57 protein-coding genes and 1 tRNA gene (1 of these 58 running past the window's edge) are annotated in these 57,671 nt (G+C 34.2%); 33 read left to right on the top strand and 25 right to left on the bottom strand.

The annotated features are described in order from the left end of the window. Nucleotides 1–247, top strand: partial view of a LysE family translocator gene (locus BUC23_RS10950; RefSeq protein ID WP_073209356.1) — the 3' end only. Its footprint begins 434 nt before the window's first position; the window shows 247 of its 681 coding nt (coding positions 435–681); its start codon lies off the left edge, out of view; it ends in the stop codon at nucleotides 245–247. 555 nt (nucleotides 248–802) lie between these two features. On the opposite strand, the gene BUC23_RS10945 is transcribed toward BUC23_RS10950, so the two are convergent. Together BUC23_RS10945 and folB are read right to left on the bottom strand one after the other, a co-directional pair. Then, a tRNA-Cys gene (locus BUC23_RS10945) sits at nucleotides 803–873 on the bottom strand. Nucleotides 874–978: 105 nt separating this feature from the next. Further along, complete coding sequence (gene folB, locus BUC23_RS10940; RefSeq protein ID WP_073209354.1) at nucleotides 979–1,338, bottom strand: dihydroneopterin aldolase; 360 nt, start codon at nucleotides 1,336–1,338, stop codon at nucleotides 979–981. A gap of 103 nt (nucleotides 1,339–1,441) precedes the next feature. Here folB and BUC23_RS10935 point away from each other — a divergent pair, with 103 nt between their 5' ends. From BUC23_RS10935 to BUC23_RS10920, 4 genes are all read left to right on the top strand, one after another. Then, entirely contained in the window at nucleotides 1,442–3,544 is a 2,103-nt protein-coding gene (locus BUC23_RS10935) for a glutamine--tRNA ligase/YqeY domain fusion protein (RefSeq protein WP_073209352.1), read from the top strand. A gap of 304 nt (nucleotides 3,545–3,848) precedes the next feature. Beyond that, a complete protein-coding gene (locus tag BUC23_RS10930) occupies nucleotides 3,849–4,181 on the top strand; it encodes a YtxH domain-containing protein (RefSeq protein ID WP_073209350.1) in 333 nt (110 codons plus the stop codon). A gap of 40 nt (nucleotides 4,182–4,221) precedes the next feature. Further along, nucleotides 4,222–4,575: a competence protein gene (locus BUC23_RS10925; protein ID WP_073209348.1), complete on the top strand. Its 354-nt coding sequence runs from the start codon at nucleotides 4,222–4,224 to the stop codon at nucleotides 4,573–4,575. A 3-nt stretch (nucleotides 4,576–4,578) separates the two neighbouring features. Beyond that, nucleotides 4,579–4,875, top strand: coding sequence for a DUF6327 family protein (locus BUC23_RS10920; RefSeq protein WP_073209346.1), 297 nt, complete (start codon nucleotides 4,579–4,581; stop codon nucleotides 4,873–4,875). 20 nt (nucleotides 4,876–4,895) lie between these two features. Here the strand turns inward: BUC23_RS10920 and BUC23_RS10915 are convergent, their stop codons facing one another. After that, nucleotides 4,896–5,894, bottom strand: coding sequence for an SPFH domain-containing protein (locus BUC23_RS10915; protein ID WP_073209344.1), 999 nt, complete (start codon nucleotides 5,892–5,894; stop codon nucleotides 4,896–4,898). Nucleotides 5,895–5,971: 77 nt separating this feature from the next. Here BUC23_RS10915 and BUC23_RS10910 point away from each other — a divergent pair, with 77 nt between their 5' ends. Continuing rightward, nucleotides 5,972–6,613 (top strand): outer membrane beta-barrel protein, encoded by a 642-nt coding sequence (locus BUC23_RS10910; protein ID WP_073209342.1) that lies wholly within the window; start codon nucleotides 5,972–5,974, stop codon nucleotides 6,611–6,613. Nucleotides 6,614–6,646: 33 nt separating this feature from the next. On the opposite strand, the gene gltX is transcribed toward BUC23_RS10910, so the two are convergent. Beyond that, nucleotides 6,647–8,152: a glutamate--tRNA ligase gene (gene gltX / locus BUC23_RS10905; RefSeq protein ID WP_073209341.1), complete on the bottom strand. Its 1,506-nt coding sequence runs from the start codon at nucleotides 8,150–8,152 to the stop codon at nucleotides 6,647–6,649. Between the two features lie 162 nt (nucleotides 8,153–8,314). Between gltX and BUC23_RS10900 the strand changes: the two genes are divergently transcribed. From BUC23_RS10900 to BUC23_RS10875, 6 genes are all read left to right on the top strand, one after another. Continuing rightward, nucleotides 8,315–11,623, top strand: a complete 3,309-nt coding sequence (locus BUC23_RS10900; protein ID WP_073209534.1) for a DUF4175 family protein — start codon at nucleotides 8,315–8,317, stop codon at nucleotides 11,621–11,623. Next, nucleotides 11,620–12,039: an rRNA maturation RNase YbeY gene (gene ybeY, locus BUC23_RS10895; protein WP_073209339.1), complete on the top strand. Its 420-nt coding sequence runs from the start codon at nucleotides 11,620–11,622 to the stop codon at nucleotides 12,037–12,039. The genes BUC23_RS10900 and ybeY overlap by 4 nt, the downstream gene beginning before the upstream one ends. A gap of 170 nt (nucleotides 12,040–12,209) precedes the next feature. After that, nucleotides 12,210–14,081 (top strand): tRNA uridine-5-carboxymethylaminomethyl(34) synthesis enzyme MnmG, encoded by a 1,872-nt coding sequence (gene mnmG / locus BUC23_RS10890; protein ID WP_073209337.1) that lies wholly within the window; start codon nucleotides 12,210–12,212, stop codon nucleotides 14,079–14,081. 179 nt (nucleotides 14,082–14,260) lie between these two features. Then, a complete protein-coding gene (locus BUC23_RS10885) occupies nucleotides 14,261–15,109 on the top strand; it encodes a class I SAM-dependent methyltransferase (protein WP_073209335.1) in 849 nt (282 codons plus the stop codon). A 246-nt stretch (nucleotides 15,110–15,355) separates the two neighbouring features. After that, nucleotides 15,356–15,964: an OmpH/Skp family outer membrane protein gene (locus BUC23_RS10880; protein WP_244153797.1), complete on the top strand. Its 609-nt coding sequence runs from the start codon at nucleotides 15,356–15,358 to the stop codon at nucleotides 15,962–15,964. Nucleotides 15,965–16,259: 295 nt separating this feature from the next. Beyond that, a complete protein-coding gene (locus tag BUC23_RS10875) occupies nucleotides 16,260–18,530 on the top strand; it encodes a helix-turn-helix domain-containing protein (protein WP_073209333.1) in 2,271 nt (756 codons plus the stop codon). A 58-nt stretch (nucleotides 18,531–18,588) separates the two neighbouring features. Here the strand turns inward: BUC23_RS10875 and BUC23_RS10870 are convergent, their stop codons facing one another. Next, entirely contained in the window at nucleotides 18,589–19,533 is a 945-nt protein-coding gene (locus tag BUC23_RS10870) for an HU domain-containing protein (protein ID WP_073209331.1), read from the bottom strand. A 102-nt stretch (nucleotides 19,534–19,635) separates the two neighbouring features. Here BUC23_RS10870 and dprA point away from each other — a divergent pair, with 102 nt between their 5' ends. Next, nucleotides 19,636–20,736 carry a DNA-processing protein DprA gene (gene dprA / locus BUC23_RS10865; protein ID WP_073209330.1) on the top strand — a complete coding sequence of 367 codons (1,101 nt, stop codon included), beginning with the start codon at nucleotides 19,636–19,638 and terminating at the stop codon, nucleotides 20,734–20,736. A 36-nt stretch (nucleotides 20,737–20,772) separates the two neighbouring features. Here dprA and BUC23_RS10860 read toward each other — a convergent pair whose 3' ends face one another. After that, nucleotides 20,773–21,240, bottom strand: a complete 468-nt coding sequence (locus BUC23_RS10860) for a hypothetical protein (protein ID WP_073209328.1) — start codon at nucleotides 21,238–21,240, stop codon at nucleotides 20,773–20,775. A 291-nt stretch (nucleotides 21,241–21,531) separates the two neighbouring features. Continuing rightward, nucleotides 21,532–22,506 carry a tryptophan--tRNA ligase gene (gene trpS, locus BUC23_RS10855; RefSeq protein ID WP_073209326.1) on the bottom strand — a complete coding sequence of 325 codons (975 nt, stop codon included), beginning with the start codon at nucleotides 22,504–22,506 and terminating at the stop codon, nucleotides 21,532–21,534. Nucleotides 22,507–22,644: 138 nt separating this feature from the next. On the opposite strand from trpS, the gene BUC23_RS10850 reads away from it, so the two are divergent. After that, nucleotides 22,645–23,412: a lysophospholipid acyltransferase family protein gene (locus BUC23_RS10850; RefSeq protein ID WP_073209324.1), complete on the top strand. Its 768-nt coding sequence runs from the start codon at nucleotides 22,645–22,647 to the stop codon at nucleotides 23,410–23,412. 51 nt (nucleotides 23,413–23,463) lie between these two features. Here the strand turns inward: BUC23_RS10850 and recA are convergent, their stop codons facing one another. From recA to BUC23_RS10830, 4 genes are all read right to left on the bottom strand, one after another. After that, entirely contained in the window at nucleotides 23,464–24,471 is a 1,008-nt protein-coding gene (gene recA, locus BUC23_RS10845; protein WP_073209530.1) for a recombinase RecA, read from the bottom strand. Nucleotides 24,472–24,675: 204 nt separating this feature from the next. Then, nucleotides 24,676–25,185: an acyl-CoA thioesterase gene (locus BUC23_RS10840; protein ID WP_073209322.1), complete on the bottom strand. Its 510-nt coding sequence runs from the start codon at nucleotides 25,183–25,185 to the stop codon at nucleotides 24,676–24,678. Nucleotides 25,186–25,232: 47 nt separating this feature from the next. Beyond that, nucleotides 25,233–25,616 carry a DoxX family membrane protein gene (locus BUC23_RS10835; RefSeq protein ID WP_073209320.1) on the bottom strand — a complete coding sequence of 128 codons (384 nt, stop codon included), beginning with the start codon at nucleotides 25,614–25,616 and terminating at the stop codon, nucleotides 25,233–25,235. A gap of 4 nt (nucleotides 25,617–25,620) precedes the next feature. Further along, the gene (locus BUC23_RS10830) at nucleotides 25,621–26,769 is read right to left on the bottom strand and encodes a DNA polymerase III subunit (RefSeq protein WP_073209318.1); all 1,149 of its coding nucleotides are present in this window, start codon (nucleotides 26,767–26,769) and stop codon (nucleotides 25,621–25,623) included. A 284-nt stretch (nucleotides 26,770–27,053) separates the two neighbouring features. Between BUC23_RS10830 and BUC23_RS10825 the strand changes: the two genes are divergently transcribed. From BUC23_RS10825 to BUC23_RS10815, 3 genes are all read left to right on the top strand, one after another. Then, nucleotides 27,054–28,241 carry a phosphoglycerate kinase gene (locus tag BUC23_RS10825; protein ID WP_073209316.1) on the top strand — a complete coding sequence of 396 codons (1,188 nt, stop codon included), beginning with the start codon at nucleotides 27,054–27,056 and terminating at the stop codon, nucleotides 28,239–28,241. A 190-nt stretch (nucleotides 28,242–28,431) separates the two neighbouring features. After that, the gene (locus BUC23_RS10820; protein ID WP_073209314.1) at nucleotides 28,432–29,409 is read left to right on the top strand and encodes a DUF4837 family protein; all 978 of its coding nucleotides are present in this window, start codon (nucleotides 28,432–28,434) and stop codon (nucleotides 29,407–29,409) included. A gap of 50 nt (nucleotides 29,410–29,459) precedes the next feature. Further along, the gene (locus tag BUC23_RS10815; protein ID WP_073209312.1) at nucleotides 29,460–29,903 is read left to right on the top strand and encodes a GNAT family N-acetyltransferase; all 444 of its coding nucleotides are present in this window, start codon (nucleotides 29,460–29,462) and stop codon (nucleotides 29,901–29,903) included. On the opposite strand, the gene BUC23_RS10810 is transcribed toward BUC23_RS10815, so the two are convergent. From BUC23_RS10810 to rnpA, 3 genes are all read right to left on the bottom strand, one after another. Further along, nucleotides 29,904–30,710, bottom strand: coding sequence for an OmpA family protein (locus BUC23_RS10810; RefSeq protein ID WP_073209310.1), 807 nt, complete (start codon nucleotides 30,708–30,710; stop codon nucleotides 29,904–29,906). It lies immediately after the preceding gene. Then, on the bottom strand, nucleotides 30,710–32,347 hold the full coding sequence (locus BUC23_RS10805) for a S41 family peptidase (RefSeq protein ID WP_073209308.1): 1,638 nt from the start codon (nucleotides 32,345–32,347) through the stop codon (nucleotides 30,710–30,712). Before BUC23_RS10805 ends, BUC23_RS10810 begins: the two co-directional genes overlap by 1 nt. Before the next feature lie 104 nt (nucleotides 32,348–32,451). Next, a complete protein-coding gene (gene rnpA, locus BUC23_RS10800; RefSeq protein WP_073209307.1) occupies nucleotides 32,452–32,865 on the bottom strand; it encodes a ribonuclease P protein component in 414 nt (137 codons plus the stop codon). A 125-nt stretch (nucleotides 32,866–32,990) separates the two neighbouring features. Here rnpA and BUC23_RS10795 point away from each other — a divergent pair, with 125 nt between their 5' ends. The 3 genes from BUC23_RS10795 to BUC23_RS10785 all read left to right on the top strand — a co-directional run bounded on the left by BUC23_RS10795 (nucleotide 32,991) and on the right by BUC23_RS10785 (nucleotide 35,472). Beyond that, a complete protein-coding gene (locus BUC23_RS10795; RefSeq protein WP_073209528.1) occupies nucleotides 32,991–33,725 on the top strand; it encodes a lysophospholipid acyltransferase family protein in 735 nt (244 codons plus the stop codon). Nucleotides 33,726–33,735: 10 nt separating this feature from the next. Further along, nucleotides 33,736–34,725, top strand: a complete 990-nt coding sequence (locus tag BUC23_RS10790) for an acyl-ACP desaturase (RefSeq protein WP_073209305.1) — start codon at nucleotides 33,736–33,738, stop codon at nucleotides 34,723–34,725. A 93-nt stretch (nucleotides 34,726–34,818) separates the two neighbouring features. After that, nucleotides 34,819–35,472: an HD domain-containing protein gene (locus BUC23_RS10785; RefSeq protein WP_073209302.1), complete on the top strand. Its 654-nt coding sequence runs from the start codon at nucleotides 34,819–34,821 to the stop codon at nucleotides 35,470–35,472. 200 nt (nucleotides 35,473–35,672) lie between these two features. On the opposite strand, the gene BUC23_RS10780 is transcribed toward BUC23_RS10785, so the two are convergent. From BUC23_RS10780 to BUC23_RS10740, 11 genes are all read right to left on the bottom strand, one after another. Then, on the bottom strand, nucleotides 35,673–36,074 hold the full coding sequence (locus BUC23_RS10780; RefSeq protein WP_073209300.1) for a hypothetical protein: 402 nt from the start codon (nucleotides 36,072–36,074) through the stop codon (nucleotides 35,673–35,675). A 203-nt stretch (nucleotides 36,075–36,277) separates the two neighbouring features. After that, entirely contained in the window at nucleotides 36,278–38,935 is a 2,658-nt protein-coding gene (locus BUC23_RS10775; protein ID WP_073209298.1) for a porin family protein, read from the bottom strand. A 6-nt stretch (nucleotides 38,936–38,941) separates the two neighbouring features. Further along, nucleotides 38,942–39,664, bottom strand: coding sequence for a GLPGLI family protein (locus BUC23_RS10770; protein ID WP_073209296.1), 723 nt, complete (start codon nucleotides 39,662–39,664; stop codon nucleotides 38,942–38,944). A gap of 56 nt (nucleotides 39,665–39,720) precedes the next feature. Next, nucleotides 39,721–39,873, bottom strand: a complete 153-nt coding sequence (locus BUC23_RS17525; protein ID WP_167365576.1) for a hypothetical protein — start codon at nucleotides 39,871–39,873, stop codon at nucleotides 39,721–39,723. Then, on the bottom strand, nucleotides 39,840–39,989 hold the full coding sequence (locus BUC23_RS17520) for a hypothetical protein (RefSeq protein ID WP_167365575.1): 150 nt from the start codon (nucleotides 39,987–39,989) through the stop codon (nucleotides 39,840–39,842). The genes BUC23_RS17525 and BUC23_RS17520 overlap by 34 nt, the downstream gene beginning before the upstream one ends. An 82-nt stretch (nucleotides 39,990–40,071) precedes the next feature. Next, on the bottom strand, nucleotides 40,072–40,854 hold the full coding sequence (locus tag BUC23_RS10765) for an enoyl-CoA hydratase/isomerase family protein (RefSeq protein WP_073209295.1): 783 nt from the start codon (nucleotides 40,852–40,854) through the stop codon (nucleotides 40,072–40,074). Nucleotides 40,855–40,866: 12 nt separating this feature from the next. Further along, complete coding sequence (locus BUC23_RS10760) at nucleotides 40,867–42,339, bottom strand: ATP-binding protein (RefSeq protein WP_073209293.1); 1,473 nt, start codon at nucleotides 42,337–42,339, stop codon at nucleotides 40,867–40,869. 2 nt (nucleotides 42,340–42,341) lie between these two features. After that, nucleotides 42,342–42,896: a CopD family protein gene (locus tag BUC23_RS10755; protein WP_073209291.1), complete on the bottom strand. Its 555-nt coding sequence runs from the start codon at nucleotides 42,894–42,896 to the stop codon at nucleotides 42,342–42,344. Further along, the gene (locus tag BUC23_RS10750) at nucleotides 42,883–44,238 is read right to left on the bottom strand and encodes an MATE family efflux transporter (RefSeq protein ID WP_073209290.1); all 1,356 of its coding nucleotides are present in this window, start codon (nucleotides 44,236–44,238) and stop codon (nucleotides 42,883–42,885) included. The genes BUC23_RS10755 and BUC23_RS10750 overlap by 14 nt, the downstream gene beginning before the upstream one ends. Continuing rightward, on the bottom strand, nucleotides 44,239–45,297 hold the full coding sequence (gene hemH, locus BUC23_RS10745) for a ferrochelatase (protein WP_073209288.1): 1,059 nt from the start codon (nucleotides 45,295–45,297) through the stop codon (nucleotides 44,239–44,241). A 99-nt stretch (nucleotides 45,298–45,396) separates the two neighbouring features. Then, nucleotides 45,397–46,272 (bottom strand): helix-turn-helix domain-containing protein, encoded by an 876-nt coding sequence (locus BUC23_RS10740; RefSeq protein WP_073209286.1) that lies wholly within the window; start codon nucleotides 46,270–46,272, stop codon nucleotides 45,397–45,399. A 228-nt stretch (nucleotides 46,273–46,500) separates the two neighbouring features. Between BUC23_RS10740 and hemA the strand changes: the two genes are divergently transcribed. From hemA to BUC23_RS10675, 13 genes are all read left to right on the top strand, one after another. Next, the gene (hemA, locus tag BUC23_RS10735; RefSeq protein ID WP_073209284.1) at nucleotides 46,501–47,757 is read left to right on the top strand and encodes a glutamyl-tRNA reductase; all 1,257 of its coding nucleotides are present in this window, start codon (nucleotides 46,501–46,503) and stop codon (nucleotides 47,755–47,757) included. Beyond that, nucleotides 47,754–48,674, top strand: coding sequence for a hydroxymethylbilane synthase (gene hemC / locus BUC23_RS10730; protein WP_139259837.1), 921 nt, complete (start codon nucleotides 47,754–47,756; stop codon nucleotides 48,672–48,674). The genes hemA and hemC overlap by 4 nt, the downstream gene beginning before the upstream one ends. Then, nucleotides 48,674–49,357, top strand: a complete 684-nt coding sequence (locus BUC23_RS10725) for a uroporphyrinogen-III synthase (protein WP_073209281.1) — start codon at nucleotides 48,674–48,676, stop codon at nucleotides 49,355–49,357. Before hemC ends, BUC23_RS10725 begins: the two co-directional genes overlap by 1 nt. A gap of 22 nt (nucleotides 49,358–49,379) precedes the next feature. Continuing rightward, on the top strand, nucleotides 49,380–50,405 hold the full coding sequence (gene hemE, locus BUC23_RS10720) for a uroporphyrinogen decarboxylase (RefSeq protein ID WP_073209279.1): 1,026 nt from the start codon (nucleotides 49,380–49,382) through the stop codon (nucleotides 50,403–50,405). Nucleotides 50,406–50,476: 71 nt separating this feature from the next. Then, nucleotides 50,477–50,857, top strand: coding sequence for a hypothetical protein (locus tag BUC23_RS10715; RefSeq protein ID WP_073209277.1), 381 nt, complete (start codon nucleotides 50,477–50,479; stop codon nucleotides 50,855–50,857). Between the two features lie 5 nt (nucleotides 50,858–50,862). Further along, nucleotides 50,863–51,399, top strand: coding sequence for a GNAT family N-acetyltransferase (locus BUC23_RS10710; RefSeq protein ID WP_073209272.1), 537 nt, complete (start codon nucleotides 50,863–50,865; stop codon nucleotides 51,397–51,399). Then, nucleotides 51,389–52,291, top strand: a complete 903-nt coding sequence (hemF, locus tag BUC23_RS10705; RefSeq protein WP_073209270.1) for an oxygen-dependent coproporphyrinogen oxidase — start codon at nucleotides 51,389–51,391, stop codon at nucleotides 52,289–52,291. Before BUC23_RS10710 ends, hemF begins: the two co-directional genes overlap by 11 nt. Before the next feature lie 81 nt (nucleotides 52,292–52,372). Beyond that, nucleotides 52,373–53,365, top strand: a complete 993-nt coding sequence (gene hemB, locus BUC23_RS10700; RefSeq protein ID WP_073209269.1) for a porphobilinogen synthase — start codon at nucleotides 52,373–52,375, stop codon at nucleotides 53,363–53,365. 2 nt (nucleotides 53,366–53,367) lie between these two features. Continuing rightward, entirely contained in the window at nucleotides 53,368–53,802 is a 435-nt protein-coding gene (locus BUC23_RS10695; protein ID WP_073209268.1) for a c-type cytochrome, read from the top strand. Nucleotides 53,803–53,995: 193 nt separating this feature from the next. After that, entirely contained in the window at nucleotides 53,996–54,466 is a 471-nt protein-coding gene (locus BUC23_RS10690) for a methylated-DNA--[protein]-cysteine S-methyltransferase (protein WP_073209267.1), read from the top strand. Nucleotides 54,467–54,586: 120 nt separating this feature from the next. After that, a complete protein-coding gene (locus BUC23_RS10685; RefSeq protein WP_073209266.1) occupies nucleotides 54,587–55,300 on the top strand; it encodes a 3'-5' exonuclease in 714 nt (237 codons plus the stop codon). A 9-nt stretch (nucleotides 55,301–55,309) separates the two neighbouring features. Beyond that, nucleotides 55,310–55,744, top strand: a complete 435-nt coding sequence (locus BUC23_RS10680; protein WP_073209265.1) for a hypothetical protein — start codon at nucleotides 55,310–55,312, stop codon at nucleotides 55,742–55,744. Between the two features lie 58 nt (nucleotides 55,745–55,802). Then, nucleotides 55,803–57,242 (top strand): nucleoside recognition domain-containing protein, encoded by a 1,440-nt coding sequence (locus BUC23_RS10675; RefSeq protein WP_073209264.1) that lies wholly within the window; start codon nucleotides 55,803–55,805, stop codon nucleotides 57,240–57,242. Nucleotides 57,243–57,671: the final 429 nt, after the last annotated feature.

Raw genomic sequence — 57,671 nt, 5'->3', positions numbered from 1 at the left:
AATGCAAACTTCCAGAATGATTACCTTTTTTGCAACGGTAATTTTATCTTATTTATTTATAGATTGCATTAAAATAATCTTAGCCAAACAGTTAAAAAATAAATTGACACCCAATAATATTCTTAAAATCAAAAAAGGAATCAGTGTTGTTCTAATGATTTTTGGTGTTGTTTTAATTACCCAAGGTTGGTTCCCGGAAGAAAAAGCAATGGTTAAAAAAGCGTTTGAGAAGATTGAGAATAAGTAAAGAAGTTTTTATTTCAAAAATACATAAAGCCTAAATCGGATAGAAATATTCTGATTTAGGCTTTTTTTTATCTTTACAATTATCATTTCCCACTAAGTATAAAACTAACAAAAAACAGATTTAATAAAATAAGATTCCTCGTTACTCGGAATTACAAAAGTAACAGTTTCTTAAATGAACTTATATGCCTTATATGGTTTGAAATTCTAAACATATAAGGCATATAAGTTTTAAAAAAACTTGTAATAAATTCTATGTCTGATTCATATTATCTTTATTTTTTAATGTTTCTTGAAGTAATATTATGAGCATTTTAATTTTTAAACCATTAAGATATTAAGCTCATTCAAAAATATTTTAAAACTTAATTTTCTTAATATCTTAATGGTTTAAAATTCGAGAAGATGTTTATTTTTTATTAAAAATTAGACATAAAAAAACCTGTAAATTGCTTTGAATAATTTTGGGTATTGTCCGGATTCGAACTATAACTTTACTTATTTTTTTTAAAAAATTAGACATAAAAAAACCTCCAAATTTCTTTGAAGGTTTTAGAGGCATCGTCCGGATTCGAACCGGAGTAGGAGCTTTTGCAGAGCCCAGCCTAGCCACTCGGCCACGACGCCAATTATTTATTGGTGTGCAAATATACTAAAAAAGTTAAAAAAGGAAAGCCAATAACCACAAAGTTTTAAAAATTCTTAATCAGCATTTCTTAATTAGTAATTAACTTAACTTCTCGATTCATCCATTTCGACAGTAACTGCTTCAACATCACCGCCAATAGGAGGATTTAATTTTGAAACTTCTAAAATTACTCTTGAAATAGAAGGAATTTCTTTGAATGTTCTCGTGATAATGCGTTGCGCCACATGTTCCAGTAAGTTGGATCTGATAGCCATTTCTTCTTCTACAATTCGATTTAAATGCACATAATCAACCGTGTCACTCAGTTCGTCCGACAGTGAAGACTTTTGTAAATCTGTTTTTATTTTTAAATCTACTCTGTAATCGGAACCTATTTTGCTCTCTTCAACTAAACAACCGTGATACGAGAAGGTTCTGATGTTTTTTAATTTTATAAATCCCATTTTTTATTTACTGTTTCGGCTTTAAATTTTCAGGTTCTTAGTATGAACTTTAAACCTTAAACCTTAAACCTTTTTTTTATCTTTGCTAAAATTAAGAAAAATTATGTCAACCGAAGAAAAATCGCTCCATTTTATAGAACAAATCATTGAAGACAGTTTATCAAGCGGTTTTCCTCAAGATAAATTGCGCTTTCGTTTTCCACCAGAACCTAATGGCTATTTGCACATTGGCCATGCCAAATCTATTTGCTTAAATTTTGGTTTAGGATTAAAGTACGATGCGCCAGTTAATTTGCGTTTTGATGATACCAATCCAGCTAAAGAAGAGCAGGAATATGTAGACGCCATAAAGGAAGATTTGAAATGGTTGGGTTTTAATTGGACCGAAGAATTGTACTCTTCTGATTATTTTCAGCAGTTATACGAATGGGCAGTTGCCATGATTAAAAACGGTAAAGCATATATTGACAGTCAATCTTCTGAGGATATGGCGATTCAAAAAGGAACGCCAACACAACCAGGAGTTGATGGTCCTTATAGAAACCGTTCGATAGAAGAAAATCTTATTTTATTCGAAGGAATGAAAAACGGTGATTTTCCGGAAGGAAGTCATGTTTTACGCGCCAAAATTGATATGACTTCTAAGAACATGTTGATGCGTGATCCATTGATGTATCGTATTTTACACCGTCATCATCATAGAACAGGAAACGATTGGAATATCTATCCTATGTATGATTATGCACACGGAGAAAGTGATTATATAGAGCAAATTTCTCATTCTATTTGTACACTTGAATTTGTGATGCACCGCGAGTTATATGATTGGTTTTTGGACCAAATTTATGATGACTCAAAAGTAAGACCACATCAATATGAATTTGCTCGTTTGAACTTGAATTACACCGTAATGAGCAAGCGAAAATTATTGCAACTGGTTCAGGAAAATATAGTAAACGGTTGGGATGATCCAAGAATGCCAACTATTTCAGGATTAAGAAGAAGAGGATATACCGCTGCTTCTATCCGTAAGTTTTGTGAAATAATTGGTGTTGCCAAAAGAGAAAATATTATTGATTTTTCGCTTTTGGAATTTTGCTTGCGTGAAGATTTAAACAAAACAGCTCCAAGAGTTATGGCTGTTTTAGACCCGATAAAATTAGTAATTACAAATTATCCTGAAGATAAAGAAGAATGGCTTGAAGCCGAAAATAATCAGGAAGATGAAAGTGCAGGATTCAGAAAAGTTCCTTTTTCAAGAGAGTTATACATTGAGAGAGAAGACTTTCTTGAAGAAGCTCCAGCTAAATTTTTCCGATTGAGTTTAGGTAGAGAAGTTCGTTTAAAAAATGCTTATATCATTAAAGGAGAAAGTGTTGTAAAAGATGCTGCAGGAAACATCACTGAAATTCATGTGACTTATGATGAAGACAGCCGAAGCGGAAGTGGGAGCGAAGCCAGTCAACGTAAAGTGGCCGGAACCTTGCATTGGGTGTCTATTAAACATGCTTTAGAGGCCGAAGTTCGTATGTATGATCGTTTGTTTATAGATGAAGCGCCAGACAGTCATAAAGAGAAAAATTTCTTGGAATTTATGAATTCCAATTCTTTGCAAATTGTAAAAGGATTTGTAGAACCAAGCTTAGCTGACGTAAAATCAGATGATAAATTTCAGTTTCAACGTTTGGGCTATTTCAATGTTGATAAAGATACTACTGAAGGTAAAATTGTCTTTAATAAAACGGTTGGATTGAAAGATGCTTGGGAAGAAAAAGGCAAGAAAGAAGAAAATTTATTGATGAATACCCAAAAGGAAATCAATAAATACGTGAAGGAAAAGGACGAGAATAATGCTGTTTTGATTTTAAATTCTGTCATTGAAAACATAAAAAGTATTGATAATTACAGTTTAATTATTAACACAATTGTCAAAAACATTAAAAACGATAATAACTCCTTGTTGTTTTCTAATTTGATTTTGCACTATTCTGATAAAGTTAAAATTAAAGACATCGAAGAAGAAGCTTTGACTAAATTGTATTCAATGTCTTTAAAAAGTCAAATGGCTGCTGTTAGAATTTTAGCAATAGAGAATTTGCAAAATGATTTAAATAATTACAGTCTTTTTGAAACTCAACTTTCGGAAATTAAAAATGTAGAAAAAAACGAGAAAGTTTTAAAATTATTAAATGATTTGAAATTATAACGCTTCATTAACGATATAGATTTTTTCAATTGAAAGCGCCTTTAACGGGCGCTTTTTGTTATTATAGTAAATTCTTATTAAAATCGTAGAAAACATAAGATTTAGTAATTAAAAAAGACCTATATAAATTAAATTTATAGCGTTTTTTAAAGTTTTACCACTTGATTTACGTTTAGTTGTTTTTTAAACAACAGCGTGCTTTATTTAGTGTTTTGGTCTTATAAAAAGCAATTTAACGGCTTGTTAACAACACGATGTTAATAAAATCCGTACTTTTAGATTATTAACAATAAAAACAGAAATTATGTCAAATAACGCAGGAAGTACATTATTGGCTTTATTAACTGGTGCAGCTATTGGAGCTGGATTCGGAATTTTATATGCACCGGACAAAGGTTCCAGAACCAGAGGAAAAATTAAAGATGGATATGATGATACCAAAAATAATTTGAAACATAAATATGAAAGCGCATCTGATGAGTTGAAACATAAGATTGCTCTTTTCAAACAAAATAATTTGCAGGATACTTATGATGAGATGCTTTCCAATGTGAGTCATAAAACGGAAGATGTAATTACTTTTTTAGAAGATAAATTGGCTAGTTTGAAAGAGCAAAATGCGAAGCTTCAAAAATAATATTGGTTACCAATACTAATTGATATTAAAAAACAGATATATGGCTTTTGAAGAGTTAAAAGAAAACACAGAGAATATTCAGGAACAGATGCAGTCTTTTTTGGAAAGCAATGTGGCTTATTATAAATTATGGGGTTTTAAGGTTGCAATGAAATCAACCACCATGATTCTTAAGTTCACGTTGATTTTTATATGTTTTGGCATTGTTTTATTATTTTGCTCCATTGCAGGAGCGTTGGCAATTGGCAAATATTTAGACAGTTATCCATTAGGATTTTTAAGCATAGCAGGAGTATACCTTGTCTTAACAGGTCTTTTATTCACCATCAGAGAAAGATTTTTTGAAGGATCAGTATTAGAGAAATTTTCTGAAATATTTTTTAACGACGACTAAATTATGGAAACAAAAAAATATTCATCCTATTCTCAGATTGATAGGGAATTGGAAATATTGAAAATTGAAAAGGAAATCAGTTATCAAAAACTGGTTTACGGGATTAAAAAAACGAAAGAGAGTTTTACACCACAAAACATTGTCAGTGGAGTGATAGGTTCTTCGTTGAATGCTTTTTCAGGTAATTACGGGACGCTAATAAATCTTGCCATTCCATACGTTGTTAAAGCAGTTCCTTTTGTTTCCAAGGCTTTTCCAACGGTTCTCAAATGGGTATCAAAATTAAAAAGAGGCAATTAAGCCTCTTTTTTTTTGTAGTATTATATTTCTATTTCAGGTTCTTCCGGAGCGGGAAGTGTGTGATGACCTGTATTTGTATGATGTTCCTCGTCTGCTTTTGGTTTTCTCTTTTTATTCTTATTTTTCATCATTTCGCCCACTTGGTTAGACGCGCTGAAAGAAGCGACCATATTATTCAGCATATCGCTTCCGGCTTGAGGAGAATTGGGTAACAAGATTAAATTAGAGTTAGCGTCTGCGCCAATGGCTTGCAATGTGTCATAATGTTGTGTTACCACAATAAGCGCCGAAGCCTCCTGAGAGTTTATACCAACTTTGTTTAAAACATCCACACTTTCTACTAAACCTCTTGCAATTTCACGTCTCTGATCCGCAATTCCTTGTCCTTGTAAACGTTTGCTTTCTGCTTCTGCTTTGGCTTTAGCTACAATTCTAATTCTGGAGGCTTCTGCTTCAAATTCTGCCACCGTTTTTTCTCTATCCGCTGCATTGATTCGGTTCATCGCATTTTTCACTTGAATATCCGGGTCAATATCAGTAACCAAAGTATTGATAATCGTATAACCATAAGTGGTCATTGCTTCGTTCAATTCTCTTTTTACAGCAATTGCAATATCATCTTTTCGTTCAAAAACATCATCTAGTTTTAATTTTGGAACTTCAGCACGAACGACATCAAATACGTAAGAAGTAATCTGATCGTGTGGATATTCCAGTTTGTAAAAAGCATCGTAAACAGTTTCTTTGATGACCATAAATTGTACTGATACTTTTAGTTTAACGAAAACATTGTCTTTCGTTTTGGTTTCGATAATAACATCTAATTGTTGAATTTTTAGATTAACGCGTCCGGCAATTCGATCAATTAAAGGAATTTTCAGTTGAAGTCCAGATTGTCTGACACTCAAGAATTTTCCAAAGCGTTCAATGATGACGGAGGTTTGTTGTTTGACAGTAAAAAAGGAAGAAAGTAAGATAAATAATGCGAAGACAAATAGAATAATTAGTGTAATGTTCATAGTATGAATAATTTAATTAAAAAGTTAGTGTTAAATTACAAAAAAACTTTAGGTTTGCCGTGATTAAATTTTAAAACATGAAAAAGATAGGTTTTACTACTGTTTTTATACTCATTTCAATGGTTGCTTTTGCCCAATATAATTACAGAGATGCAAATAGGATCGGAATTACTTTTGGAGTAAATCAATTTACATTGAATACCAATAATTTCCAGACTAAACCAGGTTCAGGATGGAACGGTGGACTTTCCGTGAGAGGAAATTTCTATAATGATTGGGATATGGTTTATGCCTTGCAGTTTAGTGAAAATAATTTTACGGTTGCCACCAAAAGCTTTTTTTTAGCAAATGAAGAGGTGAATTACAAATTACCATCAGCTCAAATATCGCTGCAGTTGAGTTACAAATTGATCGAAAATCATTTAAGTGTTGAGTTTGGGCCTTTAGTTCAAGTAAACGGAAAATTTAAAATTGATTCGAATAAAGAAAACAACAACATTTCAGGAACCACATTGTTAGCCAAAGATATTGTTGATATTTCTAAGTTTAATTTTTATCCAACAGTTGGAATAACGGCCGGAGTTCGCCATTTCCGAGTTAATGTCTCTTATCAATATGGACTGAACAATATGCTGGGTAACTTGAACACGAAGAATTTAGGCGTAAATTTCAAAGGAAATCCAGGAATTATCAATGGAGATTTGATTCTATATTTATAAAAAAAGCTCCCAAATTTGGGAGCTTTTTTGCTTTTATAAAGTAGCTATTGCTTTTTGAATTCTATTTATCGTTTCGTCTTTTCCAATTACTTCAACGATATCAAATAGGTGAGGGCCTTTCAATGCGCCAACCAAACTCAATCGAAACGGTTGCATTACTTTCCCCATTCCAATTTCATTTTTCGTCATCCAATCTTTTACGATTGTTTCGATATTCATAGAAGTAAAATCGGTTATTTCCTCCACAACAGAGATTAATTCCTGCATTAATGCTGGAGTTTCTTCCTTCCAGTTTTTGCTTGCTTTTTCATCATACGAAGTTGGAGCCACAAAAAAGAAATCACTCATTTCCCAAAATTCAGAAACAAAGTGGGCGCGTTCTTTGATTAAAGAAACCACTTTTGTCACTATGTTTTCAGAAACAGTGAAACCTTTTTCAGCCAAAATAGGAGCGAAGGCTTTCGCCAAATCTTCATCTTTTTGTTTTACCAAATACTGATGATTAAACCACTTGTTTTTTTCTGGGTCAAATTTAGCTCCGGCTTTATGTACTCGGCTTAAATCGAATGCAGCAACTAGTTCTTCAAGTGTATATAATTCTTTTTCCGTTCCGTCATTCCAACCTAATAAAGCCAGGAAGTTGATAACTGATTCCGGGAAAAATCCTTTTTCTCTGTATCCTGATGAAACACCTTCTTCGGTTTTCCAATCCAATGGAAATACAGGGAATCCCATTTTGTCACCATCACGTTTGGATAATTTTCCGTTCCCGATAGGTTTCATAATCAATGGTAAATGTGCAAATTCTGGTGCTTCCCAACCAAAAGCTCTGTACAATAAAACATGCAAAGGCAATGATGGCAACCATTCTTCACCACGAATTACGTGAGAAGTTTCCATTAAATGATCATCCACAATATTTGCTAAATGATAGGTTGGCATTCCATCGCTTTTAAACAAAACTTTATCGTCTAAAAGATTCGTTTCAAATTTTACATCACCGCGAATGATGTCATGCATATGTAAAGTTTCGTTCACCGGAGTTTTAAAACGGATAACATAAGCGGAACCATCGGCAATTCTTTTGGCAGTTTCTTCAGTAGAAATAATTAAAGAAGTGTCTAGTTTTTCTCTGTTATGGTGATTGTATATAAAGGTTTTACCTTGTTCTTCTTCTAATTTTCTTGCCGTATCCAAAGCTTCGGCTGTATCAAAAGCATAATACGCATTACCAGAATTGATTAACTGATCAGCATATTGTTTGTACAAATGTTTTCTTTCGCTTTGACGGTAAGGACCAAATTTTTCATTCTTTCCAATGGTTTCATCTGGCGCAATTCCTAACCATTCCAGTGCTTCCATGATATATTCTTCGGCACCTGGAACATAACGGTTTTGGTCGGTATCTTCAATTCTTAAGAAGAACACACCATTATTTTTTTTGGCAAACAAATAATTGAATAATGCGGTACGAACTCCGCCAATATGTAAAGGTCCAGTTGGACTTGGTGCAAAACGCACACGAACTTGCTTCGACATTTTTATAAATTTTGTGGCAAAGATACAACTCTAATTATATAATTTGGAAAGGATTGCAATTAGATAATTCAGACAATTAGTGCATTTTCTAATCTTCTATTTGATAAATTTTCTAATTAAAAATTAGTACTTTTATTGGTTATTACAAATAAGTTAGAAATTTTGGAAACAGGAAATGTTATTTTTCAAAAACTAGAGGCTTTTATCAAAAAGTATTACACCAATGAACTGATTCGGGGATTGTTATTCTTCATCGGTTTAGGGTTGTTGTATTTTTTGTTCACTCTTTTTGTGGAGTATTTTCTTTGGCTTAAGCCAATGGGAAGAACGCTCTTGTTTTGGACTTTTGTTGCTATTGAAGTTTTCCTGTTGTTCCGATTTATTTTGTTTCCAATATTTAAATTATTCAAACTACAAAAAGGAATTGATTACAAACAGGCTTCAAGCATTATCGGAAATCATTTTGCAGAAGTAAGCGATAAGCTGACTAATTTTCTGCAATTATCAGATGCTGATAGTCATCAGCATAAATCCGAATTATTAGCAGCATCAATAGAGCAAAAAGCTAGAACCTTACAACCGATTCCTTTTGGAAACGCGATTAACTTAAATAAGAATAAAAAGTTTTTACCTCTTGCATTGTTTCCTATTGTGGTTTTATCGCTGTTTTATTTGTCGGGTAATAGTACAATAATTTCTCAAAGTTTGAATAGGGTAGTGCATTTCAATTCGCCATTTTTGCCTCCGGCTCCATTTAAATTCATTCTTTTAAATAGTAATCTGCAAACAGAACAAAATAAAGATTTCATACTTCGAGTAAAAACCATAGGGAAAGTTGTTCCTGAAAACGCGACAATTTTTATCGATGATGAAAGTTATTTTATGGAAACCACTAAATCGGGGGATTTCCAATTTAAGATTTCGAAACCAGTTAAAGACGTATTGTTTCACGTGGAGGCCAATGGGATTTCTTCTGAGGATTATGAATTGAAAGTGGTGACAGTTCCGTCTATTTCTAATTTTGAAATGGTATTAAATTTCCCGTCTTATCTCAATAGAAAACCGGAATACATCAAAGGAACCGGAAATGCAATTATTCCGGAAGGAACCAGAGTTACCTGGAAAATGAATACGCAAGCGACTCAAAATGTGGTTTTGAAGGATGCATCATCTGTTTTTCCTTTTTCGAAAGCTGAAAACACGTTCAGTTTATCAAAATATATTCTTCAAAATACAGAATATCAAATTCTTACGTCGAATGATAAAGTAAAAAACTATGAAAAGTTAGATTATCAGCTTTCTATAGTCAAGGATCAGTATCCAACAATCAAAGTTAGTACTGCTCCTGATAGTTTGAAGGTGGAAAAAAATTATGTATTAGGCCGAATTTCTGACGATTATGGATTGTCTAAGCTTCATGTGGTGTATTATGAAAGAGACAAGCCACAAACTGCCAAACGTGGAACAATTGTTGTGAAGGCATCCGTATTTGATCAGTTCGTATTTACTTTCCCTGGAAACCTTCCGGTAGAACAAGGCAAGTCGTATGATTATTATTTTGAGGTTTTTGATAATGATGCAATCCATCGTTTTAAAAGCACTAAATCATCTGTTTTCTCGAATCGAGTTTCTACAGATGAAGAAAAGGAAGATCAGGTTTTGAAGCAGCAAAATGATAATATTAATAGTTTGGAGAAGTCTTTAAAAAATCAGGACAAACAAATCTCTGCCATTGAAAAAATTCAAAAGAGCGGAAAAGAAAAAAATAATTTGGAATTCAATGATCAGCAGAAAGTAAATGATTTTATCCATCGTCAAAAGCAACAGGATGAAATGATGAAGGAATTTGCGGAGAAAATGAAAGATAATTTAGATAAGTTCAAAACGGATAAAAAGGACGAACTTAAAGAAGATTTACAAAAACGTTTGGATAAAGCCGATAAGGATTTGGAGAAAAATCAAAAATTATTGGACGAACTAAAAGCATTGAATGATAAAATCAAGAATGAAGACTTGCTGGATAAATTAGAGAAATTCAAACAAAACAGTAAAAACCAAACTAAAAATTTAGCGCAATTAGTGGAGCTGACTAAGCGTTATTATGTAGGTAAAAAAGCGGAACAATTGGCCGATAAATTAGACAAGCTTTCTGAGAAGCAAGATAAATTATCGGAAAACGAAAAGGAAAATAAATCAGAGAAACAGCAGGAGATAAATGATGCTTTCGATAAAATTCAAGAAGATTTAAAAGATTTGGAAAAGGAAAACAAGGAACTGAAATCTCCAATGGATCTTCCTAAAGATGCGGAGAAGGAAAAAAGTATTGATGAAGATTTAAAGAAAGCTTCCGAAGAATTAAAAAAGCTAAGCCAATCGAAAGCTAAAGCGAAACAAAAAAGTGCGGCAAAGAAAATGAAAGAGATGTCCATGAAAATGGAACAAAGTATGGAAGGTTCTGAGAAGGAACAATTACAGGAAGATGTCAAAATGTTGAGACAAATCTTGGATAATTTATTGGCGTTTTCATTATCTCAAGAAGACGTAATGATTCAGTTCAAAGGGCTGAAAACAGGATCTCCTTCTTTTAATAAAAACATTAAAGTACAGCAGAATTTAAAACTGCAGTTCAAACATGTTGATGATAGTTTGTTTGCTATGTCTTTGCGAAACCAAAAAATTGCTGAGGACGTCACAAAAGAAATAGGCAATGTACATTACAATATTGATAAATCTTTGGAGACTTTAGCAGATTCACAAATTCCAAAAGGATTATCTCATCAGCAGTATACGATTTCTGCTGCCAATAAGCTGGCGGATTTTCTGAGTGAAATTCTGAATGGCATGCAAATGTCATTGTCCGGAATGGGTTCAGGTAAACCAAAACCAGGTCAGGGCCAAGGAATGCAATTGCCGGATATTATTAAAAAACAGGAAGGACTTGGTGAAAAAATGAAAGATGGAATAGAGAAAGGGAAGAAGCCGGGAGAAGGACAAAAGCCAGGCGATGGAGAAAAAGGAAAAAAGGGTGCTGGACAAAATGGGGAAAACGGCGAAGACGGTGAAGGAGATGCCAAAGCAATAATGGAAATTTACAAAGAACAAAAGGAACTGCGTGAAGCGTTACAAAACGAATTAAACAAACAGGGGCTAGGAGGAAACGGCCAAAGTGCTTTGGAGCAAATGAAGCAAATAGAAAAACAGCTTTTGAACAAAGGATTTAAAAACGAGACGCTTCAAAAAATTCTGAATGTAAAACAGGAATTATTGAAATTAAACACGGCGGTTCAGCAACAAGGACAGGAAAATAAACGGCAATCTGAAACCAATAAAAAGGAATTTAATAACCAATCTAATGCATTGCCATCCGCTTTATTAGATTATTTGAATAGCATCGAAATATTAAATAGACAATCCTTACCTTTGCGCTCGAATTTTAATCAAAAAGTTCAAGAATATTTTAATAAAAAATGATCAATTTTAATTACGAAACCGACTTTACTTTAGAGAACGAAGAAGCAATTGCTGCCTGGTTAACCAATGTTATTACTTCGGAAAACAAGAAAGAGGGAGAGATAAATTATATCTTCTGTGATGATGAGTACTTGCATAAAATCAATCTGGAATATCTCAATCACGATACATTAACCGATATCATCAGTTTTGATTACACGATGGGGAATGAGATTAGTGGCGATATTTTCGTTTCTGTTGAAAGAGTAAAAGACAATGCTAATGATTTTAATGTTGCATTTGATGAAGAATTGAAACGTGTTTTGGTTCATGGTGTTCTGCATTATTGCGGATATAAAGACAAAGGTGAAGCAGATGAACTGTTGATGCGTAATAAAGAAGATGAAAAGATTGCGTTGTTCCACGTGGAACGATAAATCGGATCTTACGGAATAAAGAAAGTTGTTTCACGTGGAACAATTATAGAATCACTTTGTGCCGGTATTAAATGTTTCACGTGGAACAATAAAATAAAACCAAGGTTTAGGCGGTTCAAATCCTGCCTGAATCTTAAACCTGAGTTTTCTCAGAACAAAATAAGAAGAAAATGTTTCAAGAAGAATACGATGTAATTGTTGTTGGCGCGGGTCACGCAGGTTCAGAAGCTGCAGCCGCGGCCGCTAATTTGGGTTCCAAAACTTTATTGGTTACAATGAGTTTGCAGAACATCGCCCAGATGTCTTGCAATCCTGCCATGGGAGGAATTGCCAAAGGACAGATAGTTCGAGAGATTGATGCTTTGGGTGGTTACTCAGGAATTGTTTCCGACAGAACGGCGATTCAATTCAAGATGCTGAACAAGTCCAAAGGTCCTGCGATGTGGTCGCCAAGGGTTCAAAGTGACCGAATGCGTTTTGCTGAAGAGTGGCGTATGATGTTAGAGGGAACTCCAAATCTTGATTTTTATCAGGAAATGGTAAAAGGTTTAATCATTGAAAACGGAAAGATAAAAGGAATCCGCACTTCGCTTGGAGTAGAGATTCGATCTAAATCAGTTGTGCTTACTAATGGAACTTTCCTAAACGGATTGATACATATTGGAGAGAAACAATTTGGCGGAGGAAGAGCAGGCGAGAGTGCTGCTTACGGAATCACCGAGGATTTAGTGAACGCGGGTTTTCAAGCCGGAAGAATGAAGACGGGAACTCCTCCTAGAGTGGATGGTCGTTCTTTGGATTATTCCAAAATGAACGAAGAAAAAGGAGATGCGAAACCAGATAAGTTTTCATATTCTGATGTTACTTCGCCTTTGATTCATCAAAGATCTTGTCATATGACCTATACTTCTCTTGATGTGCATGATATTTTAAGGGAGGGTTTTGATCGTTCGCCAATGTTTAATGGTAGAATAAAAAGTCTCGGACCAAGATATTGTCCGTCTATAGAAGATAAAATTAATCGTTTTGCTGATAAAGAAAGACACCAGTTATTTGTTGAGCCAGAAGGATGGAATACCTGTGAGGTTTATGTAAATGGTTTTTCCACTTCGCTTCCCGAGGACATTCAATTCAAAGCGCTGCGTTCCGTTGTGGGTTTTGAGAAAGTGAAATTTTTCCGTCCTGGATATGCAATCGAATATGATTATTTTCCACCAACACAATTGAAACATACTTTGGAAACGAAGTTGGTTGAAGGTTTGTATTTCGCAGGACAAATAAATGGAACCACTGGATATGAAGAAGCAGCTTCTCAAGGATTGATGGCGGGAATTAATGCGCATTTAAAAGTGCATGAAAAAGCGCCGTTAATTTTAAAAAGAGACGAAGCTTATATTGGGGTTTTAATTGATGACTTAATTACCAAAGGAACGGAAGAACCCTACCGAATGTTTACTTCTCGTGCAGAATACAGAACGTTATTGCGTCAGGATAATGCCGATTTCAGATTAACGCCAATGTCTCATGAAATTGGTTTGGCTTCTGAAAAGCGTTTGCGCAGAATGGAACACAAATTAAATCAATCGGAGAAAATGGTTGCTTTCTTCAAAGAAACGAGTGTTTCTGTTGCGGAAGCAAATCCTATTTTAGAATCAAAAGATACGGCACTTATAACTCAAGGCGATAAAATGTTTAAGGTGTTTTCTCGTCCGCAAATTGATTTGGAAGACATCATGAAATTTGAAAAGGTGGCAACATATATTGCAGAAAACGATGTGGATCAGGAAATATTAGAACAAGCCGAGATTCAAGTGAAGTATTCTGGATACATAGAAAAAGAAAGAAACAACGCGGATAAATTGCTTAGATTGGAAGATGTGAAGATCCCGGAAAATTTTGATTATAATAAAATCAAATCGATGTCAATTGAAGCAAAGCAAAAACTGAGCAAGATTAGGCCGGTGACTATTTCTCAAGCTTCACGGATTAGTGGCGTTTCTCCAAGCGATGTTTCGGTGTTGTTGATTTATATGGGACGTTAAGAAAGTGTTCAGTAATCAGTTTACAGTCGTCAGTTTACAGTCGTCAGTTTGATCTGCGACCTATAATGAATATTGAATAGTAAAAATTGTTCCACGTGAAACTATTAATTAATTTATAAATATAATTTTCAGGAATCGTGTTAAACTGACCACTGAAAACTGACCACTGAAAACTAAAAATGGACATTTCAAACAAAAAGCATTTTTTAACCGTTAAAGATTATTCCGTTTCTAAAGAAACATTTGATTTGTATCATGACGAAGATTTGGACATGTTGATTACATCTCCGCAACCTAGTTTAGAAAATTTAGGAAAGTACTACGAAAGCGTGGATTATATTTCACATACAGACAGTAAGCGTTCGTTGTTTGAAAAAGCGTACCATTTTGTGAAAAACATTGCGCTAAAAAACAAACTTGATTTGATTAATTCGCTGCAACCGGATAAAGGAAGGATTTTGGATATCGGAGCAGGAACCGGAGATTTTTTATCGGTAGCAAAACAAAATGGTTGGCAGACAATAGGAGTAGAGCCAAGTGATAAAGCAAAAACGATTGCGGAAAGCAAAGGCGTTTCGTTTGTCGAAAAAACAACGGAATTGGAAAATCAATCTTTCGATGTTATTTCGATGTGGCACGTTCTGGAACACGTTCCTAATTTAGACGAACAGATAAAAGAATTGAAACGACTGTTAAAACCAAATGGGACTTTAATTATTGCGGTACCGAATTTCAAATCTTTCGATGCAAAACATTACGGAAATTTTTGGGCCGCTTATGATGTGCCTATTCATTTTTGGCATTTTTCAAAAACGGCGATACAGTCTCTTTTCCAAAAAGAAAAAATGAAACTTATAAAAGTGCTTCCTATGAAGTTTGATTCTTTTTATGTTGCCTTGCTTTCAGAAAAATATAAAACTGGGAAAATGAATTTTATAAAAGCCTTTTTCGTCGGTTTACAGTCGAATTGGAAAGCGAAGAAGAATTTGGAGTATTCATCCCATATTTACATCATAAAAAACAGCTAAATCTCGTTTTAAGCTTATTTAGAAGCTGATTTAAGGTTTGACTATATGATTTGTTGTCTTTTTTGAGAAGTCCTTTTATATGAAAGCTATTGAATCGGGTTTTGATAACCTTAAATTATTAATAAAACAATTACAATAACAAAAACTGATATCATAAATAAATGTGCATTTTTTAAACTTTATGTCAATGCTACTTTTTTTTTTATATTTTTGTCACACATACTTAAAAAATTAGAAATTCACCAAATGAAATCGAAGATTCACGAATACCAAAAAAGAAATATTAAAAATATGAGTAAAAAAGCATTAGTAATTATCGCACTTTCAATTACAGTACTATCTTGTAATAAACCAGCAACTGCAGTTAAGGAAGTAAAAACAGCTTACGTTGATACTTCAGTGTTAATGAAAGAATATACAGAAGCCAAAGATCTTGAGGCTAAATATAAAGCCAAATCAGAGGAAAAAGGAAGACAACTAGATGCTGAAATTGCAAGATTCAAGCAAGAAGCTGCCGGTTTTCAAGCACAAGCACAAGCAAACGGTCAAGCTTGGGCACAACAAAAAGGAGCTGAATTACAAAAAAGAGAGCAACAATTAGGTGCTGCACAACAACAATTAGCACAAGAGTTGCAACAAGAAAGTGGAAAAGAAATGGATTCTTTGGTTAGTGGTGTAAAAAAATTCATCAAAACCTATGGTAAAGAAAAAGGATACTCTTATATCTACGGAACTGGTGATGCAGCTTCAATTTTGTATGCTGAAGATAAATACGATATCACAAAAGAGATTATTAAAGAATTGAATGATAAATACAAATCTGCAACTCCAAAAGAAGCGGAAGCAAAAAAATAATATATTTTACTATTAATTCAAAATATAGCCTTCATCTAGATTTAGATTGAGGGCTTTTTTTTTGAAGCTATTTCCCGCTATCCGCTTCATCTCTCGTTTAGAAAGCCTTTTTTCTTACCCATAAAAGGAGCTTCCTATGGTCGCTCTTTTCCGGCCAGAAACAATTACTTTCTAAATTTCGAGGATTTACACTTCTATCGGGGCTGAAAAACATTGGAATCCAAACAAAAAATGTTCGTTAAAACTAAAATACTATTGCTATTTTCAATATTTTAGCTATCTCTATACACGCCAAATGCAAACAATCTCTGAAGCCGCAGCTTACACCTTACAATTCATTAATCAAACGCATCGATCGGTATTTCTTACCGGCAAAGCAGGAACCGGTAAAACCACGCTGCTGCGCGAAATTATTCAAACCACCCATAAGAATACGGTTGTTGTTGCACCTACGGGAATAGCGGCTTTAAATGCTGGCGGCGTTACGATTCACTCGATGTTTCAGTTGCCTTTCGGGGGTTTTATTCCGGAATTCAATGTAGCTTCTCAATTTTCAGAAAGTGTAAAATTTGAATCAAAAGACACCTTGCGCAGGCATTTCAAAATGAGCGGTTTGAAGAAATCGGTTATTCGCAATATGGAATTACTGATTATAGACGAAGTGAGTATGCTACGAGCTGATTTATTGGATGCGATGGATTATATGATGCAAACCGTTCGCAAAAGGAATACTCCTTTTGGAGGCGTACAAGTATTATTTATTGGTGATTTGTTGCAATTGCCTCCGGTAATTCGTGATGAAGAATGGCGCACACTTCGCAACTATTACAAAGGTAAATTCTTTTTCCATTCGCATGTTGTGCAGCAAAACCCGCCTTTGTATATCGAATTGTCTAAAATTTTCCGCCAGACGGACGATAAGTTTATCGCTGTTTTAAATAATTTGCGGAACAATCAGATTTCACAGGAAGATATTCAAGCCTTAAATCAATACGTAAAACCGGATTTTGATTTAAAAGCCAACAAAGGTTACATTACGCTAACTACGCATAATGTCAAGGCCGATACAATGAATGCGCAAGCTTTGGAAGATTTAGTAGGCAAAGAAGTTATCTACAAACCTGAAATTGTTGGCGATTTCCCTGACAAAATATTTCCGGTGGAAGAACATTTGAAACTCAAAATTGGTGCGCAAGTAATGTTCGTCAAGAACGATTTGTCTTTTGATAAAAATTATTTCAATGGGAAAATGGGTGTTATTAAATCCCTTTCGAGCCATGAAATTCTCGTTCATTTTCCAGAGGAAAACAAAACTATAGAAGTCGAAAAATACGAATGGCAAAATATCCGCTATAAAGTAGACGAAACGACCAAGGAAGTTGCCGAGGAAGTATTAGGGACTTTTGTTCATTATCCCATCAAGCTGGCGTGGGCGATAACAGTTCATAAAAGCCAGGGATTAACGTTTGATAAAGCTGCGCTCGATGTTTCGCAAGTTTTCCTTCCAGGACAGGCATATGTGGCATTGTCGCGTTTGCGTTCGTTAGAAGGGCTTATTTTGCTGTCTCCGCTGAGAATGAATGGGATTTCGAATGATCAGGATGTGATGGATTATTCGTTAAACAAAGCTTCTGATGAAATATTAAAGAATGCGTTGCATTTTGAAACTAAAAATTTCATTCATAACTATCTGATAAACACATTCGATTGGCAGGATTTAGCACAGGAATGGCGCAATCACCAATACAGTTACAACGATAAATCGGAAAGTTCAGCCAAATCAAAACAGTCACTTTGGGCTAAAAAGCAAACGGAAACCATCGAACAGCTTTTGGAACCATCCAAAAAATTCATTTTGCAATTGAATAAACTCTTTGCTCAGGAAACGGTCGATTTAAATCATGTTTTTGACAGAATACAAGCAGCATTCAATTATTTTCTGGTTCCAATGGATAAATTGGTTTACGAAATCCTTTGGAAATTGGAAGAAGTAAGACGCATCAAGAAAGTAAAGGCCTATTACGATGAATTAATTGTTTTGGAAGAGTTGCAAACGAAAGCGGTTTTGCGTTTAATGAAAGCCAAATTATTGATAGAAACTGTTGTCTCGGGAGAAACTATTTCCAAAGAAAAATTGACATCAGCAGAGATAAAGCTATATATAACCAAAAAAACGGATGCGATTCGGGAAGAATTCAAAAATGTAAATGTCACTTTGATTGATGACGAAAAAGATATAGAACGATATACTTCGAAAAAGGCAACTAAAAAAGCGCCAAAAAAATCAACGGTTCAGGAAACCTATGAATTGTGGATTGAGAAGAATTCTATTCAAGATATCGCAACCATACGAGTGCTTACAAAACAAACTATTTACAGTCATTTCGTCAAATTGATTCAAGAAAAAGCAATAGATATTAAAGAGGTTTTGCCTCAAGACAGAATACAGGAATTAGCCGATGCTTTTAGAGGATATAAAGAAGAATCCTTGAATGCATTGATGGAAAAAAACAGTGAAAAATTCACTTGGGATGAGGCCCGAATGTATAAAGCGAGTTTGAATTAAGTATCGTTAAATAAAAGCTATAAAAAAACCTATTCGTTCAGAATAGGTTTTTTTGTTATTATAGTGATTGAATTAATATCCAAGCTTCAGGATTGTGTTTTTTCTGAATTTCTTGTTTAGCTTTTTCTGCTTCTGCAATTGTGGCATAACTTCCGTAAAGTACAGGGAATAATCCGTGTCTGTTAGGAGCGATTCGGCGGGCTTTGTATCCTAAACGAGTTAACTGATTAAATGTTTTTTGTGCATTTTTTTCTTCTCTGTAAACGCCTGCCATAATGTGATACGACATTTTTACTTCGGCAGCTGATTTAACAGATAGTGTTACAGCCGGAACTGGACTTTCGATAAAAAAAGTAGCTTCTTGTATTTTATTTTGAACTTGTTTTTGAACAGCAGTTTCAACAAGTGTAGTTTGAGTTGCAATTTGGTTTTGGTATATTGGATAACCAACACTTCCTGTTAAACCTAATCCAAGTACAAAAATAGCAGCGTATTTTAAATACGGATTCATTCTTCTTGTTTCCGGAATTAAAACAATTGGTTCTTTTTCTTCAATTGCCTGTATCTTTTGTTCGAAGATTTCTCTTTTCACAAGTGGAGAAACAAACGGACTTAAACCAAAAGAATTAGTCAAATAATTGGTTTGGTCGTATGGAGTAAATATTATATTAGAATCAGCATTCAGGCAAAGATCACCTACATTTTTTATAGCATAAAGACCGTTTTCTTCCAATGCTTTTTTCCAATTGAAAACTTCAAACTGAATAGCGCTAACAGCATATTCATAAGAAGTTTTTTCGGCTTGAGCAATATGATTAGCCAATAAACCATCATTGTTCTTAAGATTGGCATTGAAAGAAATCATTTTCTTTGGAGGAGAAAATGAATTTGAGCTTTCATTCAGTTGAGCCGATTGAATTTCGGTCAAAAAAGCCCCTAAACCCGGAACGGTTACACATTGATAACGGTATAAAAGCTGCGCGATGTATAGTTCGATTTTCATACTTACAAAGTTATACAACGAATATACTTATCAAAATTTTATTCACAATTTTTATTAACAATCCGCTTTAAATTTTATACATTTCAGTTTCAAATAGTTATTATGAACGAACAAGATTTATTTTATTTATTGGCATTGCAAAGAATAGAAGGAGTGGGCGATATTATGGCCAAAAAACTGCTTACCCATTTTGGAAGTGCGGAAGCGGTTTTTAATACAAAAGCATCGCAACTTGCTGCAATTGATGGAGTAGGATCTGTTTTGCTAAAAAATTTAAAAGATAAATCAGTTTTCGAAAAGGCAAATCAGGAACTGGAGTTTATAAAAGCGAATGAAATCAACGCGGTTTATTTTCAGGACGAAGATTATCCCGAACGGTTGAAACATTGTATTGACGGACCGCTTTTATTATTCACATCGGGAAATATCAATTTAAAAAACAGAAAAATAATCAGCATCGTGGGAACAAGACAAATTACGTCTTACGGTACGGAATTTTGCAGAAAACTGATTGAAGATTTAGCACCGCTTGATCCCATAATCGTGAGTGGTTTTGCTTACGGCGTTGATATCGTAGCGCATCAATTGGCAATGGAACATAATTTACAGACCATTGGCGTTGTCGCTCATGGTTTAAACCAAATTTACCCAAAAATTCATAAAAAATACGTCACCAAAGTGGAACAAAACGGAGGTTTCATGACCGAGTTTTGGAGTTCCTCGAATCCGGATAAAGAAAACTTCGTAAAAAGAAATAGAATCGTAGCTGGAATGTCTGAAGCTACCATCGTAATTGAGTCAGCAGACAGAGGTGGTTCATTGATTACGGCCAACATGGCCAATGATTACAACCGCGATGTTTTTGCCGTTCCGGGACGAGTTACGGACAAGTACAGCCAGGGTTGCAACAACCTGATAAAAACCCAGAAAGCAAATGTCCTGACCAGTGCAGCCGATTTGATTTATATTTTGAATTGGGACTTGGAAAAAGAAACAAAACCGGTACAAAAACAATTGTTTGTGACTTTAGAGGACGACGAACAAAAAGTCTATGATTACCTTTTAAAAACCGGAAAAGAACTGATGGATATTATTGCTTTGCGCTGTGATTTTCCGATTTATAAAATCTCAGGAATGCTGTTGAATATGGAATTGAAAGGCGTGATACGGCCATTGCCGGGGAAATTGTTTGAGGCGATATAAAGCAGTTTCAAAGTTCATGAAACTACTTTTTTTAATTTATGGTTTGTAATTTTTCCAAAAAGTATCGTTTTCTTTTTCCTTTTTTACATGATTCTTATATGCTGCTTTTGCAATTAAATCTAATTCATGACTTGCATAGTAATGTAAACATGATGAAGAAATAAAATTCATTCCAGTAATATCTTCGTCATCAACATGAATGTAGGGAGGAGGCATATTTTTAATTATTTTCCGCCCCAAAACTCGTGCACTATCCATTTCACTAAAATCAGATATTTCAGATGAATTGAATAAATCTTTCTTTGACATTAATTTAAAAATGCTATCGTTTTTATATCCTTCTTTGAGGCATTCATAGAAGACTTCATCTTTGAAATTATTTATCCAAGAAATTTGGGATGATTTAATTTGACCTTTATAATGAAATTTATCCCTTTTATATGTACTGCAACATGAAAGTTGAATACATGTTGCCAATAATGTTATTTTCACAAAAAATCTCATATGTCTTTAATTTAAAATCCAAAAATCTATATAATCAATTAGAGATATAATTTGTCTTTTAAAAGAGTACTAAATATTTGTACTCAAATATATTAAATTTTAAACCATAAAAAAATACTTACTTTTAGTGATATTTCATTAATATGGAACTCAAAGGCGTCATACGGCCTTTGCCGGGTAAATTGTTTGAGGCGATTTGATTGTACATATAAGTCATATAAGCTTGTTTGAAATAGTGTTACTTCAAACTATAAAAACTTATATGACTTATATGTTTTAAAAAATAGATTGTTAAACCTCAAATCCCAATTTTTCTCTAACTTTTCCTAAAACACCATTGGCAACAATTGCTGCTTTTTCAGCGCCAATTTTAAGCAACGCATCTACTTCAGGAAGGTTATTCATGTAGTAATTGTATTTTTCTCTTTCGGTTTTGAAGGTTTCTGTTATCAATTCAAAAAGGGCTTGTTTGGCGTGACCGTAACCGTAATTTCCACCGAGGTAATTGGCAGTCATTGTGGCTATTTGTTCTTCATTTGCCAATAATTTATAAATGGCAAACGCATTACAAGTTTCTGGATTTTTTGGATCTTCCAGTGGCGTGCTATCGGTTTCAATACTCATGACTTGTTTGCGCAACGCTTTATCATCTAGGAAAATATTGATAATATTATTGGCTGATTTACTCATTTTTCCGCCATTGGTTCCCGGAATCAACATACCGTCCTTTTGTATTATCGCTTCTGGAATCACAAACGTTTCTCCCATTTGGTGGTTGAAACGAGAGGCTACATCACGTGTGATTTCAAGGTGTTGCAATTGGTCTTTTCCAACTGGAACAAATTGGGCATCGTATAATAAAATATCGGCAGCCATCAACATTGGATATGAAAACAAACCAGCATTGACATCTTCCAGTCTGTCGGCTTTATCTTTAAAAGAATGCGCTAGTGTCAAGCGTTGAAAAGGAAAAAAACAACTTAAATACCATGATAATTCCGCTGTTTGTGGCACATCAGATTGTCTGTAAAAAACGACTTTATCTACATTCAAACCACAGGCAAGCCAAGCCGCTGCGGTACTGTAGGTATTTGTTCTTAATGTTTCACCGTTTTTTATTTGCGTTATGGAGTGTAAATCGGCAATGAAAAGAAACGATTCGTTTTCGGATTTATTTGATAATGCTATTGCGGGAATGATTGCGCCAAGTAAGTTTCCTAAATGTGGTGTTCCTGTACTTTGTACGCCGGTAAGTATTTTTGCCATTGTAATTTTTAACTTTAACCGCAAAGTTCGCAAAGTTTTTCGCAAAGTTCACACGGATTGTAATTTTTTTCTAACACTAAAGTTGCCAAATTTAATTCTTTTACCGCTATTTACATTCGATTCCTTACTTTTGGCATTATGAGAGGATTAAAAATTATTTTTTGGACACTTTGGCGCGTATGGTTTTATATTTTAATGGCCATTCCCATACTGGTTATGTTTCCCTTTTTAGTACTTTCTATTTTGACTGAAAGTGGCTATCCTTACTTTTTTAAGATGGCTCGAATTTGGGCAAAATTCATTCTTTTCGGAATGGGTTTTTACTATAAAATTGATAAAAACCAAGAAATGGAAGATCAAAAAAGTTATATGATCGTTGCCAATCATACCTCCATGGCCGATATAATGTTGATGCTTGCCCTTACTAAAAATCCTTTTGTTTTTGTTGGTAAAAAAGAACTTTCAAAAATTCCGTTGTTTGGATTTTTTTATAAAAGAAGCTGTATTTTGGTCGACAGAAGCTCCTCTAAAAGTAGAATGGAAGTCTTTAATCGTGCTCAAAAACGAATTAATCAAGGGCTGAGTATTTGTATTTTCCCTGAAGGCGGAGTTCCAGATGATGAATCGGTGCTATTGGACACATTCAAAGACGGTGCTTTCCGATTAGCACTTGACCATCAAATACCGATCGTTCCCATCACTTTTGCAGATAATAAAAAGAGATTTTCTTACACTTTTTTTAGTGGAAGCCCAGGACTAATGCGAGTTAAAATGCATTCTCATATAGAAACCTTGGGAAAAACAGCACACAACAGAAAAGAAATTCGGGAAGAAGTAAGAGATATCATTTATTCTCAATTGGAGGAATTTGAGAGGACTGAAGATGAAAATAAATTTGCTTTTTAGTAACTATGATATAAAAAAAAAGAGTTCACCAAGGTGAACTCTTTTTTAGTTTTATGCTTCTGCTAATTCTTTTATTCTAGCTTTAATTTTTTCTTCAAGCTCATCCGCTAATTCTGGATTGTCTTTTATCAAAGACTTTACAGCATCGCGACCTTGTCCTAATTTGGTTTCACCATAACTAAACCAAGATCCCGCTTTTTTGATGATTTCAAATTCAACGGCAAGATCTAAAATCTCTCCAGTCTTTGAAATTCCTTCACCGTACATGATATCAAATTCAGCGATTTTAAATGGCGGAGCCACTTTGTTTTTCACCACTTTTACTTTGGTTCTGTTTCCAAGTACGTTATCTCCATCCTTAATTTGAGTAGAACGACGAATATCTAAACGTACCGAAGCGTAAAATTTCAAGGCGTTTCCTCCAGTTGTAGTTTCTGGATTTCCAAACATTACTCCAATTTTCTCTCTCAATTGATTGATAAAGAAAACAGTACAATGTGTTTTACTGATTGTTCCGGTTAATTTTCGTAATGCTTGAGACATCAAACGAGCATGAAGACCCATTTTTGAATCTCCCATTTCACCTTCAATCTCACTTTTTGGAGTCAAAGCCGCTACGGAGTCAATTACAACAATATCAATTGCTCCTGAACGAATTAAGTTTTCCGCAATTTCTAATGCTTGTTCTCCATTATCTGGTTGAGAAATGATTAGATTTTCAATATCTACGCCTAATTTTTCCGCATAATTTCTGTCGAAAGCATGTTCAGCGTCAATAAATGCAGCAATACCACCCGCTTTTTGAGCTTCAGCAATCGCGTGAAGTGTCAAAGTTGTTTTTCCAGATGATTCTGGACCGTATATTTCAATAATTCTTCCTCTTGGATATCCACCAACTCCCAAGGCTAAATCGATTCCTAAAGACCCAGAAGAAATAGTTTCTACTTCCTCAATGGCTTTGTCCCCCATTTTCATTACCGTACCTTTTCCGTAGGTTTTATCCAATTTGTCTAGCGTAAGTTGTAACGCTTTTAATTTAGCTTCTTTCTCTGTACTCATCTTCTCTTTTACCTTTTCTTTCATCTATTTGTATTATTTTTTATAATCGTAAAAAACTGACAGAATGACTAATTATCCTGAAAATTTCATTTAGAGTAACATATATTTTCGTAAAAATACTTCTTTTTTTGATGTGAAATTTGTCTTTATAAAATATTTTTCAACCCTTATTTTGTATCCAAAGGCAATACATTTATTTCTTTTTTACAAGAATAATGCCTTCAGTTCAGTAGCGTCGTGAGGATTCATTTTTCCTGCTAAAACCAAACTCAATTGCTTGCGGCGTAAAGCGGCATCAAAACGTTGTTTTTCCAGTTCTGTTTCGGGAACGATTTGAGGAACTTCTACAGGTCTTCCCGTGTCATCTACAGCGACAAAAGTATAAATAGCTTCATTGGCCTTGGTTTTGTTACCAGATTCACGGTCTTCTACCCAGATGTCGATGTATATTTCCATGGAACTCTTGAACGCTCTGGAAACTTTCGCTTCAACGGTAACAACACTTCCCAAAGGAATAGCTCTGTTAAAAGCGACGTGATTTACGGATGCTGTAACTACAATTCTTCTGGAATGTCTTCTTGCTGCGATACTTGCTGCACGATCCATGCGGGCTAATAATTCACCTCCAAAAAGATTATTCAAGGGATTGGTCTCGCTTGGTAAAACCAAATCGGTTAATGTCGTTAAAGATTCGGAAGGATGTTTTGGTATCATTTTTTGTGTCAATGTAATTTATTATTTTTTAATGTAAGTTGTGCTTTTTAGTTTAACCAATATACAGCCATAATAGCCGGGATAAAATAAATAACAATAGTTCTGGCACCGTCATAATCTTTGGCTAATCGTTGTCCGAAGAGTAACATCAATAAAGTCACACAAGAAAAAACAGCTCCGTAAAAGCCAAAAATTCTTCCGTTGTTTACAAATAATTCGATACAGCCAACAACACACAAAATACCCGAAATTAATTCTAAAATTAAAATATTCAGCAAGGCTAAAGGCACTTGGTTTTTTAATGGAGTTTTTGAAAAATGACCTTTTAACCAATCCACATTGTCTTTCCAATAAAACAGTTTGTCGTAACCGGATTGAAGAAAAGTAATGGCCAAAAAAATCAAAATTAAAATAGAAGTAATGTTGTTCATGTTTTTATTTTTTGTGAATTAAACGGGTAAGTTTGATTGATAAATCGGTTAAAATTATTTTTGCATTTCCGTTGCGCTCAATGTGATACATAGCATCCGAAAGTTCCTGAAAGATATCATTTATATTATTGCCATTGACAAAGGGGGCAAAATTCTCGAGTTTGAACTTCTCTACTTGCGGTTCTATATAAACTAAACTTGGAGTTTGATAATTCAATAATAAGGCCTGACGGAACATGTCAATGCAAAAGTGTAAAAACTTCTTTTGAGTCTCTCTTCCCAAACCAGCAATTTGCTCGCTCCATTGAATCAAATCCTGAATTGCTGCGGCATTTCCTTTGGCTCTAAAAGCGGCACGAACCCAATCAACAAACCATTTTTCGAAAAAAACCGATTCACTGTCCGGTTGCAATAACTGAAGTGCTTTGTTATAATTTCCTTGGGCTTGATGCGCTATTTTTACAGCCGTTTTTGATTCAATATTTTCTCTTGAAACTAAGGCGTCAGCAATAATTTTTTCTGGTAAACCATTGAAATGTAAAACTTGGCAACGGGAACGAATCGTTTGAATGATATCTTCTTCGTTTTCTGAAATCAAGATAAAAACAGTTTTATCAGTAGGTTCCTCCAATAATTTCAATAATTTGTTGGAAGCGGCTGTGTTTAATTTATCGGCCATCCAAATGATCATTATTTTGTATCCGCCTTCATAGGATTTCAACGCCAAAGATTTCAGTATTTCCTGTGCGTCGTCGACTCTAATTTCGCCCTGCTTATTTTTAACGCCAAGCATTTGATACCAATCAAATAAGCTTCCATATAGATTTTCGCTTAAAAACTGTCTCCATTCTGTAATGAAATCAATACTTTTTGGTTTTGTTTTTACATCTTCGGTGCTTACGGTTGGATAAATAAAATGCAAATCCGGATGTGAAATTTTATTGAATTTCAGATTACACGCTTCATTTGAACCGGAGTTTTCGGCATTTTGATTGCTGCAAATGATATATTGCGCATAAGCAATTGCCATGGCTAAAGTACCGCTTCCTTCAGGACCAACAAACAATTGTGCATGTGGAATTCTGCCCAGATTAGCACTTTTTGTCAAATGACTTTTAATATTTTCCTGACCTAAAATTTCTGAAAATTGCATAAAGCAAAGATAGAAGAAAATGGTTGAGTCTAAAATTTTAGCAAGCAAAGTTTTGTAGTAGGAATTTTCAAATTTACAGTTGGATCAAGATGATTTTTAGATATTTAATTTAACATATTTCAGAAATAAAAACAGTTATAATAATAAAAAGACACATTGTTTATTAATTTACATCGATTTCGTTACAAAAAATGGGATTTATTTGATTTCATCAAATTTATTAATAGTCTAAAAGTTCTATATTTGTTATCATTTCAAAAACAAACAAACTAAAAATAGACCTAATGAAAACTTTAAACGATTTTGATTTCAAAAATAAAAAAGCCATAATCCGCGTAGATTTTAATGTGCCTTTGGACGAAAATTTCAATGTAACAGATGCTACTCGTATCGAGGCGGCAAAACCAACAATTGATGCAATTCTTGCTCAAGGTGGAAGCGTAATTTTGATGTCTCATTTAGGCAGACCATCAGGTGTTGAAGAAAAATATTCATTGAAACATATCCTAAAAACAACTTCAGAAGTGATAGGAGTACCTGTTCAGTTTGCTTCAAACTGTGTTGGTGTGGAAGCTGTAACTGCTGCTGAAAAATTACAAGCCGGAGAAGTTTTATTATTGGAAAATTTACGTTTTCACAGCGAAGAAGAAGCAGGAGATGTTGCTTTTGCAAAAGAATTAGCGTCACTTGGTGATATTTATGTAAACGATGCATTTGGAACAGCGCACAGAGCACACGCTTCGACTACAATAATTGCTCAGTTTTTCCCAACTGAAAAATGTTTCGGATTATTGTTGGCTAAAGAAATTGAAAGCTTGAACAAAGTTTTGAAAAACAGTGAAAAACCAGTAACAGCAGTTCTTGGTGGATCAAAAGTTTCTTCTAAAATTACGGTTATCGAGAATATTCTGGACAAAGTGGATCACATGATTATTGGAGGTGGAATGACATTTACTTTCGTGAAAGCTTTAGGTGGGAAAATAGGGGACTCAATATGCGAAGATGACAAGCAAGAATTGGCATTGGAAATTTTGAGATTGGCCAAAGAAAAAGGTGTTCAAATTCATATTCCCGTTGATGTTGTCGCGGCAAATGCATTTTCAAATACTGCCGATACTCAAATTGTTGATGTTAATGAAATTCCTGATGGATGGCAAGGACTTGATGCTGGACCAAAATCATTGGAAAACTTCAAAAAAGTGATCATGGAGTCTAAAACTATTCTTTGGAATGGTCCATTAGGCGTTTTTGAAATGGAAAGTTTTGCGAACGGGACAATTACCCTTGGAAATTTCATTGCTGAATCAACTGCAAACGGAGCTTTCTCACTTGTAGGTGGCGGAGATTCAGTAGCTGCTGTAAAACAATTTGGGTTAGAAGACAAGATGAGCTATGTTTCTACTGGCGGAGGTGCTATGCTGGAAATGCTGGAAGGTAAAGTATTGCCTGGAATTGCTGCCATCTTGGAATAATTACATTACATCTTTGAAATTATACTAGCCGATTAAAAAACAGCGAAATAATTTATCTGTTCGAGATTTCAGTCTTAAAAAATGGAATGATATTAGCGGGGAATATATTAAACCTGGAATGAAGCTAAAAATAAACGGATAATACAATTAACTTCTATAAATTTGGGTTTTATTTTATAATTAAATTATAATGAATAAAGCCCATTTTTTATTTCTTTTTATTTCCTTTCTACTCTTTTCCTGTGCAAAGAAAAGTGATAATTTACCTCGGAAAACAACGGGGAAAATTAATACAATTTCTGTTATTATTGATGACCAGTTGTGGAATGGTGAGGTGGGAGATAGCATCCGAAATAAGTTTGCCGCGCCAGTCATTGGTTTACCACAAGAAGAACCCCTTTTTTCCATAAATCAATATCCTATTAAACTTTTGGAAGGTTTTATGACCGACAATAGGACAATTATCGTGGTGAAAAAAGGAGAAGATAATACGTTTGAAATAATTAAAAATCAGTACGCATCCCCTCAAAATGTATTTCATATTTCAGGAAAAACAAGTACTGATATTATAAAAAGCATTGAAAAAAATGCACCCAAAATGATTCGGTTGATCAAACAAATGGAAATTGCCGAAAGCCAAAGAATTAACAGTCAATTGCTAATTGATCCTAAAATTATTGCCAACAAATTCCAAATCTCGATAAAAATTCCTTCTGCATACGCCTACGTTCTCCATAAAAGTAAATTTATTTGGTTGAAAAAGGAAATAATCGGCGGTAACACAAGCCTTTTAATTTATGAAGTTCCTATCAGTTCCCTAAAAAAGAATTCAAATTTGATTAGCAGTATTGTTAAAATGCGAGATTCAATTGGTGCTTTGTATATCAGTGGTACCGAGCCGCAGTCTAATATGATTACAGAAGAGGCCTATGCGCCCTATATATTCAAGATTACCCTTGACGGGAAAAAAACCTATGAGACTAAAGGAACTTGGGAGCTAAAAAATGATTTTATGGCAGGGCCTTTTATTAATTATGCCATTATTGATAGGGATAATAATAGAATCTTGGTTTTAGAGGGTTTCTGTTACGCGCCTTCAAAAGAGAAGCGGGATTTGATGCACGAATTAGAATCCATCATAAAATCCGTCACTGTTTTGAAAAACTGATTTTTATTTTCTTTAATTTGCATTCTATAAAATAGTATAAAAACCACACGATGTTAAAATGGAGTATAAAGCCTTTTGAGGCACTTTCTGTTCACGAATTGTACGATTTACTACGGTTACGAAGCGAAATATTTGTAGTGGAACAAAACTGTGTTTATCTTGACCTTGACGGTAAGGACAAAGTGGCGTTGCATCTTTTTGGAGAATTCGAAGGAAAAATTGTGGCTCATGCCCGACTTTTCAAGGCTGGAATCAGTTTTGACAATGCCTCTATTGGCAGAGTAACCGTTGATGCAAATTACCGTGACAGGAAATGGGGTCATGACTTAATGCGCGAAGCTATTGCTGGTGTTCTGCTTCATTTTGGCGAAAGCCAAATTACCATCGGAGCTCAATTGTATCTTAAAAAATTCTACGAAAGCCATGGCTTTGTTCAAACTAGCGAAATGTATTTAGAGGATGATATTCCGCATATCGAGATGAAATTGGAATAATTATATTTTCAAGATAAGAAATTCTACTCTTCGATCAAGTGCTTCGCCTTTTCCAAGAGGGAATTTATTACCACAACCTTTATAGCTCATTCGAAGACTATTAATGTTTTTAGATACCAGATATTTAAACACATTTCTGGCGCGATTCAACGAAAGTTTTCTTTCATGAGTAGCAGAATCGATCGCATCGTCTAAAGAACTGGGCGTGCAACAGACATGTCCTCTAATTTCAAATTGAAGTGTCCCGTTTTTTTGCAATAGCAGCGCGATTTTATCCAATTCTTTTTTTGATTGTGCAGTGAGCTCGCTTCTTCCTAATGCAAAAAAAATGTTTTCTAAATAGATCCGATCTCCAACCTTATGTTTTTCCTGAAAGGAGTTATAGATACCTTTTCCAAAGCTGTTTTTCTTAACCACAAATAAGTCAACTCTCCTGTTTTTATTGCGAATTTCCGTAAGGTCATCAATAGAGTCCGTCTGTATAATTACACGTCCTTTTCCTTCAATAATGACAATTTTATTTTTATTAAAACCATTGTAAGTCAAAATGTCCTGTACCGTTTTTACTCTATTTTTAGACAATTTATAGTTATATTCGTTGTCGCCTCTATCATCGCAATAGCCGTAAATTTGGATAGATTCTATTTTAGAAGTATCAGCATTTTTTGCAAAATCAATGATGGTTTTGATTTGGGAGTTGTAAAGATCGGATTTGTCAAATTCAAAATAAACCGTCTCAACCGGTTTTACTTGGGCTGATAGATGGCAAAAAAACAGTAAAAACAGTATTCTAAAAATAGTTTTCATTAGATTTTCAAAATAGATTTATATTCTGAATTATTATCTAAAATGGTAATCGCTTTTTTAACTTCAGTATTGTTTTTGACGTAATATTGATACAATCCTTCTTGGTATTGGTATCTTTTAATAATTTCATCTACAATAAGATTCTTGATTTCTTTCTGATTTTTATCCAATAATTGGTCTTCACTTTTTTGAAGTGCGCTAAGCAATTGTTGGTATTCTAAAGAGATAGATTCATCTATTTTTTCTTTTTTGGCTATAGCCAAAGTGTTTTTCAATGCCAACTCCGTTTCAGTGTCAAAAGAAAATTTTTGAGCTTTTAAAAACTGTTTAAAGTCTAAATAATCAGAATCAGAAATCGAAGGAATACGATCTCCTAAAGTTGGATTTTTGTAATAATAACGAGTTACGTAATTAAAAATCCCATCGTTTTTGATTAAGGCATTGGTGATTGGGCTTAATTTTGTTTCATTAAGTTCTATGTCAGGCTGAATACCGCCCCCATCATAAACTGTTCTTCCTTTTCGGGTTTTAAATGCGTTGTAGTTTTTTTCTTCAGTTCGTACAGCGATGCCATTTTTGTCTTTATGGGCATAATCTAATGCCTGAATACATCTTCCTGAAGGCGTGTAGTAACGTGCAATAGTTACTTTTAGTTGCGTTCCATACGTTAAATCAACCGGTCTTTGCACTAATCCTTTTCCGTAACTTCTGCTTCCCAATACTATTGCGCGGTCCAAATCCTGCAGGGCACCGGAAACAATTTCAGAAGCCGATGCGCTTTTCCCATTTACAATAATAATTAGTGGAATTTGAGTGTCAATAGGCTCTTGGGTTGTTTTGTATGTATTGTTGTGCTTTTCTATTTTTGATTTTGTAGTTACAATGATTTCATTTTTTGGAACAAACAGATTGCAGATATTTACTGCTTCGTTCAAAAGTCCGCCTGGGTTGTCTCTTAAGTCCAAGATAATTCTTTCGGCACCTTCTCTTTTTAATTGTTCTAGCGCTTCTTTGGTTTCAAAGGCAGCTTTTTTATTGAAATGCAGTAAAACGATATAGCCCGTTTTTGCGTCAATTTTACCAAAAAACGGTACCGACTTTATTTCTACTTCATCTAGTACAATTTGGGTAGTATTTGTTTTCCCTTGACGGATATATTTAATGTCGACCTTAGTGTTTTTTGCGCCTTTTAACAGCTGAGAGGCGTCTTCTTTAAAATCTGAAAGAAGCACGTCGCCAATTTGTATAATTTCATCACCGGGCTTAAGGCCAGCTTTGTCGGCAGGAAAGTTTTTATATATTTCTTTTACCGTAAGCTTATCCTCTTTTCGAGTTAATAAAGCTCCAATTCCAGTATATTCTCCTGTGTTGTTTATTTTAAATTTGACTACATCCTGTTCGTTGAAATATACGGTATAGGGATCAAGACTTCCTAACATTCCATTGATGGCTTTATCCATTAACTGACCTGGATTTGTCTCGTCAACATAATTCTTATTCACCTCCTTAAAAAGTGTGGTAAATATTTCTATTTGCTTTGCAATTTCAAAAAAATCGTCCTTGAAACTTGCTCCAATAAACAGAAATGCCGAAGCAGCAACCGGAATTATGAATTTTTTTGTAAAAAAGGAGTTCATGGCGTTTAACTAAATTTGTTAGCGCTAAAATAAGAATAAATCGCCAATAATAATTAAAGTATTGTAGGTAAAGACTATATTGGTGAATTTGGCTAAGAAGAAAACTATAGTTTTTCTAAATCCGAGGAGTTTTCTGGTATAGTAGTTTTGCTATTTTGTTGCAAGAACTTCTCAAACAGTTGGATTGTCTTAGTGTTGATTTCCTCATAAGACAAGCGGTCTTTGCTTTGGTAAAACAACATAAATGCATGCGGTTTATCTAAATTGTCCAGTAGTAGATGTTTGTTGAGTCGGTAGGTTTCGCGAAGTACTCGTTTGAAATAATTACGGTCAACCGCTTTTTTAAAGTGTTTTTTTGATACCGAAACGCCCATCTTGATTTTTTGACCTTCTCCTAAATTTCCAGAATAATAGACTAATCGTAAAGGATATTTAGACACAGATTTCCCTTCGGAAAATAATAATCCAATAGTGATTTTACTTTTTAGCTTTTCGTTTTTGGGATAGGTGAAGTTCATTTTAGAAGAAAAAAGACATGGATTTTAGCGCGCAAAGTTACAATTAAACCATGACTCTATTTATTGTTTGGGATTTAAATCGGGCTAAAAATATATTTATTACTTTTGTGGCTAATTTTTTAAGCATGCAAAAACTAATTTCGTATCCCATATCTATAATTTATTACTTGTGTTTTGGTCTTGTATTGGTCATTTTTCATCCCATTCAATGGGTTTGTTTTACTGTTTTTGGCTATCAGGCGCATAAAAAAAGTGTGGACTACATGAACTTTCTTTTAGTGCGATGCACTAATCTTTTAGGAACCACGTATAAATTTGAAAATAAAGAAAATATTCCAAAAGATGTTCCTTTGATATTTGTTTCGAATCATCAAAGTCTATATGATATTATTGCGATGATTTGGTATTTACGCCGTTTTCATTGTAAATTTGTAAGCAAAAAAGAATTAGGAAAAGGAATTCCAAGTGTTTCGTATAATTTACGACATGGAGGTTCTGTCCTTATTGACCGTAAAGACCCTAAACAGGCCATTCCGGCCATTAAAGGTTTAGCTGAATATATTGAAAAATACAAACGTTCGGCGGTCATTTTCCCCGAAGGGACGCGAAGTAAAACAGGGAAACCTAGAGAATTTTCGCAAACCGGGTTGAAAATATTATGCAAAAATGCGCCATCAGCTTATGTGGTTCCGGTGACGATAAACAATTCATGGAAAATGGTTAAATATGGATTTTTCCCCTTAGGTTTAGGAAATCACCTTACCTTTGTAATACATAAACCGTTAGCTGTGAAAGACTATAGTTTTGAAGAGCTAATGGAAAAAACAGAACAAACAGTTGTACAAGGAATAAAAATTTAATTTATATATAATGTCAATAAAAAACATTCGATTAGAAGTAATGCAGTTTTTGGAAAAAAACGTGGATAGCTTCGTTGATCAATACCTAATCCCAGTAGAGAAAATATGGCAACCTTCTGATTTTTTGCCTAATTCTGAAAGTGATACCTTTTTTGATGAGGTAAAAGAATTACGTGAAATAGCAAAAGAATTACCGTACGATTTCTGGGTGACTTTAGTGGGTGATACCATTACAGAAGAAGCTTTGCCAACCTACGAATCCTGGTTAATGGATGTAGATGGTATTGATAACGTGGAGAGAAATGGATGGTCTAAATGGATCAGACAATGGACCGGAGAGGAAAACCGTCACGGAGATTTGCTTAATAAATACTTGTATTTATCAGGTCGTGTCAATATGCGTGAAATCGAAATGACGACGCAACACCTTATAAATGATGGTTTTGATATTGGTACCGGAAGAGATCCTTATAAAAACTTTGTTTACACCAGTTTTCAAGAATTAGCAACGTATGTTTCTCATAACAGAGTAGCACAAATGGCTAAAAAATACGGGGATAACAAATTGTCTAAAATGTGTAAAATGATTGCTGGTGACGAAATGCGCCATCATCATGCGTATAGCGAATTTGTAAACAGAATATTTCAAGTCGACCCTAGCGAAATGATGCTTGCTTTTCAATATATGATGAAAGCAAAAATCGTTATGCCAGCGCATTTCTTGAGAGAATCAGGGCAAAAGATCAGCACAGCTTTTGAGCAGTTTTCTGATTCTGCGCAGCGAATTGGTGTTTATACAGCAGCGGATTATGTAGATATCATGCAAAAATTAATTGAAAAATGGGAAATTGATAAGATTACCGGTTTGACTGATGAAGCAGAGAAAGCACGTGATTATTTGATAAAATTACCAGCAAGAATGGCGAGAATATCAGAAAGAATGGTAATACCGCAAGAATCCCACATTTTCAAATGGGTAGAGCCAGCTTTAGCACGATAGATTTCTGAGTTCGAACAAAGGATAGATAATGTTGAATTTTGGAGTTGTTTTGCTTCAGAATTCAACATTTTTGATTAATACCAATTTCAAACCATGATTAAAGAAAATATAATAGACAAGACCATTCTTTTTGTTAAAGAAAAATTACAAAATGCCGAAGGTGGACACGACTGGTTCCATATTGAAAGAGTGTATAAAAATGCTGTTTTAATTTCCAAAAACGAAGTTTGTGACCCAACAATAGTTCGTTTAGGCGCTCTGCTTCATGATATTGCGGATAGTAAATTCCATGACGGTGATGAAACAGTTGGCCCCAGAATAGCGCGAGAATTTCTGGAAGCACAAAACACGGCCGAATCAACAATAGTACACGTAATAAATATCATTGAAAACATCTCGTATAAAGGAGGTAATTTCGAAAAGAAATTCTCTTCTATTGAATTGGATATCGTTCAAGATGCGGATCGTTTAGACGCCATTGGAGCCATTGGAATTGCAAGAGCATTCAATTATGGCGGATTCAAGAATAGAACGCTGTATGATCCTAAAATCGCGCCAAAAGCGAAGATGTCAAAGGAAGAATACAAGAACAATGATTCTCCAACGCTGAATCATTTTTACGAAAAGTTATTGCTTTTGAAAGACAAGATGAATACGGAAACCGGAAAACAGATTGCACAGGAAAGACATAAATATATGCAAGGGTTTTTGTCGCAGTTTTATGCGGAATGGGAAGGGGAGAAGTAAGTAAGCAGTGTTCAGTTTTTAGTATTCAGTTTGTTGATATTGAAATAGTACCGCTCTACTTCAAAAAAAACGATTTCAGTCTTGTTTTACACACAAACCAGGAACTGAAAAATTCTGATTACTGACCACTATTTGAAATTTCAGATGTTTAATGATTGCTGATTTTTAATTCAAAAATCAGCAATCGTTAATCAAAAATCTTAAATCGAAATTCCTTTTGCTTTCATTTCCAGGATAACATCCGAAGCGTTTTTAAAAGTTGGCGCTTGTTCAACAATACTTCCCACTCTTTTTTTATTGAGTTTAAAGGTGATATCATTCTCCGTTGTAAATAGTAGAGCCGTCAAAAAAGGGTTATTCATAAAGGGAGCTAATATAATAAAAGTTTCATCTATAGTGTGGAAACTTTCTACTTCTTCCGTTTTATAACGCGCCGTAATCGAAAGACTAAAAATGTCATCGTTCAACACCGGGCGAACGTAAATGTTTTTTAATTCGGTATCACCAATAGTTTTGGCCAAAGTTAATTTAGCGTAAGTTCCATTTTGGATGCTTTCTTTTACCTTTTCCCAAAATTGGGCAAATACAGGTTGGTAAGACATAAGTTGAATTTTTTGATGTTGTTATATTTCGAATATGGGTCTGCAAAATTAAGTGTTGTAAACTAAACAATCTATATAAAACAGCACTATTTTACTTATGGTAATCGCATTGTGAAAACAACTACAATATCATTTTAAAATAAGTCAGTCCATGAAATTCCTAAAATGATACGTAAGTTTAAAAGCTGATTTTTATTAATGTTTTATAGACGAAAACTAACACTTGCTAATATAAACCGATTTATAAGATTATGAGAGGCTGAAGTTCTTGAATAATCGGTAATACTATTAGTTTCAAATGTTTTATTATTGGTTAGGTTTCTAGCTATAATGGAATAGTCAAACTTTTTGTTCTTTGAAGTAAATGTAACCTCTGAGTCAAGAAAATAATAATTTTTAGTTAATGACAAGTCAGGAGTTATAATATTTAAAATTACTTCTGTTTTAAATTTTTCATTTATTTTATATATTGTCTTTAATGCATTTTTAAGGCTACTAAAATTATTTTTAGCACCATCTCTGATTGAAAATGAATTTGACATATAAAAGAATTTATTTTCAACAAATAAATTCTTTATTACTCCTGTTCTAACGGATAATTCAATTATAACGTTTTTTGATTCAACGTCTCTTAATTCAGAATTATTTATAATGTTTTTATCTAGAGAGATTGAATAATGGGAGTTGAGTTGGAAAGTTGTTCTTAAGAAATGAATGTATTTTTCGCCTGAAATCGTTATTGCATAATCTCGATTTCCGGAATTCAATAAAAAAGATGTAGTAATGTTAACGTTATTATTTATCAAAGATTTTTGAAAATAGTTGTTAGAACGTTGATTGTGGTTTAATCCAATTGATAAATGAGTGTTATAAAAAGCATCGTGATAATTGAAATTCAGGTTGTAATTATGGGTGTTTAAAAATTCTAAATTGGCTTCATTATTCCTAAAACTTCTAAATCCAGTTTGTATGGTTCCTTGGAAAAGATTAGTTTCATCTGGAGTAATTTGATTGTAACTATAACCGGTGTCTATTGTAGCGTTTTTGTTAAATCGATATCCTATTTTTAGTAGTGGCGATAGTATCAGATTCTTATCTGTTTGAAAATTATTCCTTGTTTTATCTGTTAATTTTATACTATAATACTGCGAACCAAATCCCGCCTTAAAAACAAATTTATTTTTATCATAAGCAAAACTTCCATCTAAAAAAGGAGAACTAAAATCATAATTGAGATTGTTTTGAAATGTAGGATTGGTATACGTTTCATTATTTTCGTTTGTGGTTTCTAACAAGGAATATAGATGGTTTTTCGTAGAATGAAAACCGGTTCTAAAGAGCCATTTGCTATCGTTTGTCTTGCTTAAATATTCTGCTTTAGTGTCTAAGACTTCTTTATCAAAGCGACTATTTTGTTGGTTATTTATGATACTGCCACTATAGTTCTCCTCTATATTTACTCCTGGGTTCAGATTATAGTGTTGGGGAGCATAGCTTTTGGTAAATAATGTTGATGTTGTGAATGCGCTTTTTTCATTAATGCGTTTAGTGAGGTTAAAATTGTTTTTTGTAAACCAATTTTTAGTGTTCACGTCATTTTTTTGGCTTGTAGTATTATTCGTTGTAGTACTAGAAAAAAGATCTTGTTGTACTTGTAGTTTTCCTAAATATTCCCAATGCAAGTGATCATTTACTTTGTTTATTAGTTGCAGGTTTGCATGGTATAATTTTGGTGATTTAACACTGTTTTCTGATTGAAGGATACTAAATTTTTCCGTATCTGTTGTGTAGATGGTTTCTTCTTTGTTTTCTCTGGATAGTTTGTCGCTATAAAAACCTACATTAAACTTTGCGGTCACTTTTTTTGAAAATTTATACAATGAATTCAAACTTGTATAAAAATTATTATTTATTTTATGGAATTTATCGTCTAATTGAGAGTAAAAATTGCCGTGATTTATGAGCTCTTTAGCTATAAAATTACTTTCTTTTAAAGATTCAAATGATAAAACACCAGATTGAAAATCATAAGGCGCATTGTTTTTTCCAATATTATTATAGCTGGTTACACCAAAACTCTTGATTTTGTCATTAATCAGAATTCCTGAAGTAATAAAGTTATACTTGTTTGAGAATCCTATGCCTAATTGTGCATTTCCAGAAAAATCATTTTTGCCCTTTTTTAGTTTTAGATTAAGAGCAACATCTTCGCTATGAGCAATGCCTTTGAGTAATAGATTCTCGTTATAATTCTCTATAGCTTCAACTTTGTCTAACATTTCGACATTAATGTTTTTCGAACCTACAGTATATTGGCTATCAAATAAATCATCGCCATCTAAAAGCATTTTTTTAATGCTTTTGCCGTTAAATTTAATTTCACCGTTTTCCTCAATTTTAATTCCGGGTAATTTTTTTAATAGATCTTCAACTACTTTCTCAGAACCATCTTTAAATTTTTCAGGGTCATAAACAATAGTGTCATTTTTTATTCTAATTGGTTTTCGATTTTCTTGAACTACTACTTCTTTGAGGAATGTTGTCCTGGGTTCTAATTTAAAATCTAAAGTTATTATTTTTCCCTTTTTTTGCAAATCAAAAAAAAATTTCTGAAAAGGTTCATGAGAATAGGAATTTACCTCAATAATGATGCTGTCTAGAGGTGTTTTTAAATCAATAGAATATTCTCCTTTCTCATTCGTTGTACTAAATTGGTATACTATTCCGGGAGATTGTATTTTTTTAATTATTATGGTTGAAAAAAGTAAATCCCTATTTTTGTCTGAAACAATTCCTTTAATAGTTTGACAAAATGATTGGTTTGCTATAAACACAAGGAATAGAATAAGAGTTTTTCTCATTACTATTTATTCAGTTATATAAAATTCCATAAAACCCTTGTTCATCCCTCTTGTGAAGCCATTAGAATCCATATTACTGATGGATTCTTCATATTTTCTCCTGTAAATTTTTAAAAACTCTTCGTATGTGATTGTATCTTGGTTCAGATATATGTTGTCTATTTTTTCTTTTGAGTCTTTAAACTCAATTTTTTCCGCAATGATATCATATGTATGTAAAGGATCGTCCGACTTTACTTCTAGAATCAGTCCAGGTAAACCTGAAAATTTCCACGGACCATCTGAAAATGGAATTTCTGATGTAAAATAGACAACGAAATCTCTTCCTCTAAATCGTATGGTAGCTTTTTGACAGTTGTATCCTAAAATAATTTTGGTTTCTTGCTCTATTTTCCAATCAAATGTAATCCCAGCATCCACAATATTAAAAAATTTCATTTTTATCTGATCGTTAAAGATTGCTTTTTTATTTTGCAAGTCTTTGTAAAATATGGGATTATTTAACGTTTTGATTGATATTAAATTTTCATCTAAAGACTTACTTTTTATGTTTGCGAAATCTTCTTCATAAACAGATACTTGTCCGTTTCCGGTTAAGTAGGTTTTGATGTTGGTAATTAATTTAATGTCTTTTGCGTTTTGTGTAAAATCATAGGTTATTTGGTATTTACGATTTTGTGAGAATGAAGTTAACGTGATAATCAGTAATAAAGTTTGGATGTATTTCATTAGATTTAATTTTGGTTTAAATTAATAGGTGCTGATTTTCGCAGCACCTATACTAATTATTCTGCCGATAAAAATTTATAAGCAGCTCTTAATTGCTGCGCGGCAACATTACAATTATCTCCTGTAGTAATCATTCCACAAACGGTACGGCTGTCCACATACGCTCCATTGTAAGTTAATGTGGCTGTACAGCATTGAGATTCGACCACTGTTTCAGATTTGTTTTCTTTTGTTGCTTTTTTTGTGGTTTTTTTGTGGTTTTTTCTTTAGCAAATGTACCAGTACTTAGAAGTACCATTCCTGCGACAATAAGTAATTTTTTCATTTTATAAGTTTTTTAATGTTAATTAATTCATATATATATACTTAAAAACCAAAAAAAATCTCACTTTTTTTTAAGTTGTTTTTTATTTTCCTTTAAACGTCGCTTTTCTTTTCTCTAAAAATGATGTCGTTCCTTCTTTAAAATCTTCGGTTCCAAAACATTTTCCAAACGCTTTTATTTCGGTTTCATAACCGTTTTTACCTTCTTTGAAGTTGGCATTGACTGATTTGATGGCTTTGCCAATAGCGTAAGGAGAATTTTTCATTATTCTTTGTGCAATTCCTGTACAAAATTCTAAAAGTTCCGCTTGTGGCACTACGTGGTTTACCAATCCGGCTCTATAGGCATCTTCAGCGGTAATCATTCCCGCGGTCATAATCATTTCCATTGCGCGCCCTTTGCCTACTAATTGTGGCAAACGTTGTGTTCCTCCATAACCCGGAATCAATCCAAGGGAAACTTCAGGAAGTCCCATTTTGGCATTGTCAGAAGCAACTCTGAAATGACACGCCATAGCTAATTCTAATCCGCCACCAAGAGCAAAACCATTGATTGCTGCTATGACAGGAGTTTTTAGATTTTCTATATAATCAAATAATTTTGCTTGTCCTTCGGCAGCTAATTGCATTCCTTCCTCGATAGAGAAGTTAGCAAATTCTGCAATATCCGCTCCGGCAACAAATGCTTTTTCGCCACTTCCAGTTAAAATGATAACACGAATTTCATTGTTTTTCCCTAATGTTTTAATTGCTTTATGCAAATCAGAAATAGTCATTCCGTTCAGAGCATTTAGTTTTGTAGGACGATTAATGGTAATCGTTGCAATGTTATTTTCTGTTGCAATTAAAATATTTTCGTAATTCATAATTGTAATTTTTTAGGTGTTAATTATTGGAAGGGAAACCGTAAAAGTAGTTCCTTTTCCAAATTCAGACTCAAAGGTAATCGTTCCTTTATAATTTTCGATGATGTTTTTAATAATACCAAGGCCAAGACCCATTCCGCTACTTTTGGTAGTGAATTTTGGTTCGAATATGCGACTGATATCTTTGGGTTGAATTCCAATACCGTTATCGGCAACCGTTATCAAGACGTTGTTTTGCTCTTTTTTTACCGTTACGATGATGGATTTTGTTTCTTGGTTTTCGGGAATGGCCTGAATCGCATTTTTGACCAAATTTGTAATGATTCGAATGAGTTGCGTCCGATCTATTTTCGAAATAATTTCAGGCGAGTCGCTTTCAAAAACAATATATTCCTCATTGAAAATATCCATTGCCAGATCGACTACATTAACGACATTTAGTGTTTCGTTTTGTTGTGCCGGCATCGAAGCAAAATTTGAAAACGCTGACGCAACGGCGCTCATCGTATCAATTTGTTGAATCAATGTCTCGGAGTAATCCTTCATCTTTTGTATTACATCGGTATCATTTGGATCAAATTTTCTTTGGAAACTTTGCACCGTCAATCGCATTGGCGTTAGCGGATTCTTGATTTCATGCGCGACTTGCTTTGCCATTTCGCGCCAAGCTTCTTCACGCTCGCTTTGCGCCAGTTTTATAGCACTTTTTTCCAGTTTATCCACCATTCCGTTGTATGCCTTTATCAACAGATTGATTTCTTTGCTACTGGCTTCTAATACGATTTTTTCGTTTTTTTGATTCAAACTGGTTTCGCTCAACTTATCTGAAATCGTTTTTAGAGATTTTGTAATGTATGTCGAAAGAAAATAGGCGATCGCAAAAGCCACAATAAGCATAAAAGAATACACCTGACCTAAACGAATCAAGAAGTTGTTTAATTCATTTTCGTAGAAACCATCATCTTCCACATAGGGTAGATTCAATATTCCAAGGGTTTTGAATTTATCATCTTTTATTTGGCTGTAGGACGATCGATTTTTTATGCCGTTTATGGTTTTAATGTCCACATATCTTTTTTCGATGGAGGAACGAACTAATTTCAGGATGTATTTTGGAATAGGAGGCGACACTTTGTCTACAGAAAATGATTCTTTAGATGATTTCAACAGTTTTCCGTCTAAGCTGTATATGTTAATTTCAATACTATGAATTTGTGCCAGTTCGTGAATTTTGTCTTTAAAAATCAAACCTAAATTCTCAGTTGTCAAAGGATATGTTGTGGTAGAAAGCACATAATTTATATGTTCTTTTATTGCGTCTTCTTTTCGCTCTAAGCGCTCTTGATGATATTCTTTGGCTTCATTTTTAAATTGGATGATTGAAATAGAAGCTAACAAAATGGACGCCATTATTATCAATACGATCATGGATAGGAAAATTCTGATTCGTAAGGAAAGCATCGACATTTTAAAGTTCTTGAACATAATTAGGATTGATTTCTTTCGCGAAGGCGTTTGTAAAATTTAAATCCAAGCATAATTAAAAGTGAAAAAAGAAAAATTCCAACCACACCGTAAATCCAGTTCACTGCATTTTTTAAAATCACTAAAAACACCACTGCAAAAAGTATAATTGTGGCACCTTCATTCCACAAACGCATGAAATTTGTTGTGTATTTTACCTCGTCGTTTTGCAATTGTTTGAATATTTGTTGGCATTTACCATGATACAAATACAGTACAAATACAAAGCCAAGTTTTACGTGCATCCAAGGCATTTTTAACCAAGCTTGTCCCAAATCTGTAAATAATAACATCCAAAAGGCGAATATGCTTGCTAAAACTGCCGATGGCCAAGTGATAATATACCAGAGGCGGTACGTCATTATTTTGTATTGTTTTTGCAGGATTTCTTTTTCTGGAGATGGTTTTTGTGCCGCTTCGATTTGGTACACGAATAAGCGAACAATGTAAAATAATCCCGCAAACCAGGTGATGACAAAGATGAGGTGCAAAGATTTAAGGTAATTATAGTATTCCATCGTTAGTTTGAATCAGTTTTGTGTTTATTTCTTTTTTTAGAAAATAACCAGTTAGTAATGTTGATAAAATATCAGCAATTGGAAAGGCTATCCATACTCCAAAAATACCTAAAAAATTTGGTAGTATCAGCACTAGCGGAATTAAGAAAAACCCTTGTTTGCTTAAAGTCAAAAGCAATGCTTTTTTTGCTTTTCCGGCGGCTTGAAAATAGGCTGCACCAATTAACTGAACAGCAATAATTGGAGAAGCTGCAAAAACCCAGCGCAACGCTTCGGGCGTTTCTGCAATTACTTTTGGGTCTGTAGTAAAAACGGAAACTATAGGTTTTGCAAAAATTAGAATAACCACAAAAATAACAGTGGCTAAAAAGGCAGCGTATTTTATCGAAAGTTGTACACTTTCTTTAACTCTTTCATAATTTTGAGCACCATAATTGAAGCCGGCAATAGGCAGAAAACCTTGTGTGATTCCCAGTATTGGAAACAAAGCAAACATAAGCATTCGGCTTATGATTCCATAAATTGCGACAGAATGTTCTCCGCCGTAGGTATATAAAGTGTGATTCAGGATTATCGCCAAAATACTGACTACGCCTTGTCTTGAAAAGGTGACAATACTTAGTTCCGTTATTTCTTTTATAATTGGAATTTTAAACTTAAAATGCCTCGCTCGTAGTTTTAATTCACTTTTAAAAATAAAAAACCAAAGTACAAATGCAAAGCACATAAAATAGGAAATCGCCGTTGCCATTGCAGAACCGAACATTCCCAAATTCATAAATTTTATAAAAACGATGTCCAGTACAATATTTACAAAAGCGGGAATAATCATTGCAACCATGGCAAATTTAGCTTTTCCTTCCGCCCGAATAATATTGTTTCCCATCATACAAAGGGCCAAAAAAGGAACCGATATTATTATAGGAAAGAAAAATTCTCTTGCGGGTTTCATGATAGATCCTTTTGCACCAAAAAGCAATAGCATTTCGTTGCTGAAGAAAAGGCCAAAAACAACAAAAATGGAGGACAATAAGAAAGTCATCATGATTTGATTGGCAAAGGTATGCAATGCTTTTTCCTTGTGATTAGCTCCTAAAGCTCTGGAAAGTACAGAACCTCCGCCCACACCAATCGCCATTCCTAAAGAAGAAATCAAAAAGGTGATGGGCAAAACTACGGTTACCGCTGCAATGGCCAAAGAGCCAATCCATTGTCCAACAAAAATAGTGTCAATTAAAATGTTGACGGACATGAATAAAATCCCAATAGAAGAAGGAACTGCCTGTTTTATCAAGAGTTTTTTGATGTCCTGAGTTCCTAACTCATCGGCGGAAACAGCCATTTAAGCGTTAATTTTTTCAGAGTCAATTTTCACGGGTGAAGAGGCATCATTGGACCAATTCGTAATCCAATTACTTACTGTTTTACACCAATCGTCACTGTCGTTCAAACAAGGAATTGCTAAAAATTCCTCACCACCATGAGCTTTGAATTCATGATTGGCTTCCATGGCAATTTCTTCCAAAGTTTCCAGGCAATCAGAAACAAAGGCAGGCGTTACAACGGCAAGTTTTTTAATTCCTTTTTCAGGCATTTTGTTTACTTCGACGTCCGTGTATGGTGTCAGCCATTTATCTCCCGCCAATCGAGACTGAAAGGTCTGGCTGTATTTTCCTTCTGGGATTCCCAGTAATTTTACCACTTGTTTTGTAGTTTCGTAACATTGGTGACGGTAGCAAAATTCATGAGCCGGCGAAGGCGTGTTGCAACAAGAACCATCAATTTTACAATGTGATTTTGTTATATCCGTTTTGCGAATGTGACGCTCCGGAATTCCATGATAGGAGAATAATAAATGATCGTAGTCAAAACCTTCTAAATGACTTTTGATGGAATCAGCTAGGTTTTTTATATAATCGGGTTTGTTATAAAAGGCTGGAACTATCGTGAATTTCATTTCGGGAAAATGCTTTTTACGCAAGTCTTCGGCCAGTTCTAATATTGTGGTTGTAGATGCCATCGCATGTTGCGGATACAAAGGAAAAAGTAACACTTCATTTACGCCTTTGTCATGCAATTCTTGCAAACCTGATAATAAAGATGGATTTCCATAACGCATCGCTAAGGAAACAGGAATGTCAACCAGTTGTTTTACTTTGGCATGCATTCTTTTGGAGATAACCACAAGCGGAGAACCTTCGTCCCACCATATTTTTGCGTAAGCGGCAGCAGATTTTTTAGGTCTTGTTTGCAAAATTATTCCACGAACTAATAAGGCTCGCAACAAAAACGGAACGTCAATTACGTATTTGTCCATTAAAAATTCATCTAAATACGGTTTAACGTCTTTAGGAGTCGGACTTTCTGGAGAACCAAGATTTACTAATAATACACCTTTCATGTTGTCTTTTTTTGTTGGTACAAAAGTAATTAAACTTACTTTTTTATAAATTGCGATTAACTATTTTTTATTTATTGTTTAATATAAGAAATCAATTGTTTACTGCATATTTGGGTTGATTGACATCAAATATTTCTTTGGCGTCGTTGCAAATTTCTTTTTGAATGCCGCTATAAAATGGCTTCCGGTGCTGTACCCGATTTTCAATCCTACTTCGTTCACATTATAAGAACCACTGTCGAGTAATTTTCGGGCAAAATCCATTTTGTAGTCAAAAAGAAAACCATAAACGGTGTCTCCATAAATTTGTTTGAAGCCCATTTTGAGTTTCTTCAAATTCAAACCTATTTCATCGGCTAATTCCTGCAATCCTGGCGGTTCAGCCATGTTTGCAATGATGATTTCTTTGGCTTTCCTGATCTTCATTACATTATCTTCATCTATTAAGAAAGGACATTGTTCTGCGTTTGGATCTTCAGTTCTATTGAAATACAAACTCAATAATTCGTATCCTTTTCCTTTATAATATAGGTTTTTTATCGATGGATGAAGACTGTAGTGGAACAGTTGTGACAAAACAATCGCCATAGACGGACTGATGTTTCCTTCGTTATAATATTTTTTATCCTTATTGTCAGCACTCAAAAAAGTAATATAATCCGCTTCGGTAGAGAATAAAGCATGAAATTTCTTGATGGAAATAATCACTGATATCACCCAGGAATTTGGAGCTAATTCCAGATTTAATGGAAGTTCCTTCTGTGGATTGTATAAAAGCAATGATTTTTCCTCTTTCAGTTCCAAAGCATAATTTCCCTGATTAAAGATAAATTTCGCATTTCCTTTTAATCCAAAATGAAACTGAATCAATCCGCTGCTTACTTCACGCTGGGCTTGAAAGGCATCGGTGCCATCATTTTGAAAGCGAATTAGGGTAAAGTCATCTTCAATTTTTATAATTTCCTGAGAACCCATAGCGATGTTTTTTTAATATGAAAATGATAATTATCAGGTTGCTTTATTTAGAAACGTTCTGAATAAGACGCGTAAAAGAACCCGTTTATGCTACAAAAATAAGGGTTTTTATAATAAAACAACGATTTAAAACCGAAAAATCACATAGCGATACAAAAAGTACTTCTAGCGTTACTTTTATACATATGATAGTTCTAATTTTGTTTCACTTTCTTGAAAAGTGCAAATATGGAAAACAATAACACATCAAAGCATCATTATTTTTACTCCGTTGGATTGAGCTATAAAAAAGCAGATGCTGAGATTAGAGGTAAATTTAGTTTAGATGCTACTGCAAAAACCCGTTTACTCGAACAAGCTAAGACTGAAGGAATAGAGAGCTTAATCGTAACTTCTACCTGCAACCGTACTGAAATTTACGGTTATGCGGAGCATCCATTTCAATTAATCAAATTAATTTGTGAGAATAGTCAAGGCTCTGTCGAAGAATTTCAGAAAGTAGGCTTTGTTTATAAAAACCAAGAAGCGATCAGTCATATGTTTCGTGTAGGAACAGGTTTAGACAGTCAGATTCTAGGGGATTTCGAAATTATTTCTCAAATAAAAACTAGTTTTATCCAGTCAAAATCTTTTGGTTTGGCCAATGCCTTTATGGAAAGATTGGTGAATGCAGTAATCCAAGCCAGCAAAAAGATAAAAACAGATACCGAAATTAGTTCTGGAGCCACTTCGGTTTCTTTTGCTTCGGTGCAATATATTATCAAGAATGTAGAAGACATTGGAAACAAAAATATTCTGTTATTCGGTACGGGAAAAATTGGTAGAAATACCTGCGAAAATTTAGTGAAACATACTAAAAACGAGCATATCACTTTAATCAACAGAACCAAAGATAAAGCAGAAAAGTTAGCCGGAAAACTGAATTTAATTGTAAAAGATTATTCAGAACTGCATCTGGAATTGCAAAAAGCAGATGTCGTTGTTGTTGCTACCGGAGCTCAAAATCCAACTATTGACAAAGCAATTTTGAATCTGAAAAAACCATTGTTGATTTTGGATTTATCCATTCCAAAAAATGTAAATGAAGATGTTCTGGATATAGAAGGAGTTACGCTGATTCACATGGATTATTTGTCTCAAATGACAGATGAAACTTTAGAAAACAGAAAAAAACATATTCCTGCAGCGGAAGCTATAATCGAAGAAATAAAAGAAGAATTTAATATTTGGACAAAAGGAAGAAAATTTGCTCCAACCATTAATGCTTTGAAAGCAAAACTGAATGCTATAAAAACATCCGAATTGGATTTTCAAAGCAGAAAGATTTCAAATTTTAATGAAGAACAAGCTGAAATCATCAGTGCCAGAATTATCCAAAAAATAACAACTCACTTTGCCAACCATTTGAAAGATGACGATACTATGGTAGACGAAAGTATAGAATGGATTGAAAAAGTTTTCAAAATAGGAGCTACCACAAGATAATGAATAAAACAATACGCATAGGAACTCGCGATAGTGAACTCGCACTTTGGCAAGCCCACGCCGTTGAAAAGAAACTTAACGATTTAGGTTATAAAACCGAAATTGTAGCGGTAAAATCGCAAGGAGATATCATTCTCGACAAACCACTCTACGAATTAGGAATCACAGGAATTTTTACTAAAACCCTTGATATCGCTATGATCAATGGTCAGGTTGATATTGCAGTGCATTCCATGAAAGATGTTCCTACCGCTTTGCCAATAGGAATTGTTCAGGCTGCCGTTCTGGAAAGAGCGAATACATTGGATATTTTGGTACACAAAGGGAACCTTGATTTTCTTAATGGAGAAGGAACAATTGCCACAGGAAGTTTGCGTCGTCAGGCGCAATGGTTGAACAAGTATCCCAACCATAAAGTGGTAGATTTACGTGGAAACGTCAATACGAGAATGCAAAAATTGCAGGAAAGCGATTGGAACGGAGCCGTTTTTGCCGCAGCAGGATTGGAAAGAATCAACTTGAAACCTTCTAATTATATCGATTTGGATTGGATGATTCCGGCGCCGGCTCAAGGTGCAATGGTAGTTGTTGCGATGGCAAATGATGAATTTTGTAGGGAAGCCATTTCTGAATTGAATGATATTGATACCGAAGTTTCTACACATATTGAAAGACAGTTTTTAAAAACACTTGAAGGCGGTTGTACGGCACCAATTGGCGCTTTAGCAGTTTTTGTAGAAGATGATATTTTGTTTAAAGGCGTTTTATTTTCTATCGATGGAAAGCAAAAAATCGAAATCGAAAAAATCGTTCCGATGCAAGAATGGAAGAAATTAGGCTTTTATTGTGCCAAAGAAATTTTAGAAAATGGAGGAGCAGAATTGATGACAGAAATTAAAATTAATTTAAAGAAATAATGAGCCAAACAAGCATTTTATCCACCAAAACATTGTCGGCAGAACAAAGGCAAGTATTTCTTGATGCTAATTTTGATCTTTTAGAACAGGATTTCATCGAAATTAAAAATAACCTTTTCGACCTCAATACAATCAACAATAACTTGATTTTTAGCAGTCAAAATGCTGTATTAAGTTTGATTGAACAAGACGGTTGGGAAGTTTTAAAGACTAAACCTGTTTTTTGTGTAGGGATTAAAACCAAGGAATTACTTGAATCGCATGGCTTTACAGTTGATGTTTATTTAGATTACGCATCTGAATTAGCTGAAATAATCACTTTGATTTACAATAAGGAAAGCTATACATTTTTAAGCGGAAATTTGCGTAAAGAAACGTTGCCAGAAGCATTAAAAAGTTCTGGAATAACTTTTAATGAAATCGAAGTTTATCAAACAACACTTGCGCCTTTTAAAATATCAGATCAAGAAAATTTTGACGGAATTCTATTTTTTAGTCCATCTGCAGTTGAAAGTTATTTGACAAATAATAAAATCAAGAATGAAGTTTGTTTTTGCATAGGCACTACTACAGCATCAGCATTAGAAACAAAGAAAATTAAAAACATAGTAATTGCCGAAACACCAACTATCGAAGAGGTGATTGAGGAAGTTATTGAATATTATAAAACGGAAAGCATCTAGCAATCTGCTAAAATTTAAATACATGATTAAGAACGACCTATTTTTAAGAGCACTAAAAGGAGAAACTGTGCAACGTCCACCAGTTTGGATGATGCGTCAAGCCGGAAGATATTTACCTGAATTCATCGCTTTGCGCGATAAATATGATTTTTTCACCCGTTGTCAAACTCCGGAATTAGCTGCTGAAATCACCGTACAGCCAATACGAAGAATTGCTCCGGATGCTGCGATTTTGTTTTCGGATATTTTGGTAATTCCACAAGCAATGGGAATTGAAGTAGAGATGAAACCTAATTTTGGTCCGTATTTACCAAATCCTATTCGTACGATTCAGGATGTGGAGAAAGTAATCGTTCCAGATGTTCATGAAACATTAGGATACGTTTTTGACGCTATCAAATTGACCAAAGAAATGTTGAATGATGAGGTGCCATTAATTGGTTTCGCAGGTTCACCTTGGACAATTATGTGTTATGCAGTGGAAGGAAAAGGTTCGAAAAGTTTTGATATGGCCAAAGGATTTTGTTTTCAATATCCAGAAGCAGCGCATGTTTTATTGCAAAAAATCACCGATACCACTATTTTATATTTAAAAGAAAAAGTAAAAGCGGGAGTAAACGCCGTTCAAATTTTTGACTCTTGGGGCGGAATGTTGTCTCCAGTTGATTATCAGGAATTCTCTTGGAAATACATCAACCAAATCATTGAAGCTTTAGCAGATGATGCTCCGGTAATTGTTTTCGGTAAAGGATGTTGGTTCGCATTAGGCGAAATGGGAAAAAGTAGAGCTTCAGCATTAGGAGTTGACTGGACCTGTTCTCCAAGAAACGCAAGATACTTGTCTGGTGGAAACATCACGTTACAAGGAAATTTTGATCCTTCAAGATTGTTGTCTCCAATTCCGGTTATCAAGAAAATGGTACACGAAATGATTGACGAATTCGGAAAAGACAAATACATCGTGAATTTAGGTCACGGAATTTTACCAAACATTCCTGTGGATCACGCAAAAGCGTTTATAGATGCAGTAAAAGAGTACGGAAAATAGTTTACAGTCTCAGTTCTCAGTTTCCAGAATTCGAAACTGCGACTGAATACTGCGACTGAATACTGAAAATTATGCTAAACAAAGGATTACGAGACCAGGAAAGTATTCGAATAGACAATGTGTTGAAGACATTGCTTTCCATCGTCTTTGTGCCTAAGTTTTGGGATTTAGAAGATAAAATAAAAATAGAAGAGCAATTGAAAGACTTTGGATTAAACATTCAAAGTCTGATTGATTTAAATGAAGCGGATTTAATTACGCATTTGTTGCGTTGCCATTTAGATTGGAATCAATTAGAGCAATTTGCTGATTTTTTAGTGATTGCTTCGGAAGATAATCCGTTTGATTTTTCTCAAAAAGCAATTGCTATTTATAAATATGTCCAACAGGAAAGCAAAGTGTTTTCATTTGGAATCAATAGTAAAATAGCTGCTGCGAAGGCAAATTTATAGTGAATATGATAATCACCGAAAACTTGATTATTGACAAATTGAAAGCTACAGATGCCAATGAATTGCATCTTTTCATAATTGACAATGCAGAACGATTTCGTAGATTTTTTCCGCTTACGCTTTCCAGTAATGCAACATTTGAAAAGTCAGCAGCATATATTGAAATTAAAGAAAAAGAAATTCAACAAAAAGTAAATTACACCTTTGCCATTAGAGAAATAGAGTCCCAAAAAATCATTGGATTGATTATCATTAAAAAGATTGATTGGACAATAAGAATTGGGGAACTTGCGTATTGCATCGGAAGTAATTTTGAAGGAAAAGGTTTGGTTACTAAAGCAGTTAAAGCCATTTCAGATTTTGCTTACAATGAATTAGATTTGAAAACACTTCAGATTATTGCTCATAAAACGAATTTGGGGAGTGTGAAAGTTGCTCAGAATTCTAGTTTTATTTGGAAAAAAACGTTGCTGAATGAATTTACTCCAACTAATGAATTGCCATTAGATATGGAATTATATGAACATACGAATGAAAAATAAATTTTACGCATACATACAAAATCTTCAAGACCAAATCTGTAAGGGTTTGGAAGCAGTTGAAGGTCAAGCCAAATTTCGTGAAGACCTTTGGGAGCGTCCGGAAGGTGGAGGTGGAAGAACACGTGTGATAGAAAACGGACAAGTTTTCGAAAAAGGCGGTGTCAATATTTCGGCAGTACACGGAAAATTACCGGAAGCCATGCAAAAGATGTTCAATGTAGGCGAAGCTGATTTTTTTGCCTGCGGACTGAGTTTGGTATTGCATCCAAAAAATCCAATGGTGCCAACGGTTCATGCAAACTGGCGTTATTTCGAAATGTATGATGATAACGGGAATGTAATCCAACAGTGGTTTGGTGGCGGACAGGATTTAACACCTTATTATTTGTTTGAAGAAGATGCGATTCATTTTCATCAAACCTGCAAAACCGCTTGTGATAAACATAATCAAGAGTTTTATCCAAAATACAAGAAACAATGTGATACTTATTTCTGGAACGCTCACAGAAATGAAGCACGCGGAATTGGCGGATTGTTTTTCGATTATTGCAAAGCAACAGATGCAATGACAATGGATAACTGGTTTAATTTCGTTTCAGAAGTCGGGAATAGCTTCCTTGAAGCCTACGTTCCAATTGTTGAAAAAAGAAAAAATTTGCCTTATACGGCAGAAAATAGAACGTGGCAGGAAATTCGCCGAGGCCGTTATGTCGAATTTAATTTGGTTCACGATAAAGGCACTTTATTTGGACTAAAAACTAACGGAAGAATCGAAAGTATCCTAATGAGTTTACCGCCGCATGTGCAATGGGTATACGACCATCACGCAGAAAAAGGAAGCGAAGAAGAAAAATTAGTAAACGTATTAGAAAATCCAAGAGATTGGCTTTAGATTTATTTTAAATTCTGAATTTTAAATTTTTAATTGGGTTTAACTCTAAACTTTTAAACCTGAAACTTTAAACAAAATTATATGTTCCCATTACAACGAGGCAGAAGATTAAGAACGAATGAATCCATAAGAAGTTTAGTTCGTGAAACCAGTTTAAGTCCAGCGGACTTTATGTTTCCTATGTTTATTACAGAAGGGGAAAACATAAAAGTAGAAATTCCTTCTATGGTTGGAATTTACCGTCGTTCGATAGATTTAACCGTCGAAGAAGTCAAAGAAATATTTGCATTGGGAATTCGTGCGGTGAATCTTTATGTAAAAGTCAGCGAAAATTTAAAAGACAATACAGGGCTGGAAGCGTGGAATCCAAACGGATTGATGCAAAACGCCATTCGCGCCATCAAAGCGGCTTGCCCAGAAATGATTGTGATGCCTGATGTGGCTTTAGATCCCTATTCTATTTATGGTCATGACGGAATAATTGCAAAAGGTGATATAGAAAACGATTCGACGAATGATGCTTTGGTGAAAATGGCCGTTTCTCATGCGCAAGCCGGCGCCGATTTTGTTGCGCCATCAGACATGATGGACGGGCGCGTATTGCGTTTGCGCGAAGGTCTGGACGCTGCCGGTTTTCACAACGTGGGTATCATGAGCTATTCCGCAAAATATGCTTCTGCATTTTACGGACCGTTCCGTGATGCACTTGATAGCGCTCCTGTTGACGCCACTGAAATCCCAAAAGACAAGAAAACCTACCAAATGGATTATGCCAATCGAATAGAAGCCATAAAAGAAGCGTTATGGGACGTAGAAGAAGGCGCTGATATGGTCATGGTAAAACCTGGAATTGCTTATTTAGACATCGTTCGTGAAGTCAAAAACGCAGTAAATGTTCCGGTAACCGTTTATCATGTTTCGGGTGAATATGCAATGATCAAAGCCGCTGCCGAAAGAGGTTGGTTGGATCATGATAAAATTATGATGGAGCAATTAATGTGTATCAAACGCGCTGGAGCCAGTTTAATTTCAACTTATTTTGCCAAAGAAGCTGCGATACTTTTAAATAAATAAACATGAAATCGAAGATTCACGAATACCAGAAAATAAACAATAAAAATAGGAGTAAAAAAATACTTTTTTTATTCGCCTTACTACTCCTGATTTCCTGCAAGAAAGAAGAAGCTAAAAAGGAACCTTTATACCCAACTTCGGTAGAAGAAACAACTCAAGCTCCTGAAGAACTGGGAAAGGAAATTTTTGAAGGGAAAGGGAATTGTGTTGCCTGTCATCAAGCAGATAAAAAATTAATTGGTCCAAGCCTTCAGAGCATTGCAAAAATATATATAGAAAAGAATGGTAGTATCGTCGCTTTCCTGAAAGAGGATGCGGAGCCATTAGTTGATCCTAGTCAGTACGAACTGATGAAAACTAATTTTGCGCTTACCGAGGAGATGTCTGATGAGGAATTAAAAGGATTGGAAGCCTATATCTACAGTAATCTAAAATAATTAGACGGAACTTTTTTCAGTATTTGGAGCTATTCCTGCTGTCCGTTATATCTTTTCTTTCCTCGTTAAAAAACGAGACAAGAAAAGGATGCCACTTCCATCAGGGCTAAAAAACAGGAACCATCTTTATTAGGATGGTTTTTTTATTTTACAAAAGACAGTTTGAAACCTTAAAAAAATATATCTTTAAAATATGGAAACAGCTTACATCAAAACGCCTTTAGGAATTGCTACAATCATTGGCAATGAAAATGGAATTTCAGTAATTTCAGTTTCTGATGAAGGCGAAATTTCAAAAATAATTCCAACAATTTTGCAGGATGCTGTCTCGCAACTTAATGATTATTTCGAAGGGAAAAGAAATGATTTCGATTTTAAATTAAACCCAAAAGGGACTGATTTTCAGCAAAAGGTTTGGAAAGGATTACTGGAAATTCCATTCGGAAAAACCTGTAGCTATATGGATTTATCTAAGAAATTAGGGGATGTCAAGGCCATTCGAGCTGTGGCATCCGCAAATGGGAAAAATCCATTGTGGATTGTTGTTCCTTGTCATCGAGTAATAGGAACCGATGGTTCACTAACAGGATATGCAGGCGGTTTGTGGCGCAAAAAATGGTTGTTGGAACACGAAAATCCAACCACGCAACAAAGCTTGTTTTAAAAATGGACTTCTTAGATTTTTACACAGTTAGTTAAGTCCGATTTTTAAAAATCAAGCAAGTCTAATAAGTTAATAATCTAAAATGTCTAAAAATCTAAGAAGTCTAACAAAATCTAAAATATGATAGAAAAAATAAACCTCAATAACATTCTGTTCCTAGATATAGAAACCGTGCCGGAAGCGGAAGATTTCAATGCATTAGATTCTGAGATGAAAGACCTTTGGGAACACAAAACCCAATACCAGCGCAAAGACGAATACACACCAGAGGGTTTTTATGATCGTGCCGGGATTTGGGCTGAGTTTGGTAAAATTGTTTGTATCTCTGTGGGTTTTTTTACGATCAAAGGTGATATTCGGAATTTTAGGGTGACTTCATTTTTTGGAGAAGAAAAGAAAATTCTGCAGGATTTCAATAATTTATTAAACACTCATTTCAACCAACCACAACATGTTTTGTGTGGCCATAATGCTAAAGAATTTGACATTCCATTCATCGCCAGAAGAATGATTATTAACCAAATTGCTATTCCCAACAAGTTAAACCTATTTGGAAAAAAACCATGGGAAATCCCGCATTTAGATACTTTAGAATTATGGAAATTCGGAGATTATAAACACTACACTTCTTTAAAGTTAATGTGCAAAGTACTTGGGATTCCTTCTCCAAAAGGAGATATCGACGGCAGTCAGGTGGGACATGTTTTTTATGTCGATAAAGACATTGACAGGATTGTCACCTATTGTGAAAAAGATACTATTGCGGTGGCGCAGATCTTCTTGAGATTACGTAGAGAAGAACTGTTGATTGAGGACGAGATTATTCACGTTTAAATCAGTTTTATGAATAAAAAAACTGTGTTTTATGTTCTTTTTTTAATTGGAATCGTTTCAATATTCCTTCCTTTTGATATAGATAACACTATTAATTGCGGATTTGAAATGGGATATTACTCAGATAAAGATAAAACAATCTCATTTTTAGCGATTTTTAAAAACGTATCTTTTCATAATTTTAATTTTTTAAATATTATAAAAATGCTATTAGCAATTTTATTAATAGTGCCATTTATATTTTCTGCAATTTTCTTTTTTTATAAAAAGTATATAATCCTAATCATGTTAAATTTAGTCCCTTTTGTGTTTTTTCTTATACTAGGTCTCTCGCGTAGGTTTGATCAATTACAAATCGGATTTTACCTTCTCCTTTTTCAGCAAATTGCTTTGTTTTATTTGCTTATTAAAATATTATTTTCGATTAAAACTGTAAAACGATAACAATATTTCATAGTGCACTTTGCGGTTAAATATTTACATTTACAAAAAAGTATAAATTATGGTATTGAGTAGATTTTGGTTGGTCATTTTTATTTCAGCAATTGTATTTGTAGTGTTTAGTTTGTTTTCTGGAGACAGTTATACCATTGACCACGTTTTGAACGGAAAGAAAGATGATCCAATTCTGGTTTCGGAGAAATTCGCAGAACAACTTCCTGCTTTTATTAAAGACAGCATCAAAAAAGCTCCAGAACAAACCATGATTATCAATCGTGATACGCTAAATGCGGACACGACTTATGTTTATAAAAACAAAACTGTAAAAATATATAGTGGTGTTCAAAAATCAGATGGTTTATTGCCAACTTGTAAAAGTACTTTATTAGAATTAATCCTTCCGTTGATGGCTTATTTGGCTTTTTTCTGTGGATTGATGGAGCTTTTAATCATTTCCGGAGCCTCTGGAAAGTTGGCTAAAGCATTGAGCCCTGTTTTTGTAAAAGTGTTTCCAAGTATTCCCAAAGACCATCCGTCGATATCCTATATGACCTTAAACTTTGCTGCTAATTTTCTGGGCTTGGATTCTGCTGCAACTCCTTTTGGTCTAAAAGCCATGGAGAGTTTGCAAGAAATAAATCCAGATAAAGACAAGGCTAGTGATGCACAAATTATGTTCCTGTGTTTGCACGCTTCAGGTCTTACTTTGATCGCTACGTCTATAATAGGTTATCGCGCTGCGGCTAATGCAAGCAATCCTGCGGATGTGATGCTGCCTTGTATTATCACTTCTTTTATCGGTACGATTGCAGCCTTTTTAATTGTTGGAATCAAGCAAAAAATCAATTTCAGAAGTGCTTCTTTGGTTATCGTATTGATTACACTAATAGCTGCAATTGTTGGTTTGTTGATGTATGTTAATCATTTGGATTTAATTGGAAAAAACTATTTTACCTCTAATCTTTCCGCTTTAATATTAATTGGAATAATTGCCTTTACCTTGATCTTTTCGTTTATTCATGAGAAAAAATTTACTGAAGCATCTACCACAGTTTTTGAAAGTTTTGTAGTGGGAGCCAATAATGGGGTGAAAACCGGAGTGACCATTTTTCCTTATGTTTTGGGTATGTTAGTTGCCATTTCTTTATTTAGAAACAGTGGTTTATTTGAAATTATTAGCAATTGGATCGCTTTCATTTTTTCGAATATGGGAGTAAGTAAGGAAATTACAAATGCTTTACCGGTCGCTTTACTTCGTCCCTTTAGTTCTGCAGGATCAAGAGGATTCTTGATTGATTCTATGAACACTTTTGGTGCCGATTCTTTAACGGCAAGATTGAGTAGTATTTTTCAATGTAGTGCGGAGAGTACTTTTTATGTGATAGCCGTTTATTTTGGTTCAGTAAACATTAAAAACACCCGTTATGCACTAGGAACGATGCTTGTAGTAGATTTGATTTGTGTTATTACAGCAATTTTCGTGGCAAGTTGGTTTTTTTAAAAAGCTACTATTATTTGGTTCCATAAAAATTCAAAATGGTATAAATATATTTCCCAATGAATAAAAGTTTTAATGAATTTTCAATAGGTCTCTTTGCTTGGCAAATGTTTATTCTTTTAATGTTGTTTGGATTTTGTTATCTGCTTTTTTTATTGATCAAAAAGTTAAGAAAGTAATATCATATTCTTTCTACGATGAAAAGAAACTTGTACATAGTTAAAGTTAGCTGGCATGCATTTTATATATGGAAAGGTTAAACGGTATAAGTTAGATTAAATTAATTTGTAATATAATATTCTTCGTTTCAAATCATCATAAAAAAAGCCTCACAATCATTAGACTGAACCCAAAAGTTTGGACAAATTTATAATTAATTTTGATAATAATGAGCTCGATATTGTATCGGGCTCATTTTGTTTAAATTTGATT

Origin of the sequence: Flavobacterium xinjiangense, from assembly GCF_900142885.1 — a bacterium.
Classification (GTDB): Bacteria; Bacteroidota; Bacteroidia; order Flavobacteriales; family Flavobacteriaceae; genus Flavobacterium; species Flavobacterium xinjiangense.
This window is presented reverse-complemented; position numbering and strand designations above follow the sequence as displayed.

Coding starts and splice junctions, on each gene's coding strand:
- BUC23_RS10750 (WP_073209290.1), bottom strand. CDS start 44,238: ATGGCTGTTTCCGCCGATGAGTTAGGAACTCAGGACATCAAAAAACTC.
- BUC23_RS10770 (WP_073209296.1), bottom strand. CDS start 39,664: ATGAAATACATCCAAACTTTATTACTGATTATCACGTTAACTTCATTC.
- BUC23_RS10755 (WP_073209291.1), bottom strand. CDS start 42,896: ATGGAATACTATAATTACCTTAAATCTTTGCACCTCATCTTTGTCATC.
- BUC23_RS10695 (WP_073209268.1), top strand. CDS start 53,368: ATGAAATCGAAGATTCACGAATACCAGAAAATAAACAATAAAAATAGG.
- BUC23_RS10805 (WP_073209308.1), bottom strand. CDS start 32,347: ATGAACTCCTTTTTTACAAAAAAATTCATAATTCCGGTTGCTGCTTCG.
- BUC23_RS10935 (WP_073209352.1), top strand. CDS start 1,442: ATGTCAACCGAAGAAAAATCGCTCCATTTTATAGAACAAATCATTGAA.
- hemF (WP_073209270.1), top strand. CDS start 51,389: ATGAAAAATAAATTTTACGCATACATACAAAATCTTCAAGACCAAATC.
- BUC23_RS10765 (WP_073209295.1), bottom strand. CDS start 40,854: ATGAATTACGAAAATATTTTAATTGCAACAGAAAATAACATTGCAACG.
- BUC23_RS10690 (WP_073209267.1), top strand. CDS start 53,996: ATGGAAACAGCTTACATCAAAACGCCTTTAGGAATTGCTACAATCATT.
- gltX (WP_073209341.1), bottom strand. CDS start 8,152: ATGTCGAAGCAAGTTCGTGTGCGTTTTGCACCAAGTCCAACTGGACCT.
- BUC23_RS10930 (WP_073209350.1), top strand. CDS start 3,849: ATGTCAAATAACGCAGGAAGTACATTATTGGCTTTATTAACTGGTGCA.
- rnpA (WP_073209307.1), bottom strand. CDS start 32,865: ATGAACTTCACCTATCCCAAAAACGAAAAGCTAAAAAGTAAAATCACT.
- BUC23_RS10780 (WP_073209300.1), bottom strand. CDS start 36,074: ATGTCTTACCAACCTGTATTTGCCCAATTTTGGGAAAAGGTAAAAGAA.
- BUC23_RS10725 (WP_073209281.1), top strand. CDS start 48,674: ATGAGCCAAACAAGCATTTTATCCACCAAAACATTGTCGGCAGAACAA.
- hemH (WP_073209288.1), bottom strand. CDS start 45,297: ATGAAAGGTGTATTATTAGTAAATCTTGGTTCTCCAGAAAGTCCGACT.
- BUC23_RS10680 (WP_073209265.1), top strand. CDS start 55,310: ATGAATAAAAAAACTGTGTTTTATGTTCTTTTTTTAATTGGAATCGTT.
- BUC23_RS10860 (WP_073209328.1), bottom strand. CDS start 21,240: ATGAGATTTTTTGTGAAAATAACATTATTGGCAACATGTATTCAACTT.
- BUC23_RS10795 (WP_073209528.1), top strand. CDS start 32,991: ATGCAAAAACTAATTTCGTATCCCATATCTATAATTTATTACTTGTGT.
- BUC23_RS10760 (WP_073209293.1), bottom strand. CDS start 42,339: ATGTTCAAGAACTTTAAAATGTCGATGCTTTCCTTACGAATCAGAATT.
- BUC23_RS10775 (WP_073209298.1), bottom strand. CDS start 38,935: ATGAGAAAAACTCTTATTCTATTCCTTGTGTTTATAGCAAACCAATCA.
- BUC23_RS10785 (WP_073209302.1), top strand. CDS start 34,819: ATGATTAAAGAAAATATAATAGACAAGACCATTCTTTTTGTTAAAGAA.
- BUC23_RS10825 (WP_073209316.1), top strand. CDS start 27,054: ATGAAAACTTTAAACGATTTTGATTTCAAAAATAAAAAAGCCATAATC.
- BUC23_RS10815 (WP_073209312.1), top strand. CDS start 29,460: ATGTTAAAATGGAGTATAAAGCCTTTTGAGGCACTTTCTGTTCACGAA.
- BUC23_RS10820 (WP_073209314.1), top strand. CDS start 28,432: ATGAATAAAGCCCATTTTTTATTTCTTTTTATTTCCTTTCTACTCTTT.
- BUC23_RS10915 (WP_073209344.1), bottom strand. CDS start 5,894: ATGAACATTACACTAATTATTCTATTTGTCTTCGCATTATTTATCTTA.
- BUC23_RS10710 (WP_073209272.1), top strand. CDS start 50,863: ATGATAATCACCGAAAACTTGATTATTGACAAATTGAAAGCTACAGAT.
- BUC23_RS10910 (WP_073209342.1), top strand. CDS start 5,972: ATGAAAAAGATAGGTTTTACTACTGTTTTTATACTCATTTCAATGGTT.
- hemB (WP_073209269.1), top strand. CDS start 52,373: ATGTTCCCATTACAACGAGGCAGAAGATTAAGAACGAATGAATCCATA.
- BUC23_RS10850 (WP_073209324.1), top strand. CDS start 22,645: ATGAGAGGATTAAAAATTATTTTTTGGACACTTTGGCGCGTATGGTTT.
- BUC23_RS17520 (WP_167365575.1), bottom strand. CDS start 39,989: ATGAAAAAATTACTTATTGTCGCAGGAATGGTACTTCTAAGTACTGGT.
- BUC23_RS10715 (WP_073209277.1), top strand. CDS start 50,477: ATGCTAAACAAAGGATTACGAGACCAGGAAAGTATTCGAATAGACAAT.
- mnmG (WP_073209337.1), top strand. CDS start 12,210: ATGTTTCAAGAAGAATACGATGTAATTGTTGTTGGCGCGGGTCACGCA.
- BUC23_RS10920 (WP_073209346.1), top strand. CDS start 4,579: ATGGAAACAAAAAAATATTCATCCTATTCTCAGATTGATAGGGAATTG.
- ybeY (WP_073209339.1), top strand. CDS start 11,620: ATGATCAATTTTAATTACGAAACCGACTTTACTTTAGAGAACGAAGAA.
- hemE (WP_073209279.1), top strand. CDS start 49,380: ATGATTAAGAACGACCTATTTTTAAGAGCACTAAAAGGAGAAACTGTG.
- BUC23_RS10840 (WP_073209322.1), bottom strand. CDS start 25,185: ATGATACCAAAACATCCTTCCGAATCTTTAACGACATTAACCGATTTG.
- recA (WP_073209530.1), bottom strand. CDS start 24,471: ATGAGTACAGAGAAAGAAGCTAAATTAAAAGCGTTACAACTTACGCTA.
- folB (WP_073209354.1), bottom strand. CDS start 1,338: ATGGGATTTATAAAATTAAAAAACATCAGAACCTTCTCGTATCACGGT.
- BUC23_RS10870 (WP_073209331.1), bottom strand. CDS start 19,533: ATGAAAATCGAACTATACATCGCGCAGCTTTTATACCGTTATCAATGT.
- BUC23_RS10685 (WP_073209266.1), top strand. CDS start 54,587: ATGATAGAAAAAATAAACCTCAATAACATTCTGTTCCTAGATATAGAA.
- BUC23_RS10740 (WP_073209286.1), bottom strand. CDS start 46,272: ATGGGTTCTCAGGAAATTATAAAAATTGAAGATGACTTTACCCTAATT.
- BUC23_RS10885 (WP_073209335.1), top strand. CDS start 14,261: ATGGACATTTCAAACAAAAAGCATTTTTTAACCGTTAAAGATTATTCC.
- BUC23_RS10875 (WP_073209333.1), top strand. CDS start 16,260: ATGCAAACAATCTCTGAAGCCGCAGCTTACACCTTACAATTCATTAAT.
- hemA (WP_073209284.1), top strand. CDS start 46,501: ATGGAAAACAATAACACATCAAAGCATCATTATTTTTACTCCGTTGGA.
- BUC23_RS10835 (WP_073209320.1), bottom strand. CDS start 25,616: ATGAACAACATTACTTCTATTTTAATTTTGATTTTTTTGGCCATTACT.
- dprA (WP_073209330.1), top strand. CDS start 19,636: ATGAACGAACAAGATTTATTTTATTTATTGGCATTGCAAAGAATAGAA.
- BUC23_RS10880 (WP_244153797.1), top strand. CDS start 15,356: ATGAAATCGAAGATTCACGAATACCAAAAAAGAAATATTAAAAATATG.
- trpS (WP_073209326.1), bottom strand. CDS start 22,506: ATGGCAAAAATACTTACCGGCGTACAAAGTACAGGAACACCACATTTA.
- BUC23_RS10810 (WP_073209310.1), bottom strand. CDS start 30,710: ATGAAAACTATTTTTAGAATACTGTTTTTACTGTTTTTTTGCCATCTA.
- BUC23_RS10925 (WP_073209348.1), top strand. CDS start 4,222: ATGGCTTTTGAAGAGTTAAAAGAAAACACAGAGAATATTCAGGAACAG.
- BUC23_RS10675 (WP_073209264.1), top strand. CDS start 55,803: ATGGTATTGAGTAGATTTTGGTTGGTCATTTTTATTTCAGCAATTGTA.
- BUC23_RS10790 (WP_073209305.1), top strand. CDS start 33,736: ATGTCAATAAAAAACATTCGATTAGAAGTAATGCAGTTTTTGGAAAAA.
- BUC23_RS10830 (WP_073209318.1), bottom strand. CDS start 26,769: ATGCAATTTTCAGAAATTTTAGGTCAGGAAAATATTAAAAGTCATTTG.